We start from the raw sequence: 54,391 nt of genomic DNA on the forward strand, positions 1-54,391 counted from the left end.
CTCCAGGCGGACCTCCGCCCTCCTCTGTTGTACGCGATCGGGCGGAAAAAGCGAGCACGAACCGCCGTGGCCTCAACGGAACTCGGCGTACAGCGCGTCGAGGTCGAGATGGTCGGCGAACGTGTCGGCCAGCCGCTCGAGCGATGCCTCGCGCAGCGCCGGATAGTCGATCCGTTCCGCGCCGTCGAGACCGGCCCATGCGAGCAGCGCCGCGCAGGCGTCAGGCGCGTCGAACAGCCCGTGCACGTAGGTCGCGAGGATCTGGCCGTCGGCGGAAACCGCACCGTCGGGACGCGCGCCGCCCTGCGCATCGTCGGCTGCCAGCATCAGCGCGGGCGCCGCGAGCGCGGGCCCGCGCGTGTCGCCCATGTGGATCTCGTAGCCGCGCACGGCGGCCCCGCCCGGCAGCGCGACGTGCCCCGTGACGTTCTTCAGCGTCTTGTCGGGCTGCAGTGTCGTGTCGAAATCGAGCAGCGCGAGCCCCGGCACGCTGCCGGGCGCGCCTTCGAGGCCGAGCGGATCGTCGAGCGTGCGGCCGAGCATCTGCATCCCGCCGCAGATGCCGATCACCTTGCCGCCGTAGCGCAGGTGGCGACGGATCACCGCATCCCAGCCCGCATCGCGCAGCCACGCGAGATCGCGCTGCACGCTCTTCGACCCGGGCAGGATCAGCAGGTCGGCGTCCGGCACGTGGCCGCTCTTCCAGTACGTGAATTCGACCTGCGGATGCGCGCGCAGCGGATCGAAATCCGTGTGATTGCTGATGCGCGGCAGCGCGGGCACGACGACGCGCAGCACGCCGGCGTCGCCGCGCGCGGCGGCGCTGCGCGCCTGCGCGGGCAGCATGTCTTCCGCGTCGAGCAGCAGCCCGTGCAGGTACGGCAGCACGCCGAACACGGGCTTGCCCGTCTGCGCGCGCAGCCAGTCGAGCCCCGGTTCGAGCAGCCCGATGTCGCCACGGAAGCGGTTGATCACGAAGCCGCGCACGCGTGCGCGTTCGCTGTCCGACAGACATGCGAGCGTGCCGACCAGATGCGCAAACACGCCGCCGCGGTCGATGTCGGCGACGAGCACGACCGGGCAGTCGACGCGCTCGGCAAACCCCATGTTCGCGATGTCGCCTTCGCGCAGGTTGATCTCGGCCGGGCTGCCCGCGCCTTCGACGATCACCGTGTCGTAACCGGCACGCAGGCGCGCATACGATTCGAGCACCGCATCGAACGCGACCGGCTTGTAGTCGTGATACGCGCGTGCGTCGAGGTTCATGCGCGCCTTGCCGTGAATGATCACCTGCGCGCCGCGGTCGCTCGTCGGCTTCAGCAGCACGGGGTTGAAATCCGTATGCGGCGCGACACCCGCGGCCAGCGCCTGCAGCGCCTGTGCGCGGCCGATCTCGCCGCCGTCGGACGTCACCGCGCTGTTGAGCGCCATGTTCTGCGGCTTGAACGGCGCCACGCGCGCACCGGCACGGTGCGCGAGGCGGCACAGGCCCGCGACGAGCGTGCTCTTGCCCGCGTCGGACGTCGTGCCCTGGATCATCAGCGTGCCGCGCGGCCGCGGCTCGGGTGCATTCATCGTGTGAAGGTCGTTGCGAAGCAAAGGCCGCATTATCGCCCGCGACGGGTCGCCCGCGCCGTTACAATCACGCGATGATTCCGCACGACCTCACCTTCGTCCTCGGCGGCGCGCGCTCGGGCAAGAGCGCGCACGCCGAGCGGCTCGCCGCCGACAGCGGCCGCCCCGTCACCTACATCGCGACCGCGACCGCCGCCGATGCCGAATTCGCGCAGCGCATCGCGCATCATCGCGCGCGCCGGCCGGCCGACTGGGGCTTCGCCGAGGCACCCGTCGACCTCGCGGGCACGCTCGCGCGGCTCGACGATCCGCACGCGTGCCTGCTCGTCGATTGCCTGACGCTGTGGCTCACGAACCTGCTGTGCCCGGCCGATGGCGCACCGCTCGACGATGCGCAGTACGCGGCGCAGGTCGAGCGGCTCGAGCAAGCATTGCGCGGCGCACGCGCGAAGGTGATCGTCGTCAGCAACGAGATCGGGCTCGGCGTCGTGCCGCTCGGGTCGGTCACGCGCCGTTACGTCGACGAGCTCGGGCGCCTGAACCAGCGCGTCGCTGCGCTCGCGACGCGCGTGACGCTGCTCGTCGCCGGGCTGCCGCTCGACCTGAAGGCCGGAGCGCCGTCATGCTGATGCTGTCGCTGCCCGTCGTCGCGATGCTCGCGGTCGCGGCCGCGATCGTCGACCGCGCGCTCGGCGAACCGGCCGGCTGGCATCCGCTCGTCGCGTTCGGCCGCCTCGCCGCACGCATCGAAGGCGCACTGAACACCGGCCGGCGCGGCCGCATGGTCGGCGTCGCCGCGTGGATCGCGGCCGTCGTGCCGCCGGTGGCCGTCGCGGCCTGGCTCGTCTCCGTGCTGCCTTGGCCGCTCGCGGCTGCGCTGCACGTCGCGCTGCTGTGGTTCGCGCTCGGCGCGAAGAGCCTCGGCGAGCATATCGCGCCGATCGCCGCCGCGCTGCTGCGGCACGATCTCGCGGCCGCCCGCACGCTGACCGCGCGCATCGTGTCGCGCGATACGAGCGACGCCGACGAAGGCGCGTTGTCGCGCGCGGCCGTCGAATCGGCGCTCGAGAACGGCAACGATGCGATCTTCGGCGCGCTGTTCTGGTTCGTCGTTGCCGGTGGTCCCGGCGCGCTGCTGTTCCGGCTCGCGAACACGCTCGACGCGATGTGGGGCTACCGCACGCCGCGTTTCCTGACCTTCGGCTGGGCCGCCGCGCGCCTCGACGATGCACTGAACTGGATACCCGCGCGCCTCACGGCCGCGAGCTACGCGCTGCTCGGTGACACGGCCGCCGCCTGGCGCTGCTGGCGCACGCAGGCGCGCCACTGGGACAGCCCGAACGCGGGCCCGGTGATGGCCGCGGGCGCCGGCAGCCTGAACGTGCAGCTCGGCGGCCCGGCCGTCTATCACGGCGAAATCGAGGATCGTCCGGCGCTCGGCACCGGCGCATCGGCCACCGCCCTCCACATCGTCGCCGCGCTGTCGCTCGTCACGCGCACGCTTGCCCTGTGGCTCGCGCTGCTGGTCGCGAGCGGCGCACTCGCCATGGCCACCCATCATGTCTGATACACGCATCGCGCACGGCGGCAACCTGCACGAAGCCGCGCGCCGCCACGGCATTCCGTACGACGCATGGCTCGACCTGTCGACCGGCATCAATCCGGTCGGCTATCCGGTGCCGCCCGTCCCGGCCGACGCCTGGCGCCGGCTGCCCGACGACGGCGACGGCCTCGCGGCCTGCGCCGCGCAGTATTACCACGCGCCCGATCCCGCACACGTGCTGCCGGTCGCCGGCAGCCAGGCCGCGATCCGCGCGTTGCCCGCGTTGCTGCCGGCCGGCGACGCCGGCGTCGCAGCGCTCGCGTACGGCGAATACGCGCCCGCGTTCGCGCGCCACGGCCATCGCGTCGTGCCGCTCGACATCGGCACCGACATGCTGCCAGCGACGCTGCGCCACGTCATCGTCGGGAATCCGAATAATCCGACCGCCGAATTCGTGCCGGCTGCGCGCCTGCTCGGCTGGCATGCGCAACTCGCGACGCGCGGCGGCACGCTGATCGTCGACGAGGCGTTCGCCGATACCGGCGCGTCGCAGTCGCTCGCGCCGCAGGTCGATCGCCCGGGGCTGGTCGTGCTGCGCTCGGTCGGCAAGTTCTACGGGCTCGCCGGCATCCGCGCGGGCTTCGTGCTCGCGTGCCCCGACCGGATCGCCGCGTTGCGCGACATGCTCGGCGCGTGGACAGTCGGCGGTCCGGCACGTCACGCGGTGATGGCGGCGTTCGCCGATCGCGCGTGGCAAGCGGCCGCCCGCGAGCGCCTCGCGGCCGACGGCGAACGTATGGCGGCCTTGCTGCGCACACATGGCTTCGCGGTTCACGCGACGCCGCTCTTCAGCTGGACCGACGACCCGCGCGCCGCGGCTTTGCATGCGGCACTCGCGACACGCGGGATCTGGACGCGGTACTTCCCGGCACCGTCGAGCGTACGCGTCGGCCTGCCGGGCAGCGAAGCCGAATGGCAGCGCCTCGGCGACGCGCTCGCCCATTGCTTGCCGCTGCTGCACGAGGAATCCGCATGACTCCGCGCACGTTTCGCGGATTCGCTCCGGCCGCGATGGTGGCCGCGCTCGCTTACGCGCCGCTTGTCCACGCCGATGTGTCGACGCGCGACGACGCCGGCAATCCGGTCACGCTGCCCGCGCCCGCGCAGCGCGTCATCAGTCTCGCACCGCACGCGACCGAACTTGTCTACGCGGCCGGCGGCGGCGCGAAGCTCGTCGGCACCGTCACGTACAGCGACTATCCGCCCGCCGCGCAGGCCGTGCCGCGCGTCGGCGACAACAAGGCGCTCGACCTCGAACGGATCGCCGCGCTGAAGCCCGACCTGATCGTCGTCTGGCGGCACGGCAACGCCGAGCGGCAAACCGACGCGCTGCGCGCGCTGCACATCCCGCTGTTCTTCAGTGAACCGAAACATCTCGACGACGTGTCGTCGTCGCTGCGCCGGCTCGGCACGCTGCTCGGCACGCAACCGGCGGCCGATGCGGCCGCGGCTGCGTTGACGCACGACATCGGCTCGCTACGCGCACGCTACGCGGCGCGTCCGCCCGTCACGATGTTCTTCCAGGTGTGGGACCGGCCGCTGATGACGCTCAACGGCGCCCACCTGATCAACGAAGTGATCGAACTATGCGGCGGCCGCAACGTGTTCGCGTCGCTCAAGCCGCTCGTGCCGACCGTCACCGACGAGGCCGTGCTCGCGGCGAATCCGGAAGCGATCGTGACGACGAGCGCCGGTGCAACCCGTTCGAACGAGCCGCTGCCGAGCCTCGCGCGCTGGCGCGCATGGCCCGCGCTGACGGCCGTGGCGCGCAACAACCTGTTCGCGATCGACGGCGATCTGCTGACGCGGCCATCGCCGCGGATCGCGCAGGGTGCGGCCGCGCTGTGCGAGGACCTCGATGCCGCGCGAACCCGGCGGCCGGCGCGCTGAGTCCCGGCGACTTGCGCGGTCAACGCGCACCGGCGAACGGTGCGACCAATGCGACCAATGCGACCGATGCCCGAGACGTTGTTGACCGCGCGCGGTGCCGCTTGCATGCAGGCGGCGGCGCGCCTATTCGTCCCAGCGGACGACTTCCCACGTTCGCGCGGCGGCATCCGCGCGCAGCCAGACGACACCGCCCGTCGGCACCGGCCGCGACAACAGCGTATCGAGCGGGACACGCAAAACGTGCGACGCGAACGCACGGATCACGCCCGCATGCGTGATGACCCATTGCGGCCCGTCGAACGTCGTCATCGCATCGGCCTGCCGTGCAATCCGCGCGGCGAATCGCGCGACGCTTTCGCCGCCGTGCGCGCAGGCATGCATCAGATCGGCCGCCCACGCGTCGAGTGCCGCGCGGTCGATATCGTCCCAGCGCTGCATTTCCCACGTGCCGAAATCCATCTCCTGCCAGCCGGCATCACGCCGCAGCGGTACGTCGAATGCCCGCGCCAGCCGTTCGGCAACCGACGCGCAGCGCATCAGCGGGCTCGTCCACATCCGGTCGGGCAGCGGCGCGCCAAGATCCGCCAGATGTGCGCGTACGGCCTGCGCGCCGGCGTCGGCCGGCGCGGCGAGCGGCACGTCGCTGCGTCCGTAGCAGATGCCCGGCTCGACGCCGACGGCCGGGTGGCGGATCAGGACGATGTCCATCCGAGCACCACGAGATAGATCGCCAGCTCGCACAGTTGCTGCGCGAAGCCGAGACAGTCGCCCGTATAACCGCCGATCCGCTTCACGAAATAGCGGGCCGCCCACGCGCGCACGAGCGCGAGCGCCACGCACGCCGCGACGCCCATGCGCCAGTCCGGCCAGAACAGCCAGGGCAATCCGAAGATCGCAGCAACGCAGGCCGCTCGCGCGCCCATCCGTTGCGCGACCGGTTTCGCCTTGCCCTCGGGCCGCACGTAGTCGAGCGTCATCAGCAGGCTCACGGCCGCCGCGCGGCTCGCCGCATGCGCGGCGATCATCGTCCATGCGGCGCGCAGCGGCAGCATCGACGCGAGCGCTTGCCATTTCAGCCCGAGCGAGATCACGAGCGCGACCGCGCCGAACGTGCCGATCCGCGAATCGTGCATGATGCGCAGCACGTCGTCGCGCGTATAGCCGCCGCCGAACGCATCGCAGCTGTCGGCCACGCCGTCTTCGTGGAAGGCGCCGGTCGCGAGCAGCGTCGCGGCCATCGACAGCCCGACCGCGATCGACGCCGGCAGCGCGCGCAGCGCGACCAGATAGACCAGCGCGCCCCACGCGCCGACGCATGCGCCGACGAGCGGGAAATAGCGTGCGGCCTGGTCGAGATCGCCGGCCGCGTAGCCGATCGAACTCGGCACGGGCACGCGCGTGAAATAACCGAGCGCGACGAAGAAGTAGCGCAGTTCGGCCCGCACGCCGCGCGCGCGATCAGGCGTCACGATTGTCGACACCCGCGGATTCGAAACTCGCCATCTCGCTGAGGAACGCGGCCGCCGCGCGCACGAGCGGCAGCGCGAGCGCGGCGCCCGTGCCTTCGCCGAGCCGCAGGTCGAGCGCGAGCAGCGGCTTCGCGCCGAAATGCTCGAGCATGCGCCGGTGTCCGGCCTCGTGCGACGTATGCGAGAACACGCAGTAGTCGCGCACGCCGGGGGCGATGCGCTCGGCCACGAGCAGCGCGGCCGTCGCGATGAAACCATCGACGAGGATCGTCATCTGCTCGCTCGCGGCCGCGAGGTACGCGCCCGTCATCATCGCGATCTCGAAGCCGCCGAACGTCGCAAGCACGTCGAGCGGCGCGACCGCGTGCGAATGCTTGACGAGCGCGCGGCCGAGCACCGCGCGCTTGTGCGCGAGGCCCTGGTCGTCGAGGCCCGTGCCGCGCCCGACGCATGCGTCGATCGGCACGTCGAGCAGGCGGCTCATCAGGCACGCGGCCGACGACGTGTTCGCGATCCCCATCTCGCCGAAACCGATCACGTTCGTGCCGAGTGATGCGTGCAGGCGCACACGTGCCGCGCCGGCGGCCAGCGCCGTCATCGCCTCGTCGCGCGTCATCGCCGGCTCCGCCGCGAAGTTGCGCGTGCCGCGCGCGACCGGCAGCGACACCAGCCGGTCCGACAGCGGCAGCGGTGACGCGACGCCCGCATCGACGATCTCGAGCGTGCTCTGCGCGACGCCCGAGAACGCGTTGATCGCGGCGCCGCCGGCCAGGAAATTCGCGACCATCTGCGCAGTCACCGCCTGCGGATAGGGACTGACGCCCTCGGCCGCGATCCCGTGGTCGCCCGCGAACACGATCGTCACCGGACGCTGCACGACCGGCCGCTCGGTGCGCTGGATCAGGCCGATCTGCAGCGCGACCGCCTCGAGTTGGCCGAGGCTGCCGGGCGGCTTGGTCTTGTGGTCGATCACATGCTGCAGGCGCTTGCGCAGTGTGTCGTCGAGGGGCGCGATCGCGGGCGGGAAGTGGGTCGGAGTCGTCATCGAGGAGCCGTGTCGTGCGCGCGGCATGCGCCGCGCATCGAAAGAATCGGAAAGGGAAAGCTCATTGTCGCGCAGGCCACGCCGGCAGCAGCGCATCGCGACCATTCTCGCGGATCAGCACGAGCGGATAGCCGAACGCGTCGCTCGCACGCGCGGGCGTCAGCACGTCGTGCACGGGGCCGGCCCATGCGCGGCCGCGGCCGTCGAGCAGCAAGGCATGCGTCGCGAAACGCCGTGCGAGATTCAGGTCGTGACACGAGAACAGCACCGTGCGCGGGCCCGTTTCGAGCCACGCGGTCAGCGCGGTCAGGCAGTCGATCTGGTGATGCAGGTCGAGATGCGCGAGCGGCTCGTCGAGCAGCATCAGCGGCGCATCCTGGCACAGCGTCGCGGCCAGCGCGACCCGCTGCCGCTCGCCGCCCGACAGCGACAGGACGTCGCGCGACGCGAGCGCGGTCAGGTCGAACGTCGCGAGCGCATCGCGCGCGGCCGTTCGGTCGCCGTCGCGCTCCCAGCCCCAGCCGCCGAGATACGGAAAGCGGTTGAGCAGCACCGTGTCGAACACGGTCGCGCTGAACGCATCGTGCAATTGCTGCGGCATCAGCGCGCGGCGTTGCGCAAGTTGTTCGGGGCGCCACGCGGCAAGCGGCCGGCCGTCGATCTCGACGTGTCCGCCGGCCGGCGGCTGCAGCCCCGCGAGCGTCGCGAGCAGCGTCGTCTTGCCTGCGCCGTTCGGCCCCGCGACACACCAGATCTCGCCTGGGCGGAACGCCTGCGTGAAGCGGTCGAGCAGCGTGCGCGCGCCGGCCTTCAGCGTCAGGTCGACGGCCGCGCAAGTCATGTCGCCGCCATCGGCGTATCGTGCGGCATCCGTCATCGCATCGGTCTCCTCAACAACATCCACAGGAACACCGGTACGCCGATCAACGCGGTCATCACGCCGACCGGCAACTGCGCGGGCGCGATCGCGGTGCGCGCGAGCAGGTCGGCCGCCATCACGCCGCCGCCGCCCGCGAGCATCGCGGCCGGCAGCAGCATTCGCTGGTCGTTGCCGAACGCGAGCCGCAGCGCATGCGGCACGACGAGTCCGACGAAGCCGATCGTGCCGGCCGTCGTCACCGCGGCCGCGGCGGCCAGCGACGCGACGAGATAGATCCGCACGCGCAGGCGCGCGACGGGCACGCCGAGCGCCTGCGCAGTCGCGTCGCCGCGCAGCAGCACGTTCAGTTGCGGCGCGGCCGGCAGCGCGACGCAGGCGGCCAGCAGCAGCGCACTCCATGCGAACCACGGCGCCGTCACGCCGTTGAGGTCGCCCGTGAGCCAGAAGATGATGCCGCGCAGCCGCGCATCGGGCGCGAGCGACAGCAACAGCGTGACGAGCGCGCCCCACCCTGCCGCGATCACGACACCGGTGAGCAGCAAGCGTGGCGACGCGTCGCGCGAATCGCCGCGCCACAGCTCGCGGCGCGCGAGGCCGAGCACGAGCGCGACCGAGACGAGCGAGCCGGCAAATGCGGACGCGTCGACGAGCCACCACGCGCCGCCCGCGATCATCGCGACGAGCGCGAAGCCGGCCGCGCCGCCGGACACGCCGAGCACGTAGGGTTCCGCGAGCGGGTTGCGCAGCAGCACCTGCAGCAGTGCGCCGGCGAGCGCGAGCAGCGCGCCGCACGCGAAGCCGGCGAGCGCGCGCGGCAGGCGCAGCGTGCGGACGATATCGGCGAACAGCGCATCGCCGCCATGCGGCACGAGCGACGCGAGTGCCTGCCACGGCGACATCGGCACGCTGCCGATCGACAGCGACGCGACGAACAGCAGCGCGACCACGGCGGCCAGCGCGGCCCAGATCGCGGCGGCGCGCGCGGCGCTCATGCCGTGCACGGCCGCGCGCATGACGCGCGGCGCATCCGATTGAGGGTGCCGGCCGGACGTGACAGGGACGCCGCGCGGACGATTGGGGTCAGCATCGAAGAACATTCCGTGAAGCATTGCGCGCCCCGCCTCCCCGCAGGCCACGCGTCACGAAGCCCATGCGGGCTTCCCGTCTCGGCCGGTATCCGGGCTGGCGGCGGTCCGGCTCGCCTTCCCGCGCGTTTCACGCGCAGTGGCCCGCGCCCGCGTGCGACATCTGCACGCAAAACGCGCCCGAGCCGGCCTGCGTCAAGGGACGCGGCCGCTTACCGTTGCGGGGGCAGCGCAGGCTGGTGTGCTCCCGGAGCGCACGCCCTGCTTCCCGTTTAACCGCGCGTGCCACGCGCGAGCACCGAGGCGGCGCCAGTTTAGGAGCGGGTAACGCGAGCGTCAAGGAAGCGTCCGGACACGTACGGGAAGCACCGATTCACGGCAAGAAGCAGGGGTGTTACGACTGGAAACGTTACAGATGTCGGATTGCACGGTATTCCGCGCTAAAATGCTGGGTCTTTAGAGGACGCAGCAAATGCTCAACGAACTCGAAACCTTATCTCAAAATATTGGCCGTCTGATTTCGCTGAACAAGCGCTATCACGCGGAACGGCTCGCGCTCGAGGAGCAGGTCGCGCAATTGCGCGCGGAAGCGGACACGGTCCGCGCGGAACTCGCGGAACTGCGCGACGAACGCAATGCGCTCGCGGCCGAGCGTGACACGCTGTCGGCAAAGATCGACGACGCCCAGGTGAAACTGAACGCGATTCTCGAAAAGCTGCCGCGCTCGAAAAGCGCGGAGCAAGCCGACAACCAGCTCGACCTGCTGGATGCGCAGGCGCGTCCGGATGGCGATGACGCGGCCAGCCACGGAGAACATGCATGAGCACCAAGCAGATCGAAGTCTCGATTCTCGGTCAGGCCTATCGGCTCGCCTGTTCGGCCGAGACCGAAGCGGCGCTGCTCGAGGCCGTCGCGCGGGTCGACGCCGAAATGTCGAAAATCCGCTCGAACAGCTCGGTACGCGGCACCGATCGCATTGCGGTGATGGCGGCGCTGTCGCTCGCATCGGAATTGCTGCGGCTGCAAACGAGCGTGCGGCACGGTGAAGCATTTCCGGCGGAGGAAATCCGTCGTACAATGCACCAGATGAACGAACAGCTCGGCGCGGTGCTCGCACAGCACGAGACGCAGTAACGTTTTAATCGATGCGTCGATTCCCCTTGATCTCTGCGATCAACGGTGGTCAAATTGGCGCATCGAATCACAGTTCAGTCAGCTTCCCTGCCTGGTTCGCCAAGGTCATATATTCCTTGAACCAATGCCATGTGCACGGTTGCGGAAATTTGTAGCACGGGCGCGCGCGTCACTCTGTCTGATGTACCCGAAGTGCTGCTAACTGCGACCAATTCTGAACCCCAGGTTCAGGATGCCGGCCTAGCGGCCAAGGCGGGGGCCTATCCAACGGCATCGGGCACGTCCCGGTGCCGTTTTCTTTTGTAGCAGCCTCTTTCTGCGTCGATCACGATCCATGCAATACTGGCTGATGAAGTCCGAACCGGACGAAGCAAGCATCGACGATCTCGCCAACGCCCCGCAGCGCTCGCTGCCGTGGACCGGCGTGCGCAACTATCAGGCGCGCAATTTCATGCGCGACACGATGAAGATCGGCGACGGCGTGCTGTTCTATCACTCGAGTTGCCCCGAGCCGGGCATCGCGGGCCTCGCCGAAGTGTCGTCGACGCCCTACCCCGATCCCACCCAGTTCGATCCGAACAGCCCCTATTACGACCCGAAATCGACGCAGGAAACGCCGCGCTGGCTGCTCGTCGACGTGCGCTACGTGAACAAGTCGCCGCTCGTGCCGCTCGCCGCCCTGCGCGAACACGACGAGCTCGCCGACATGCGCGTGCTCGCACGCGGCAACCGGCTGTCGATCACACCCGTCACGCGCGCCGAATGGCGGTTCATCACCGAAAAGCTGATGAAGTAAGCGCGCGCCAAAGGTCAAATCTGGTCAGCACGTGCTGCCGTCACGGAACTCGCGGCACTTTCGCGCAGCCTAAGCAACCGCTGCCGGTCGATCGGGCCGGCTGTCGTTTTTTTCGTCGCGCGGTACGCCCGCGTCGCGCACGCGCAATCCGCGTGCGCGCCCTCGCACAAGGAGTCCAACAATGACCAAGAAATCCGCACTCGCGCTGTCGCTCGCCCTCGCCGCTGCCGTTCCCGTCGCGCTGACGCTCGCGTCGCCCGCCGCGCACGCGCAGACCGCAAACCCGCATTTCCCCGAGCCGGCGGGTGTGCTGTCGCTGTCATCGCAGGCCAGCGCCGACGTGCCGCAGGACATCATCCACATCACGCTGTTCTACGAGCAGCAGGCCAAGGATCCGGGCAGCCTCACGGCGCAGTTGAACCAGCGCGCCGACGCGGCGCTGTCGCAGGCGAAGGGCGTATCGGGCGTCACCGCGCACACCGGAGCGTTCTCCGTGTATCCGAGCACCGATCGCGACGGCAAGATTTCCGCGTGGCGCGGCCGTACCGAGGTTGCACTCGAATCGCGCGATTTCGCGGCGGCGTCGAAGCTGGCGGGCCAGTTGTCGAACCTGATGCAGGTCGCAAACGTCGAGTTCTCGCTGTCGCCCGAAGCACAGCGCACGGCCGAGCAGAAGCTCACGACCGAAGCGATCAAGTCGTTCCGCGCACGCGCGGACGAAGCCGCGAAGGCATTCGGCTACAGCAGCTACACGATCCGCGACGTGAATGTCGGCAGCGGCCGCAACGTGCAACCGTACACGCGCATGATGGCGATGGCCGCGGCACCGATGGACAGCGCGAAGATGAGCGCACCGATCGCGGTCGAAGGCGGCAAGGCCACCGTGTCGGTCACCGTCAACGGCTCCGTGCAGATGAAGTAACGCGCATCGCGCAGCTGCCGAAAACGAAAAACGCCGGCCCGAGGGCCGGCGTTTTTTGTTTGCCTTCACGTTGTCGAAGCACGCGTCGATTGCGCGCGCATCGATTTCACATCACGCAGCAGCGTTTGCCGCGCGGCGGCGATACGCCCAGATCATCAACGCGATGCCCGCGAGGATCATCGGCAGCGACAGCCACTGCCCCATCGACAGGCCGAGCGCCAGCAGGCCGAGGAAATCGTCGGGCTCGCGTGCGAACTCGACCGTGAAGCGTGCGAGGCCATAGCCGATCAGGAACAGCGCGGACACGGCGCCCATCGGCCGCGACTTGCGCGAGAAGAAGAACAGCGCGAAGAACAGTGCAACACCTTCGAGCGCGATTTCATAGAGCTGCGAAGGATGGCGCGGCAGCATCTGGTATTGCATGAACACATCGGCGAGATGCCACTTCTCGACGAGCGCCGGATGCTTCGGCAGCCAGGCCGCATCGTCGCGCATCGCGCCCGGGAACAGCATCGCCCACGGTGCCGTCGGATCGGTCACGCGGCCCCACAGTTCGCCGTTGATGAAGTTGCCGAGCCGCCCGGCCGCGAGCCCCGTCGGCACCATCGGCGCGACGAAATCGGTCACCTGCAGCCAGTGCCGCTTGCGCTGCCACGCGAAGAGCACCATCGCGAGCGTCACGCCGAGGAAGCCGCCGTGAAACGACATGCCGCCTTCCCACACCTTGAACACGTCGAGCGGATGCGAGAGGTAGAAATCGGCCTTGTAGAACAGCACATAGCCGAGCCGGCCGCCGAGCACGGTGCCGAGCACGCCGTAGAACATCATGTCGTCGATGTCCTTCGCGGTCCAGCCCTGCGCCGCGACATGCGGCAGTTTCAGGCGGATCCGGCCGACGACGATCGCCGCGATGAAGCCGACGAGATACATGAGGCCGTACCAGCGCACGGCCAGCGGCCCGAGATGGATCGCAACGGGGTCGAAATTCGGGTGAATGATCATGGGTTAGCGAAGAAGTTTTCGAATACGGTACGGCCATGGCGTGTGTGTAGCGCCGCGCGTTGGACGGCACCCGCGCGCCATCGTTCACGTCACGCGGCAAGACCCTGCGCGCGCACGACGTCGATGAAGCCGGCGAGCACGGGGCTCACGTCGCCGGTGCGCCACACCAAACCCGTCTCGACGACCGGCGCGTGACCGGCAAGCGGCCGGTAGACCACGCCGGTGCGCCGCAGGTTACGCAGCGATTGCGGCACCAGTGCGACGCCCATGCCGGCCGACACGAGGCTGACGATCGTCTGCATCTGGATCGCCTCCTGGCCGATGCGCGGGGTTTCCCCCGCCGCGCCGTAGCAGCCCGTAATGATGTCATAAAAGCCGGGCGCCAAACGACGTGGAAAGATCACGAGCGGCAACGCGGCCACTTCGGCGAGATGCACGGGCGCGTCTTCGGGCGCGTCGGACGCTGCGGCCGGCGATCCGGCGGCCGGCATCGCGACGACCAGCGGCTCACGCATGACGGGCAGGTACGACAACCCGGCCGCATGGCGCGGCGGCACGGGCGGAATGACGAGCCCCGCGTCGATGCGCCCGGCGACGAGTTCGTCGATCTGCACATCGCTCGTCGCCTCGGCAAGCTGCAGGCGCACCTGCGGATAGCGCGCGCCGAACGCACGCAGCAACGATGGCAGCAGCCCGTAATCGGCGGTCGACACGAATGCGAGCGACAGCGAACCGGCCTCGCCGCGCGCGAGCCGTCGCGCCAGCGGCGGCAGCGCATCGGCCGACGCCAGCAGACGGCGCACGTCGGGCAACAGCGCCGCGCCGACCGCCGTCAGCGCCACCGAGCGCTTGGTGCGCACGAACAGCGCGACGCCGAGCGCGTCCTCGAGCGCCCGGATCGCCTGCGACAGCGGCGGCTGCGTCATCGACAGGCGTTCGGCCGCGCGGCCGAAATGACGCTCTTCGGCGACGGTCGCGAAATAGCGCCACTGGCGCAGGTCGGGTGTCGGATCGGCCATGCTCGACTCATTCATGTAACGACTTAATAAGCGACAAATAATATATTGGACATCCCAATCCGGAAACTCCATTCTTGATTGATCCGAACCGGCGCGCCCTCGCGAGCGACGCCCACACAACGATGGAGCCCCCCATGTCGTACAACCGTCGCTCGAAGCACATCACGCAAGGCGTGGCCCGCTCGCCGAACCGCTCGATGTATTACGCACTCGGCTACCAGAAGGACGATTTCGACAAGCCGATGGTCGGCATCGCCAACGGTCATTCGACGATCACGCCGTGCAATTCCGGCCTGCAGCGCCTGTCGGACGCGGCCGTCGACGCCGTGAAGGCGGCCGGCGCGAACCCGCAGATCTTCGGCACGCCGACGATTTCGGACGGCATGTCGATGGGCACCGAAGGCATGAAGTACTCGCTGGTGTCGCGCGAGGTGATCGCCGACTGCATCGAGACCTGCGTGCAGGGCCAGTGGATGGACGGCGTGGTGGTGGTCGGCGGCTGCGACAAGAACATGCCGGGCGGCATGATCGCGCTGGCGCGCCTGAACGTGCCGGGCATCTACGTGTACGGCGGCACGATCCGCCCCGGCCACTGGAAAGGGAAGGACCTGACGATCGTATCGTCGTTCGAGGCCGTCGGCGAATTCACCGCGGGCCGGATGTCGCAGGAGGATTTCGAAGGCGTCGAGCAGAACGCGTGTCCGACGTCGGGCTCGTGCGGCGGCATGTACACCGCAAACACGATGAGTTCGTCGTTCGAGGCGCTCGGGATGTCATTGCTGTATTCGTCGACGATGGCGAACCCCGACGACGAAAAAGTCGATTCGGCCGCCGAATCGGCACGCGTGCTCGTCGAGGCCGTGAAGCGCGACCTGAAGCCGCGCGACATCATCACGAAGGAAGCGATCGAGAACGCGGTGTCGGTGATCATGGCCACGGGCGGCTCGACCAACGCGGTGCTGCACTATCTCGCGATCGCGCACGCGGCCGAGGTCGACTGGACGATCGACGACTTCGAGCGCATCCGCAAGCGTGTGCCCGTGATCTGCGACCTGAAGCCGTCCGGGAAGTATGTCGCGACCGACCTGCACCGGGCCGGCGGGATTCCGCAGGTGCTGAAGATCCTGCTCGATGCGGGGCTGCTGCACGGCGACTGCATGACCATCACCGGCCGCACGATCGCCGACGAACTGAAGGACGTGCCGAGCGTGCCGCGCGCCGACCAGGATGTGATCTACCCGGTCGACCGCGCGCTGTACAAGGAAGGCCACCTGGCGATCCTGAAGGGCAATCTCGCGGAAGACGGTGCGGTCGCGAAGATCACCGGCTTGAAAAATCCGGTGATTACGGGCCCGGCCCGCGTGTTCGACGACGAGCAGAGCGCGATGGACGCCATCCTCGGCGACCGGATCCGCGCGGGCGACATCCTCGTGCTGCGCTATCTCGGCCCGCAGGGCGGCCCCGGCATGCCGGAAATGCTCGCACCGACTTCCGCGATCATCGGCAAGGGGCTCGGCGAATCGGTGGGCTTCATCACGGACGGCCGCTTCTCGGGCGGCACCTGGGGCATGGTCGTCGGTCACGTCGCGCCCGAGGCGTTCGTCGGCGGCACGATCGCACTCGTGCAGGAACGCGACTCGATCACGATCGACGCGCACCGGTTGCTGCTGCAGCTGAATGTCGACGATGCGGAACTCGCGCGTCGCCGGGCCGCTTGGCAACAGCCGGCGCCGCGCTACACGCGCGGCGTGCTCGCAAAATTCGCGGCGCTCGCGCGGCCGGCGAACAAGGGGGCCGTCACGGGTTGACGCGGGCGCGTCGCGACATGCAGCCCCAATCAACATGGCTGCCGGGGGAACGCGCAAAACGCGCTTCCCCTTTGCTTTTATAATGCGCGGACCATGAAGCCGGCCGTCCCCGCCGGCGGAGAACCGCATGAAACAGACGATATTGCGTGCCCTGCTCGCCACGCTGCTGATCGGCAGCGCAGCGGCGGCACGCGCCGATCAGGCCGACGGGCTCGCGCTTGCACAGCGCAAGAACTGCATGGCCTGCCACGCGATCGGCAAGCCGCTGATGGGTCCGTCGTTCCACGACATCGCCGGCAAGTACGCGGCGCGCGGCGACGCCGTCGACTACCTTGCCCAGTCGATCGTGAAAGGCAGCGTCGGCGTATGGGGCAGCGTGCCGATGCCCGCCAATACGCAACTGACGAACACCGAAGCCCGCACGCTCGCCCAATGGGTGCTGTCGGTACGCTGAACCGGATATCCCGGACGAGGATCACCGTCGAGCCGGGCGCCGCCGGCAGGCACGCCTGCACCGGCTGACCGGCACCTCAACGGCAGCTTCCCCCGCATTTACCGGACCGCACCCTCTTTTCCGTCACAGCAAACGATCGCGCGTTCAGCCGGAACGACCGGCGCGCCGGCGTGCAATCTCTTCGTCGACCGCGTCGCGCACCCAATCCATGACCTCGGTTTCCAGCGCGAGCGCGACTTCGCGCGTGACCTGACCGACCAGCCAGGCCGAATGCTCGTGCAGCGCATCGCGACAGCGTGATTCGATGGCGTCACGCCCGGCACCGGTCAGATAGTTCGTCAGGCGATGGCGAAGACGCTCGGCGATGTGCTGCGCATCTTCCGGCGTCAGCCCGGCAGCCGCCTGCGCATCCGGTTGCGGCGCAACGCCTGGCAGGACCGCCTCCGGCATCGCCGTGTCGGGCGCCTGCCCGGCCGCTTCGCGCGCCATCGCGGCGAACGCGGGCTGCGGCACGTCGTCATTGACCAGCGACGTCGGCAGCGGCGCCGTCATCGCCGCCGCATCTTCGGCAACCACGTGATCCGCGGCGCCGGGTTCGGCCGGCGCATCGGTCTCGCCCGCGGCGGCGGCAGCGACCGTCGCCACGTCGCCCGGCAGTTCGACGGCCGGCACGTGCAGCGTCGGCACGGGTTCGATGACGACAGATTCGGGGTCAGCTTCTGTTTTGATGGAACCGGCCTGCGCCGCGCCAGCGGCACCCGGCGCGACCACGTCGGTCAGCACCGGAATCGCCGCGCTGTCGTGCGGCAGCGGTGCGGTGGTGGACGCAGGCGAGCGCGCCGGCACCGGCTTGCCCGGCACCAGCACGTCGGTCAGCGTCGGGATCGAGGATGAATCGGCTTCTGTCACGGCAACACTCCGTCGACGGTTGCGGCTAGCTGCCTTGCTTGTAGTTGTTCAGTGCGTATCCGCGGTCGCGGTAGAACCGGTAGCGGTCGCGGCCCGCGGCCAGCTCGTCCGGCGCGTTGCCGACCACTTCGAGCAGGCGCTCGAAGCGGGCGAACTGCGCGGGCACGGCTGCGCCGAGGTTCAGCAGCACGTGATGATGCGGCGCGCGGTCGAGATCGGCGGCCAGCACGATGGGCGTGCCGGCTGCGTGCTCGCTGTCGACGCCGCAATGCGGGATGAAATCGAGCGGCGAGAACGTCCAGAGCCGCTCGTCGAGCGCGCGCAGGCGCGCGGGCTCGGCGAGCACGACGACCGGCTGCCCGGCCTGGTAGGCCTTGCGCAGCAGCCGGCACGCGTACGCGAGCGAATCGCCGACGTTCGAGTGGAAATCGATCCGCGTCATTGCCCGCGTACCCGCATCGTCGTCAGCACCGCCATCACTGGCCGGCGCGGTCGATCAGGAACTGCGCGAGCAGCGGCACCGGACGGCCCGTCGCGCCCTTCGCGGCACCGCCCTTCCACGCGGTGCCCGCGATGTCGAGGTGGGCCCACGGATAGCTCTCGGTGAAGCGCGACAGGAAGCACGCTGCCGTGACGGCGCCGGCCGGGCGTCCGCCGATGTTCGCGAGATCCGCGAAGTTCGACTTCAGCTGGTCCTGGTACTCGTCGTCGAGCGGCATGCGCCACGCCGGGTCGTTCGCCTCGCGCGACGCGTCGAGCAGTTCGCCCGCGAGCGCGTCGTTGGTCGAGAACAGGCCGCTGTTGTGGCCGCCCAGCGCGATCACGCACGCGCCCGTCAGCGTCGCGACGTCGATCACCGCAGCCGGCTTGAAGCGCTCGGCATACGTGAGTGCGTCGCACAGGATCAGGCGGCCTTCGGCGTCGGTGTTCAGCACCTCGATCGTCAGACCCTTCATGCTGGTGACGATGTCGCCCGGCTTCGTCGCGTTGCCGCCCGGCATGTTCTCGCAGGTCGGCACGATCGCGACGACGTTGATCTTCAGGCCCATCTCGGCAACCGCGCGCATCGTGCCGAGCACGGAACCCGCGCCGCACATGTCGTACTTCATCTCGTCCATGCCCTCGCCCGGCTTCAGCGAGATGCCGCCCGTATCGAACGTGATGCCCTTGCCGACCAGCACGACCGGCGCAGCCTTCGCGGCAGCACCCTGGTAGTGCAGCACGATGAATTGCGGCGGCTCGACCGACGCACGCGCGACCGACAGGAACGAGCCCATCTTCAGCGCCTGGATCTGCTTGAGCCCGAGCACTTCGGCCTTCAGGCCCCAATCCTTCGCGATCTTCTTCGCGGTGTTGCCGAGGTAGGTCGGCGTGCAGACGTTGCCGGGCAGGTTGCCGAGGTCGCGGGTCAGATCCATCCCGTTCGCGAGCGCGACGGCCTGCTTGACCGCGACCTTCGCGGCCTTTTCGTCCGCCGGGTCGACGCTGAACACGACGCGCTTGAGCGTGTGCGACGCCGGTTCCGCCTTGCTCTTCATCTGCGTGAAGCGGTACGTCTCGTTGCGCAGCGCAAGAATCGCCGCACGCACGCCCCAGTCGGAGCTGCGCTCGTCGACCGGCAGCTGCGCGAGCGAGAACGTGACCTGGACGACCTTGGTCGCCAGCAGCGCGCGCCAGGCGGCCGTCACGGCATCGTTATAGGCTTTCTGATTGAAAGCATCCTGCTTGCCGAGGCCGACGAGCAGCACGCGCGACGCGCCGATGCCCGATACTTCGTGCAGGAACAGCGTCTTGCCGCGCTTGCCGTCCATGTCGCCGGCCTTCACCACGCGCGAAATCAGCCCCTTGGTGGCCGTGTCGATGTCGAGCGCCGCGCCCGACAGGGTCTGCGCCTCGAAGATGCCGAGCACGATGCAGTCGGACTTCCCGGTCAGGAACCCCTTGGCCTCGCCTTTGCTCCAATCACAGCCTTTTATGCTAAAGTCCATCGCGCTTGTCCTCGGATAAAATCTGGGCTAAGGATGAAAGCCGCAATTATCCGCTATTTTTCCCGTGGCGGCGCGAGCGCTCCACCACGCGTGCGCAGCCTCCCGCCCTCTTCTCATCAAGAATGATCTTCGAACGCTCCCTCCAGCGCGAGCTTGCGTATACGGCTGGCGCCGTGTTCATGGTGCTGCTCACGATCATGCTCACGACGATGATGATCCGCATCGTCGGCTATGCCGCGTCCGGTGAAATCGATCCGCGGGACGTGCTCGTGCTGATCGGCCTGACCGTCATCGGCTACCTCGCCGTGATGCTGGTCGTCACGCTGTTCGTGTCGATCCTGTTCGTGCTGACCCGGTGGTACCGGGACTCCGAAATGGTGGTGTGGCTTGCGTCGGGCGTGAGCCTCACGCGCCTCATCAAGCCGATCGGCGTGTTCGCCACGCCGATCGTCCTGCTGATCGCCTTCTTCGCGTTCGTCGGCTGGCCGTGGTCGAACCAGCAGAGCAAGATGATCCGCGCGCGCTTCCAGCAGCGCGACGAAATCTCGCTGCTCGCGCCGGGCCAGTTCCGCGAATCGGCCGCGAACCACCGCGTGTTCTTCATCGAGAAGATGTCGCCGGACCAGAGCAAGGTGCAGAACGTATTCGTCACGTCGACCGAGAACGGCAAGGTCAACGTCGTCGTGTCGCAGACGGGGCACACCGAGACGCTGGACGGCAACCGTTTCGTCGTCCTGGAAGACGGCCGCCGCTACGACGGCACGCCCGGCCAGCCGAACTTCAAGATCATGGAGTTCGAGCGCTACGGCGTGAAGATCACGAGCACCCCGGTCGTCAACGTGCCGACCACCAACAGCACGCCGACGCTCGACCTGCTGCGCAACCCGACGCGCGACAACCTCGCGGAATTCGCATGGCGCGCGGGGCTGCCGCTGATCGCGCTCAACCTGATGGTGCTCGGCATCCCGCTCGCGTATCAGAACCCGCGCCGCAGCCGCACGATCAACCTCGTGATGGCCGTGCTGATCTACCTCACATACTCGAACCTGCTGAACGTCGTACAGGCGCAGATCGAGCAGGGCAAGATGTCGTTCGGCGTCGGCCTCGTCGGCCTGCATGCACTCGTCGCGGTGATCGTCGCGTTCATTTTCTGGTTGCGCGTGCGCAATCGTCCGCTGTTTACACGCGCGCTGTTCGGCCGCTCGGGAGCATGATCGATGCGGCTCTATGAAAAATACTTCGCGCGACAGATCTACGTCACGTTCGTCTTCATCCTGTTCGCGTTCTCGGGCCTGTTCTTCTTCTTCGACCTGATCAGCGAACTGAATTCGGTCGGGCACGGCAACTACAAGTTCGGCTACGCGGTACTGCGCGTCGCGCTTCAAACGCCGTCGCGCTTCTACGAAATCATCCCGGTCGCCGCGCTGATCAGCGCGATCTACGTGTTCGCGCAGATGGCCGCGAACTCGGAATTCACGATCTTCCGCGTGTCGGGCCTCGCGACCAACCAGGCGCTGCGCTCGCTGCTGAAGATCGGCGTGCCGCTCGTGATCATCACCTACCTGATCGGCGAATTCGTCGGCCCGTACGCCGACCAGCTGTCCGAGCGCGTGCGGCTGCAGGCGCTCGGCGCGTCGGTGTCGTCGAACTTCCAGTCGGGCGTGTGGGTGAAGGACACGCTCGCAGCCCGCGAAAACGGCGAGCAGGTCACGCGCTTCGTCAACGTCGGCAGCCTGTCGCCCGACTCGACAATCAGCAACGTGCGCATCTACGAATTCGACTCGAAGTTCCAGCTGCAGAACGTGCGGATCGCGCAGACGGGTAGCTACGAGCCGCCCGGCCACTGGCTGCTGAAGGGCGTCACCGAAACGGAGCTCACGCCGATCAAGCCGATCAGCGGGCAGCCGGCCGACGCGCTGAACCCGGTGTACCGGTCGCAGCAGGTGTCGCTGCCCGAATACCGGCTGCGCTCCGACCTGACCCCGCAGATCCTGTCGGTGCTGCTGGTGTCGCCGGAACGCATGTCGATCTTCAACCTGTTCCGCTACATCCAGCACTTGCGCGAGAATCAGCAGGACACGCAGCGCTACGACATCGCGCTGTGGCGCAAGCTGCTGTATCCGTTCGCCGTGTTCGTGATGCTCGTGCTGTCGCTGCCGTTCGCGTACCTGCACACGCGTGCGGGCGTGGTCGGCGTGAAGGTGTTCGGCGGCATCATGCTCGGCATGAGCTTCCAGCTGCTCAACACGCTGTTCTCGCACATCGGCACGCTGAACACGTGGCCCGCGCCGCTGACGGCCGCAACGCCGGGCCTGATCTATCTCGCGCTCGGCCTGTTCGCGCTCAAGTGGGTCGACCGGCACTGAGTGCCGCGTGACGACGGAGGCTTCGACATGAGTTCGCATGGCATCGTCCTGTTCGGCCACGGCGCCCGCGATCCGCGCTGGGCCGAGCCGTTCGAGCGGCTCGCCGCGCGGCTGCGCAGCGCCGGCTCCCCTGCCCCGCAGGTGTCGCTCGCCTTCCTCGAACTGATGACCCCGTCGCTCGGTGAGGCTGTGGCCACGCAAGTCACGGCCGGCTGCACGCGCATCACCGTCGTACCGGTGTTCTTCGGGCAGGGTGGTCATGTCCGTCGCGACCTGCCGCAGCTCGTCGATGCGTGCCGCGCCGCACATCCGGGCGTCGAGATCCGTTGCGCGACAGCCGTCGGCGAAGACGATGGCGTGCTCGACGCGATCGCGCGCTATTGCGTCGACCAGATCGGCGACAACGCGTAGGCCGCGCATTCGCCGGACACAAAGAAAAAGCGCTGGCATCTGCCAGCGCTTTTTTCGTTTCGGACTGCCGTCGAGCCGCGCTCAGGCGGCATTGCGCAACGGATCGCCCGCGCTCGCCTGCCGGGTGCGCTCGGCGAATGCATCGCCGATCATCAGCAGGCTCGGTTCCGCGGGATCGAGCCATGCCTGTGCGTCGCCCGCCGCCATCTGCGCGAGCGTCAGCGTCAGCGAGCGCTCGCGCGCGGTGCTGCATGCCTCGACGATCGCCACGGGCGTCGCCGGCGCGCGGCCGGCGTCGATCAGTTCCTGCGCGATGCCGGGGGCGCTGTCGCGGCCCATGTAGTAGACGATCGAATCGGCGCGCGCGGCCTCGCGGATCTCGTCACTGCCCGGCGCCCGGCTGTGCGTTGCGAACGCGACGCTGCGCGACACACCGCGCAACGTCAGGGAGCGCTTCAGCGTCGCCGCGCCGGCCAGTGCCGCGGTGATGCCCGGCACGACCTCGTAGTCGATGCCGGCCGCCTCGAGCGCGCGCATTTCCTCTTCCGCGCGACCGAACAGCATCGGATCGCCGCCCTTCAGCCGCACGACGCACGCGTGCTCGCGCGCCGCATCGACGATCTGCTTGTTGATGAAATGCTGCGCGGTCGAGCGCTGCCCGCAACGCTTGCCGACCGCGATCCGGCGCGCGTTCGGCGCATAGTCGAGCATCGCCGGCTCGACGAGCGCGTCGTGCAGCACGACGTCCGCCTGCGCGAGCAGGCGCGCGCCGCGCACCGTGATGAGGTCGGCCGCGCCCGGCCCTGCTCCGATCAGATACACCTTGCCCATGTTGGTCGCTTCGCTTCGTCCCTGCGGACGTTGGCGTACGGCCCGCGCCGCCGTGTGGCGGCGCGGTTCGCCGCGCAGATTGACGATTACGCCGAGAACGCGCGGATCATGCCCGCGGCGACCGTGTGATGCGTCGCCTCGTCGATCAGCACGAACGCGCCCGTACCCGGATGCGCATCGTACGTGTCGCAGACGATCGGCTTCTGCAGCGTCAGCGCGACGCGGCCGATGTCGTTCATCTTCAGTTCCTGACGGTCGGTGGCGTGCGACAGCGTATGCACGTCGAGCACCTGCTTGACCGCGCCGACCTTCGCGAACACCGTGCTCGTGGTCTGCTTCAGCAGGTACTTGCGCTGCGGCGACAACGGCGTTTCGTCGAACCAGCACAGGTCGGCCTCGAGCTTCTTGGCCGGCTCGACGGGCTCGGCGGTCGTGACGAACATGTCGCCGCGCGACACGTCGACATCCTCCTCGAGACGGATCGTGACCGTCTGGCCCGCGAACGCGTGCGCGACGGACGCCGTGCCGCCCGGCACCGGCGAGACGATCTCGGCGATCGTCGCGGTGCGGTTCGACGGCAGTACGACGATCTCGTCGCCGACCTTCACTTCGCCCGACTCGATCCGGCCCATGTAGCCGCGGAAATCGTCGGCCGAGCTGCCGTCCTGGCGCGCAACCCACTGCACCGGGAAGCGCAGCGCGTCATGCGCCTGCGTCTCCACCGGCAGCGACTCGAGCACGTCGAGGAGCGGTTCGCCCGCATACCACGGCATGCGCTCGCTCGCGCCGACGATGTTGTCGCCCTTCAGCGCCGACACCGGCACGAAGCCCACGTCGGTCAGGCCGAGCTGCTTCGCGAGCGTGACGTAGGCGTCGCGGATCTCGTTGAAGCGCGCCTCGCTGTAGTCGACGAGGTCCATCTTGTTGATCGCGACGATCACGTGCTGCAGCCCGAGCAGCTTGACGATCGCGCTGTGGCGCTTGGTCTGCGGCAGCAACTGCACGACGCCGTTTTCCACCGTGATGCGCGTCGCGTCGATCAGGATGATCGCTGCGTGCGCGGTCGACGCGCCCGTCACCATGTTGCGCGTGTACTGCTCGTGGCCCGGCGTGTCGGCGATGATGAACTTGCGCTTCGCGGTCGCGAAGTAACGGTACGCGACGTCGATCGTGATGCCCTGCTCGCGCTCGGCCTCGAGGCCGTCGGTCAGCAGCGCGAGATCGAGCTCGTCGCCGACCGTGCGCTTGTTCTTCGCACGCGACAGCGCGGACAGCTGGTCGGACAGCACGGCCTTGCTGTCGTACAGCAGGCGGCCGATCAGCGTGCTCTTGCCGTCGTCGACGCTGCCCGCGGTGATGAAGCGCAGCACGCCGAGGTCTTCGGTGTTCTCGATGATGCTCATGATGTGAATGTCCTCGTGTGCTTCAGAAATAACCTTGCTTCTTGCGCTGTTCCATCGCGGCTTCGGACGCCTGGTCGTCCATCCGGGTCGCGCCGCGTTCGGTGATCTCGGTCACCGCCGTCTCGGCGATGATCTTCTCGACGTCGTCCGCATCGCTCTCGACCGGGCACGTGCAGCTGATGTCGCCGACCGTGCGGAAGCGCACTTGCGCAAGCTCGCTCGACTCGCCGTCACGCATCGGCGTGAGCGGCGTGACGGGCACGAGCAGCCCGTTGCGGCGCACGATCTCGCGCTGGTGCGCGTAGTAGATCGACGGCAGTTCGAGGTTCTCGCGCGCGATGTACTGCCACACGTCGAGTTCGGTCCAGTTCGAGATCGGGAACACGCGCAGGTGCTCGCCCTTGTGCAGGCGGGCGTTGTACAGGCTCCACAGTTCCGGGCGCTGCGCCTTCGGATCCCACTGGCCGAACTCGTCGCGGAACGAGAAGATGCGCTCCTTCGCACGCGCCTTTTCCTCGTCGCGGCGCGCGCCGCCGATCAGTGCCGTGTAGCCGTGCGCCTCGATCGTCTCGAGCAGCGTGACGGCCTGCGCGGCGTTGCGCGAATCGGTTTCGCGGCGCAGCACGACCGTGCCGCGCTTGATCGAATCCTCGACGTGACCGACGATCAGCTCGGCGCCCAGTTCCTGCGCGCGGCGGTCGCGGAAGTCGATCACTTCCTCGTAGTTGTGGCCCGTGTCGATGTGCACGAGCGGGAACGGCAGCGTCGTCTTGCGGTTCGCGCCGAGGCCGAATGCTTTCAGTGCCAGATGCAGCACGACGACCGAATCCTTACCGCCCGAGAACAGCAGCGCCGGCTTGCTGCACTCGGCAACCAGCTCGCGCAGGATGTGGATCGACTCGGCTTCGAGCCAGTCGAGGTGGCCCATGCGGCTGTCCGCGCCGGTGGCCGGGGCAAAGGCGGATTGCTCGAGCGTCGTGCTCATGATTTCAGTCCTTCTCTTCTGGGTTCGTGCCGCCCGCTGTCGCTGGCGGCGCAATATTCAGTTTCTTGTCAGGCTTTCAGTGCGCGGCGCCAGCTTCGGCGGCCGCAGGAACCGGCGTAATCGTGATGTGCAGGCCGCATTCCTTCGTATCGCGCGATTCCCACCACCAGCGGCCCGCGCGGCTGTCCTCGCCGGGACGGATCGCGCGCGTACACGGCTCGCAGCCGATGCTCGGATAGCCGCGCGCATGCAGCGGGTTGACCGGCACCTCAAACGCGTCAAGGTACGCCCACACGTCGCTTTCCGTCCAGTCAGCGAGCGGGTTGTACTTCGCGATCCCGCGCGCTTCGTCCTGTTCTTCCTCGTGCAGCTCCGCGCGCGTGACCGACTGCTCGCGGCGCTGGCCGGTGACCCACGCGCCGACGTCGGACAGTGCGCGGTTCAGCGGCTCGACCTTGCGAATGTGGCAGCACGACTTGCGCAGCTCGACGCTCTCGTAGAACGCGTTCAGGCCGTGTTCGGCGACATACTGGTCGACCGCGTCCTGCTGCGGGTGGAACTGCTCGATCTCGTAGCCGTAGCGCTCGCGCACGCGGTCGATCATGCCGAGCGTTTCCGCATGCAGGCGGCCCGTGTTCAGCGAGAAAATGCCGATCGACACGCCCTTCGACAGGATCGCGTGCGTGAGCAGCATGTCTTCCGCCGCGAGGCTGCTCGCGAACTTCACTTTTTCGTGACGGGCGCCGATCTGCGCGAGCAGCGCGTCGAGGCGCTCGACCTTCGCGGCGAGTACCGGCGTCAGCGCGGTGGCGGCACTCATGCGCTCACCTTCGCATCGGGCGTCGCTGCGTCGGCCGCGCGGCGGCGGAACAGCGGCGCCGGCTCGTCGAACGCGCCCTGGTAACGCTGCGTGAATTCCGTGAACGCGTTCAGTGCGTCGTGGATGTCCTTGTCGGCGCGCACCGCGAATGCGTCGAAGCCGCAACGCGACATGTACAGCAGCTGGTCGCGCAGCACGTCGCCGATCGAACGCAGTTCGCCGGTCCAGCCGTGGCGCTCGCGCAGCAGGCGCGCGATGCTGTAGCCACGGCCGTCCGCGAAGCGCGGGAAATCGACGGCGATCAGCGAAATCGCGCCGAAATCGGCCACGAGATCGGCCGGTTCGCTGTCCGACGCGAGCCACACGCCGAGCTCGTCCTTCGTCTTCGCGGCGACGAGCGCCGCGCGCTCGGCCTGCCACAACGCGAACGGCACCAGCACCTTGCCGGCCGGCAACGCGTCAACCGCGGGCAGCGCACCGTCTTCCGCCGCGCGCACGACCTGCCATGCGTCGTCGATCACTGCGCGGTTCTTGATAATCGAAGCCATCTGCAAATTCCTTGTACCCGGTTGGTTACGCGTTCACTGCCTGGCGCGCCGCATACACGCGCTCCTTGAACGGCGCGATGCCGATGCGGTCGTACGTGTCGACGAAGCGCTCACCGTCGATGCGCGCATCGACGAACGTGTCGATCAGCTTCGCGATCACGTCCGGCACTTCTTCCGCCGAGAACGACGGCCCGATCACGCGGCCGAGGCGCGCGCCGTTCTGGCCCGTGCCCTGCTCGCCGCCGAGCGACACCTGGTACCACTCGGCGCCGTCCTTGTCGACACCGAGGATGCCGATGTTGCCGACGTGGTGGTGACCGCACGAGTTCATGCAACCGGAAATGTTCAGCGACAGGTCGCCGAGGTCGTACACATAGTCCAGATCGTCGAAACGCTGCTGGATCGCCAGCGCGATCGGGATCGACTTCGCGTTCGCGAGCGAGCAGAAGTCGCCGCCCGGGCACGCGATGATGTCGGTCAGCAGGCCGATGTTCGGCGTCGCGAAACCGGCCGCCTTCGCCTTTTCCCATACCGCGAACAGGTCGCGCTTCTTCACGTTCGCGAGAATCAGGTTCTGCTCGTGCGACACGCGCAGCTCGCCGAGCGAGTACGCGTCGGCCCAGTCGGCCACCAGGTCCATCTGCGCGTCGGTCGCGTCACCCGGCGCCACGCGATGATCCTTCAGCGACAGCGTGACGGCCGCGTAGCCCGGCACCTTGTGCGGTGCGACGTTACGCTCGACCCAGCGCGCGAACGCCTTGTTCTCGAGCAGGTGCTGTTCGAACGACGCGTCGGTGTCGGCCAGCTTCTCGTAGACGGGCGGCGCGAAGTACTGCGACACGCGGTCGAGCTCGGCCTGCGTGAGCGTCGACGGGCCGTCCTTCAGGTGCTGCCACTCTTCCTCGACCTGTTGCGCGAACTTCGCCGGCGACAGCGCCTTCACGAGGATCTTGATCCGCGCCTTGTACAGGTTGTCGCGGCGGCCGTAGCGGTTGTACACGCGCAGCACGGCTTCGCAGTACGTGATCAGGTGCTGCCACGGCAGGTCTTCCTTGATCACCGCGCCGACGATCGGCGTCCGGCCGAGGCCGCCGCCCGCGAGGATGCTCGCGACCACTTCGCCTTGCGCGTTCTTCTTCAGGTACACGCCGAGATCGTGGATCTGCACGGCCGCGCGGTCGTCCTTCGAACCCGACACCGCGATCTTGAACTTGCGCGGCAGCCACGCGAATTCGGGATGGAACGTCGACCACTGACGCAGGATTTCGGCCCACGGGCGCGGATCGATCTCTTCGTCCTGCGCGACGCCGGCGAACTGGTCGGCCGTGATGTTGCGGATGCAGTTGCCCGACGTCTGGATCGCGTGCATCTGCACCGACGCGAGCTTCGCGAGGATCTCGGGCGTGTCTTCCAGCTCGACCCAGTTGAACTGGATGTTCGAGCGGGTCGAGAAGTGGCCGTAGCCGCGGTCGTGTTCGCGGGCGATGCGCGCCAGCATCCGGAGCTGGTCGCTGCGCAGGTTGCCGTACGGAATCGCGATGCGGTGCATGTACGCGTGGCGCTGCATGTACAGGCCGTTCTGCAGGCGCAGCGGTCGGAATTCGTCTTCGCTCAACTCGCCCGACAGCCGGCGGCGCACCTGATCGCGGTACTGCGCGACACGCTCGTCGACGATCGTCTGGTCGTATTGGTCGTACTGATACATTCGGGGACCCCAGGGTTTTCGTGGTGACCGCGCGACGTCCTAGCCACGTCGCGCCCGAATCTCCGTTCCGCCGTCACCGCCCCCATCCGCTGCCGGGTGGATTGCTAATGACGAAAACAGATATCCATATTTGAAAAACTCCGGTGAATCGTAATAAACTCGCCTTATATTTCAAACGACTAAAAAATTCTGTTGATATGCGGAAGGGTTATAAATGAACCTGCACCAATTTCGCTTCGTGCGCGAGGCCGTCCGGCAGAATTTCAATCTCACCGAGGCCGCGAAGGCGCTCTACACGTCGCAACCGGGGGTTTCGAAGGCGATCATCGAGCTCGAGGACGAACTGGGCGTGGAGATCTTCACGCGGCACGGCAAGCGCGTGCGCTCGCTCACCGAGCCGGGCAGGATCATCCTCGCGTCGGTCGAGCGGATCCTGCAGGAGGTTGAAAGCCTTAAAAGGGTCGGGAAAGATTATGCGGCGCAGGACCAGGGGAACCTGACCATCGCCGCGACCCATACGCAGGCCCGCTACTCGCTGCCGGCCGCGATCGCCGAATTCAAGAAGCGCTTTCCGAAGGTGCACCTGTCGATCCTGCAAGGCAGCCCGACGCAGGTGGCCGAGATGGTGATCCACGACCAGGCCGATCTCGCGATCGCGACCGAGGCGATCTCCGACTACAAGGAGCTCGTGTCGCTGCCCTGCTTCCAGTGGCACCACGCAGCCGTCGTGCCGGCCGACCATCCGCTGCTCGAACGCAAGCCGGTCACGCTCGACGATCTCGCGCAGTACCCGCTGATCACCTACGACGACGCGTTCGCGGGCCGCAAGAAGATCAACCACGCGTTCGCGCTGCGCGGGCTGTCGCCGGACATCGTGCTGGAAGCGATCGACGCCGACGTGATCAAGACTTACGTCGAACTCGGTCTTGGCGTCGGCATCATGGCCGACATCGCGTTCAACCCGGAGCGTGACCGCAACCTGCGGCTGATCCCGGTCGGCCACCTGTTCGGCAGCAACGTGACGCGCGTCGCGCTCAAGCAGGGCGCCTACCTGCGCAGCTATGTGTATACGCTCGTCGAACTGCTGTCGCCAACGCTGAACCGCAAGCTGATCGAACAGGCACTCAAGGGCGAATCCGAATCGTACGAGCTTTGACCGGCGTGTATAAACACAGGGGCGCATATCGCGCCCCTTTTTGCTGCCCGACGGAGATTCCCGCATGACGCTTCCCGCCCTGCTGCGCCGCGCCGCCGGCGCCGCCCTCGCGCTGGCCTGCGCGGCCGCGCATGCCGACCTGAAGGTCGGCGTCGACCTGTCGTCGACCGGCCCGGCCGCCGCGATCGGCATCACGAGCAAGAACGCGATCCTGATGTGGCCGAAGACGATCGCCGGGCAACCGGTGCAGGTGACGGTGCTCGACGACGCATCCGACCCGGGCACCGCGGTGCGCAACATCCGCAAGCTGGTCGACGAGGATCACGTGGACGTCGTGGTCGGGCCGAACATCACGCCGGCCGCGCTCGCGGCGCTCGACGCGGTGGCCGCCGCGCAGACGCCGATGATCACGCTGGTGGGTTCCGGCGCGATCGTCGAGCCGCAGGAAGGCGCGCGGACCTGGGCGTTCAAGATGGCGCAGAGCGACAGCGCGATGGCCGACGTGATGACGCGCACCATGGCGAACCACGGCGTGAAGACGGTCGGCTTCATCGGCTTCGCGGACAGCTACGGCGACAGCTGGCTGAACGAATTCACGCGCTTCGCCGACCTGCGCAAGATCCGCATCGTCGCGACCGAGCGCTTCAACCGCACCGACGCGAGCGTCACGGGCCAGGCGCTGAAGCTGATCGCCGCGAAGCCCGACGCGATCCTGATCGCCGGCTCGGGCACGCCGGCCGTGCTGCCGCAGCGCACGCTGATCGAGCGCGGCTACCAGGGCCCGGTCTACCAGACGCACGGGATCGCGACGCCGGAATTCATCAAGCTCGGCGGCAAGGACGTCGACGGCACGCTGTTCCCGACCCAGCCGGTGGTCGTTGCGCGCACGCTGCCGGCCGATCATCCGGCCCGCAAGGCCGCGCTCGCGTTCGTCGACGCGTACGAGGCGAAGTACGGCGCCGGCACGGTCACGCAGTTCGCGGGCGACGCGGCGGGCGTCTACCCGCGCCTCGCCGACGCGGTCGGCCGTGCGCTGAAAACCGCGCAGCCCGGCACGCCGGCGTTCCGTGCGGCGCTGCGCCGCGAACTCGAACGCGCGCACGAACTCGTCGTGCCGAACGGCGTCGTCAACACGAGCGACAAGGATCATGTGGGGCTCGATCAGCGCGCGAGCGTGATGGGAATCGTGAAGCAGGGCCGGTTCGTCTACCTGAGCCAGTGACTTGCGCGCCGGTAACCGGGCAGCTTGCCCGGCATCCGGATTTCCGCCATAATCCGCCTTTCGCCGCGCACCAGTCTGCGCGGTCGGGAACAAGCCCAGGTGGTGAAATTGGTAGACGCAGGGGACTCAAAATCCCCCGCCGCAAGGCGTGCCGGTTCGATTCCGGCCCTGGGCACCAGTATTTCGCAGCGTCACGCGCTGCACTGAAACCCGCGCAAGCTCGCTGCTTCGCGGGTTTTTTGTTTTGGCCACGCGCGATGCCCACCGCAACGCGCGCCCTCCTCCCGCAGTCCAAGCATCAGGGAACGCAGCACGGAGGCAAGCCATGTCCAAGCGCGTCATTTCAATCCCGATCCGCGTCGGCGTGCTCGCCGCGTTGCTGTCGATCATGCTGGGCGGATGCGACCTGCTTCGCGAGCCGCCGGTGCCCGACTGGCCGGGGCCGCATGCGCCCTACCCGTTCCCGGACAACATTCCGCATCGCACCGAATGAGCGGGGCGGACGGCCGCGCGTTCAGTCGCGCGCGCAGAACCGCAGGATCGCGTCCGCGACGGCCGCCGGCGCCTCGCGTTGCGGAAAGTGCCCGACCGAGTCCAGGATCTGCCGCTCATAGCGCCCGGTGAAGAACCGTTCGCGCCCGGCCGAGCTGTCCGGGTGATTGCAGGTATCCGCGCCGCCGTGCAGCACGAGCGTCGGCACCGGCAGCACGGGCGCCGGGTTCAGCCGCGCATTGTCGTCCGCATAGGCCGGCGTGCCCGGCGCGAATCCCCAGCGATGCCGGTACGAATGCAGCACGACGTCGATCCAGTCGGGTCCGTCGAACGCGACCGCAGCTGCCTCGAAATCGCGGTCGCGGTACCAGCCCGGCGGCGACCACGTCTCCCACATCAGGCGGGCAAACGCGCGGCGATCGTCGCGCAGCGCCTGCTCGCCGCGCGGCGTCGCCATGAACCAGTGATACCAATAGTTGCGCACCTGCTGCAACGACAGTGGCTGGCCGGGATCGTTGGTACCGTAACCGACCGACAGCATCGCGAGATGCGAGGCGGCACCGTCGCGCAGCCCGCACGCGTTCGCGGCCGCGCGGGCACCCCAGTCATGCCCGACCAGCACGGGCCGCTCGACACCGAGTGCATCGACGAATTCGAGCAGGTCGCGTCCGAGCGCCGCGAGCTGGCCGCTGCGCGGCACGGACGCGTCGCGAAAGCGCGTCGGCGCAAAGCCGCGCAATGCAGGCGCCAGCACGCGGTAGCCCTGCCCGGCGAGCGCCGCGGCCACCGGCTCCCAGCCGACCGGGCTGTCCGGCCAGCCATGCAGCAGCACGGCCGCGCGCTCGCCGCGCGGGTTCCATTCGAGATAGGCAATATCGAGCGACGCGGTCGTCGCGTGCATATAGGTCGTCATCGTGAACTCCGTTGGGTCAGCCTGAACGCACGATGGTAGGCCAGCCTTTCATCACGATTCACGGAGTATCATGATTCATTCGTCGAATATCGCGTTGAATTGATCCATGGAACCGCTGACCGATCCCGCGTCGACCGCGCTCGACATCACGCTGCTGCGCACCTTCCTCGAAGTCGTCGACAGCCGCGGATTCGCGCCCGCCGCCGAACGTCTCGCACTGACGCCCTCCGCCGTCAGCGGCCACATCAAGCGGCTCGAACAGGCGGCCGGCACCGTGCTGCTCGCGCGCACGACCCGCCGCATCGCACTCACGCCGGCCGGCGACACGCTGTACGCGTACGCGCGCAACATCGTCGACATGGAGCGCGAAGTGCGCGCGCGGCTGCGCGGCGCGCCTGCACACGGGCCGCTGCGGGTCGGCGCGTCGGAAGATTTCGCGGGGGCGTGGCTACCGCATGTGCTGCGCACGTTCCGCGACCGCCATCCGCGCACGTCGATCGAGCTGAAGGTCGGGATCACCGCATCGCTGCTGCGCGAGCAGGCGCTCGGCCGGCTCGACGTCGTATTCGGCAAACAGTGCCGGCAGGTCGACACGCCGGGCGAATTGTTGTGGGAAGAGCCGCTCGTGTGGGCTTTCGCGTCGGACCGCACGCTCGACGCGAGTGGCGAAGTGCCGCTCGCGCTGTTTCCGCAGCCGTGCGTCTATCGGGAAGCGGCCGTCGCGGCGCTCGCCGCCGCCCTGCGGCCGTTCCGTGTGCTGTTCGAGAGCGGCAGCATGGCCGGCTGCGTGTCGGCCGCGCTCGCCGGCTTCGCGGTCACCGCGCTCGCGCGCAGCCAGTTGCGCGACGGCCTGCGCGAATGCGGGCCGCGGGACGGCCTGCCCGCGCTGCCGGCCGCACGCTTCTACGCATTCGCGGCAAAACCGGACGGCCCCGGCGCGGCATTGATCGATGCGGTGCGGGCCATCGGGCGCGGCCGGCAGTTCGCCGCGCTTGACGACTGAAACCTGCGCGATGGCAACCGCGCCACCCGGCCGCTCCGCTCAATCGCCGTCCGCGCCCTGCCCCGCCGCCGCCCCCGTCAGCGCCTCCGCCATCAACTCCCCGAACCACTCGATGAACGCGTTGAGCCGGCGCGACCGGTGCCGGCGGTGTGGATACACGGCCGACACGTCCATCGGCTCGGCGCGATGGCCTGGCATCACGTCAACGAGCGCGCCGCTTGCCAGCAGATGTTCGACGTCGAACCGCGGGATCTGGATCAGGCCCATGCCGGCAATGCAGCCGGCGATATAGGTTTCGGCGTTGTTGACGATCACGCGGCTCGGCAGCGTCAGCGTGTGCCGCTGCCCGTCCGCGCAGTATTCCCATCCAAGCTCGCGCCCCGTCGTCGGCGACGCATAGCCGATCGCCCAGTGCCCGTGTGCGAGCGCATCCGGATGCTCGGGCACGCCGCATTCGCGCAGGTAATCGGGGCTCGCGCAGTTGATCAGCGTGAACTGCCCGAGCGGCCGCACGACGAGGCTGCTGTCCGCGAGCCGCCCGACGCGGATTGCGCAATCGACGCCCTCCTGTACGAGGTCGATCGAGCGGTCGGTCGAGCCGAGCGACAGTTGCAGCTTCGGGTAGCGGTGAAACAGCGACGGCAGCGACGGCGCTACGACGCGGCGCGCGATCCGGCTCGGCACGTCGACGTTCAGCCGCCCCACCACGTCACGGTCGCGGCGGCGAAACAGGCGGTCGAGTTCGTCGGCCTCCGCGAGCAGGCGCCGGCCGCGTTCGAGCAGCAGCGCGCCGTCGGCGGTCAGTTGCACCTGGCGCGTCGTGCGATGCAGGAGACGCGTGCCGAGCCCCGTCTCGAGCTGCTGGACGGCCGCGGACACGGTCGCGCGCGGCACGTCGAGCGCATGCGCAGCCTTGATGAAGCTGCCCATCTCGGCAACCTGCAGGAAGATCCTGACCTGATCCAGCTTGTCCATCGGCGGCAAACCCGGGTTCGAACGACAGTCGCCGCCAGCCGCCGCGCCTCGCGGCGCGCTTCGGCGGCACAGAGAAAACGGGCGCGCGGCCTCGCGGCTGCACGCCCGTCCATTGTCCACGCAAACGCGCCATTGCGGTGCGCCGCGCGGCCGTTGGGCGGCCCGGTTACTTGGTCGTATAGCCGCCGTTGATCAGGATCGTCTGGCCGGTGATCCACCAGCCGTCGGTCACGAGATGGCGGATGAACGGCACGACGTCTTCGATGTCGGTCAGGCCCGTCTTGCTGAACGGCGACAACGCGGCCGCCGTCTTGTGATACGCAACCGCGTCGGCGCCTTCGGCCGGGTAGAAGAACGGCGTATCCATCGGGCCGGGCCCGACGGCCGTCACCGAGATCCCGCGCGCGCCGTATTCCTTCGATGCCGCGCGCGTGAAGTGCTCGACGGGCGCCTTCGATCCTTCGTACGCCGCATAGAACGGCGTGAACGCGCCGAGCAGCGACGTCACGAGCGTGACGAGCTTGCCGTGATCCTCGAGATGCCGCCCCGCTTCCTTGATGAAGAAGAACGCGGACTTGCTGTTGACCGCGAACATCTCGTCGTACTCGGCCTCGCTGATCTCGGTGAACGGCTTCTTCAGCACCTTGCCGACCGTGTTGATCGCGATGTCGATCTTGCCGAAGCGCTGCTTCGCGTCGTTGAACAGCTTCTCGACCGCGGCGGCCGTCGTCAGGTCGGCCTGGAAAGTCGCGGCTTCCGCGCCGGCCGCACGTACCGCGGCCGCCGTCTCTTCGGCCTGTGCCTGCGACGCCGCGCTGTTGTAGTGAATCGCCACCGCCTTCGCGCCGTGGCCCGCCAGATCGCGGGCGATCAGGCCGCCGAGATTCTTTGCGCCGCCTGCGATCAGGACAACCTTGTCTGCGAGCGTATGAGTTGCCACGGTTGACTCCTTTTTTCGTTGAACGAAGCTAGGAGTGTAGGCACCCGCGGCGCGCCGGTCAGCCGGTTGCGGCTGGATGGATTATCCAGAAAACCGATCCAGTCGAAGCGCCGCAATGTGGCATGCCGTACCGACAGCGGCACCGGCATCCGGTTTCATTGCGCGGCCGCCGGCCGGTTCAGCGCGCGTACAGCGTCGCGTCGATCTTGCCGAGCAGCCACTGCATGCCGGCCAGATGCTGCTGGTCGTGGCTGCACAGGTAGTGGACGAGCCCGCGCACGGTCAGCGACCCGTAGCCGTCGAACTCGCCGGCACGCTCGAACTGTTCCGGCGTAAGGTGCGACAACAGCTCCAGCGTTTCGCGTCGCGCGTCGCGGATCGCCGCGAGCACGTCGGATGCGTACGCGTCGTTGTAGCGGCGCTCGATCGCAAGCGCGTCGCCGTCGATCGACTCGAGCAGCGGCCGGTCTTCGTCGAGCATCCGCCGCAGCCGCACGTGATAGCCGTCGATCTCGATGTCGCGCACGTGGCAGAGCTGCCCGAGCGGCGAGAAATGCTCGCTCGGAATCCCGGCCCAGTCGTCGGGCGTCCAGCGCGCGTAGCCGTCGGGCACGGCCGCGAAATGCGCTTCGAGCTGACGGGGAAAATCGGCGAGTGCGTCGAGCGTCGTCGGGTTCATGCGGGAAACCCCCTTTCGGATAAGGGCGGCGGCAACCCTGGCACGGGCCTGCCGCCGCCGTTGCGTCACTTCACGCTGAAGCCGTACATGCCCTGCGTGCGGTGTCCGTCGGTCGCGACGGCCACCCATTTCACGGTATACGCGCCCGTACCGACCGCCGTCAGCGGCACCGTCATCCGCTTGCGGTTCGACGCATCGATGCGCGCGCGACCGTCCGACACCGTCTTGCCGTCACCGTCGACGACGACGATCGAGCTGAATGCCGGCTCCAGCGGCTCGGTGAAATCGATCGTGACGGCGGCCGGTGCGGCGGCCACCGCCGCGCCCGCCGCCGGATCGCTCTTCGCGAGATGCGCGTGCGCGAACGCGGCCGACGAGACGGTCGCGGCCACGATGACTGCGGCCACCTGGCGGCCGAACGGGAATGAATCGAAACGCATGGGCTGTCCGTGAAGAATGAACGGGCGCCGCGCCCCGCGCGGCGTTCCGGCAGCTTACCAGCGCATGCGCGTTCATGCCGGTCATCCGCCGCCGCTTGATAGAATGCGCCCGCTATGGATCTCGAAAGCATTCTCTACACCCAGGGCTTCGGCTCGCGCCGCCAGTGCCGCGGCCTGATCGAAGCCGGCCGCGTCGCCGTCGCGGGCACCGCCGCGACCGACGCCGACGCCACGTTCGACACCGACGGCCTCGTGTTCTCGGTCGACAATACGGCATGGCCGTTTCACGCGCGCGCGTATCTCGCGCTCAACAAGCCGGCCGGCTACGAGTGTTCGCGCGATCCGCAGCATCACGCGAGCGTGTTCAGCCTGCTGCCCGCGCCGCTCGTCGCACGCGGCGTGCAGTGCGTCGGCCGTCTCGACCAGGACACGACCGGCCTGCTGCTGCTGTCCGACGACGGCCAGTTCGTGCACGCGTACACGTCGCCGAAACGCAAGGTGCCGAAGACCTACGTCGCGACCGTGCGCCACCCGCTCGACGATGCGCAGCTGAATGCGCTGCGCAGCGGCGTGCAGTTACATGGCGAGCCGAAGCCGATCGCGGCCGTCGCTGCCGACGCGCGCGACACCCACGCACTCGCGCTGACCGTCCTCGAAGGCAAATACCACCAGGTCAAGCGCATGGTCGCGGCGGCGAGCAACCGCGTCGAGTTGCTGCACCGCGAAAGCATCGGCGGTTACGCGCTGCCGGACGATCTCGAACCGGGTGCGTGGCGGTGGCTCGATGACGCCGACCTTTCAGCCCTGCGCAATCCCGTCAAAACCCTGTAAGGGAAAATCCGCACGACCGTTCGGTGTCCGGCCGTGTCTCGGCCGCATGTTCCCCCGCTATACTGAAATCACAAGCTGCAAGAGCAGCGATGCAGGGGGAGATACCATGAACATCAACCATTCTTTCGAACTGTCGTCCGTGATGATTGCGTTCGCGGTCATCGGTGTGATCGTGATCGGCGGCCTGCTGGCCACGATGCACATGAAGCACAAATATCATCCGAACCTGATTGGCGCGCTGATCGGTGCGCTGCTCTGCTTCCTGCTGATCGAGGCGTTACCGGCGCTGACCTGACGCGCTGCCCGGCGCGAGCGTTTGAAGGAAATCGTCTACGGTCGGATATCGCAACGTCACGCACAATTCGGCCTTGAGCCGTGCGTTGGACAGGCGCCGCGACTCGCGCATGAACGACAGCAGCGTCGGTTCGAGCAGGCGCTCGGCGTCCGCGCGGCTGACGCGCGGCGGCCTCGGCAGGCCGAGCACCTGCGCGACCCGGTCGAAATACTCCCCCATCCGCAGTTCGCTGTCGTCCGACGCGTGCACCGCGCGCGCCGGTCGGCCTCGTTCGGCTGCACGGCGCAGGATCGCCGCGAGATCGTCCGCGTGGATGTGGTTCGTGTAGACGTCGTCGGCCGGCACGAGCGCCGGCGTGCCGCGCTCGAGCCGCGCGACCGGCAGGCGGTTCGCCGCGTAGATGCCGGGAATGCGCACGATGCGCGCGGACAGCACGCCGCGCACCGTCGCCGCACGCAGTTGCCGCTCGGCCGACACGCGCCGGAACGCGCGCGGATTCGCGGGGCGCAGCGGGTGCGTTTCGTCGATGCGCGCGCCGCCGCAGTCGCCGTATACGCCTGTCGTGCTGGCATAGACGAGCCTCGGCGCGCGAAGACCGTCGGGTACAATACGCGCTGCCCGAACGGGCGCGCCGGCCTGTCGGGTAGCGGTGCGCAGCGTTCGGAGCCGGCCGACCGCCGGCGCCGGCGGTGCCGCCGGCCGACGGGCGGGCATGGACGTTGCGGCGATCAGCGCACGCGTGCGCCGGTCGTCGCGGCCGTCGGATTGCGGCGGCGCGAGATGCAGGATCGTGCGGGCGAGGCCCGCGAGACGGCCAAGCGTCGCCCGGCGATCGAGGTCGCCGACGATCGGTGTCGCACCCGCGGCGCGCAGTTCGTCGCGGCGGGCCGGGTGGCTCGTCAGCGCGAGGATCCGCAGGTTGCGGCGTGCGTCGCGCCATTGCGCGACGCAGCGCATGCCGACGTCGCCGCAGCCGACGATCAGTACGCGCGGCCGGCGCAGGATTCGTGTCGCGATCATGTTGGTTGCGAAATCAGTAGCCGCCGTTGCGCGACGCGCAACGGTTTTGCATTGTAGCTGCCGTGCGCGACATGCACGGTCCCCACATTTTGTTCTAGTTTGGTTCTATGGCATTCAACGTCACTCTCAAGCAAAGCGGCCGGCAATTCCAGGTCGAGTCGGACGAAACCGTGCTGGCTGCCGCGCTGCGCCAGAACATCCATCTGCCGTACGGCTGCAAGAACGGCGCATGCGGCTCCTGCAAGGGCCAGATCGTGTCGGGTCAGATCGAACAGGGCCCGCACGCTGCATCGGCCCTGTCCAATGACGAACGCACGCGCGGGCTCGCGCTGCTGTGCTGCTCGAAGGCGCAGTGCGATCTCGAGATCGACGTGCGTGAAATCGCCGGCGTCGACGGGGTGCAGGTCAAGAAGCTGCCGTGCCGGATCGCCGCACTCGAACGCAAGGCCGACGACGTGATGGTCGTGAAGCTGCAGCTGCCCGCCAACGAACGCCTGCAGTACCTCGCGGGCCAGTACGTCGAGTTCATCCTGAAGGACGGCTCGCGCCGCAGCTACTCGATGGCGAGCGCGCCGCACGAGGAAGGCCCGGTCGAGCTGCACATCCGCCACATGCCGGGCGGCAAGTTCACCGACCACGTGTTCGGCGCGATGAAGGAGCGCGACATCCTGCGCTTCGAAGGCCCGCTCGGCACGTTCTTCCTGCGCGAGGATTCCGACAAGCCGATCGTGCTGCTCGCGTCGGGCACGGGCTTCGCGCCGATCAAGGCGATCATCGAGCACGTGAAGCACTCGGGTATCACGCGCCCGATGACGCTCTACTGGGGCGCCCGCCGCAAGAAGGACATCTACCTCGGCGAACTCGCCGAGCAGTGGGCGCGCGAGATCCCGAACTTCAAGTACGTGCCGGTGCTCTCCGAGCCGGACGCCGGCGATCAATGGACGGGCCGCACGGGCTTCGTCCATCGCGCGGTGATCGAGGACCTGCCCGATCTGTCGGGCCACCAGGTGTACGCCTGCGGCGCGCCGGTGATGGTCGAATCTGCGCAGCGCGACTTCACGCAGCACCACGCGCTGCCGGCCGACGAGTTCTACGCGGACTCGTTCACGAGCGCGGCCGATCTCGCGCATCCGGTCTGAGCGCCGCCGCCCGCGCCCCCCGCTGCACACCGCCGTGTCACATCCGTGGCATTGCGGCGGTTTACAGTGGGGCGCGGGATGCCTTATGCTTGCGCACATGAACTGCTTCCTGTCCGCCCTTCGACGTCGCCGCTCGCCGCTCCGCCCGGATGCCGCAGGCTCGTCACGGACTCGCGCGTAACCCACACCGCTTCACCGGTTACGCACAAGCTGTTCGAACCCACCAGCCACGGCCTTCCGTGGCTTTTTTATTGCCCGTTTCCCTTTCAACGTCCGCTGGAGTCTGCTGCCATGCCCCTGAACGATTTTCCGATCGACTCGCTGATGTACATCACGAACCGCCCCGACATCGTGTTTACGCACGGCAAGGGTTCGTGGCTCTACGATCACACGGGCAAGCGCTATCTGGACTTCATCCAGGGCTGGGCCGTCAACAGCCTCGGCCACTGCAACGACGGCATCGTCGAAGCCCTGAAGACGCAGGCCGAAAAGCTGCTGAACCCGTCGCCGGCGTTCTACAACGAACCGATGGCGAAGCTCGCGGGCTTGCTCACGCAGCACAGCGTGTTCGACAAGGTGTTCTTCACGAACAGCGGCGCCGAGGCGAACGAAGGCGCGATCAAGCTCGCGCGCAAGTGGGGCCGCAAGTTCAAGAACGGCGCGTACGAGATCATCACGTTCGACCACAGCTTCCACGGCCGCACGCTCGCGACGATGTCGGCCAGCGGCAAGCCTGGCTGGGACACCATCTACGCGCCGCAGGTGCCGGGTTTCCCGAAGGCCGAGCTGAACGACATCAACTCGGTCGAGAAGCTGATCACCGACAAGACCGTCGCCGTGATGCTCGAGCCGATCCAGGGTGAAGGCGGCGTGATTCCGGCGACGCGCGAATTCATGCAGGCGCTGCGCGCGCTGACGAAGCAGCACAACCTGCTGCTGATCGTCGACGAAGTGCAAAGCGGCTGCGGCCGCGCGGGCACGCTGTTCGCATACGAGCTCGCCGGTATCGAGCCGGACGTCATGACGCTCGCGAAGGGCATCGGTGGCGGCGCGCCGCTCGGCGCGCTGCTGTCGAAAGCCGACGTCGCGGTATTCGAGGCCGGCGATCAGGGCGGCACCTACAACGGCAACCCGCTGATGACGGCGGTCGGCTACTCGGTGATCTCGCAACTCGTCGCGCCCGGCTTCCTCGAAGGCGTGCGCGAACGCGGCGAATACCTGAAGCGCAAGCTGCTCGAGCTGTCGGAGGAGCGCGGCTTCGAGGGCGAACGCGGCGAAGGCCTGCTGCGCGCGCTGCTGCTCGGCAAGGATATCGGCCCGCAGATCGTCGAGAAGGCGCGCGACATGCAGCCCGACGGCCTGCTGCTGAACGCCGCGCGGCCGAACCTGCTGCGCTTCATGCCCGCACTGAACGTGACGACCGGAGAAATCGACCAGATGATGGCGATGCTGCGGTCGATCCTCGACACGCTCTAAGGAGACCGCCGCGATGGAAGCCGCCGCCGATGCTGTCGCTATCCGCCCGTTCGAACGCGCCGACACCGATGCCGTGCTCACGGTATGGCGCGACGCGTTCCCGCAATACGAAGACGCCGATGCGCCGCCGCATCGCGATCCGCTGCGATCGATCGAGCTGAAGCTCGCGACGCAGCCGGAACTGTTCTTCGTCGCGACCAGCGGCGCGCGCGTCGTCGGCACGCTGATGGCGGGTTTTGACGGACATCGCGGCTGGCTCTACTCGTTCGGCGTCGCGCACGACGCGCGCCGGCTCGGCGTCGGCCGCGCGCTGATCGCGCACGCGGAACGCGCACTCGCCGCGCGCGGCTGCCTGAAGATCAACCTGCAGGTGCTCCCCGGCAACGACGACGCGTGCCGCTTCTACGCGGCGCTCGGCTATCGCGTCGAGGAGCGCATCTCGTTCGGCAAGACGCTGCCGGCTGCATGAGACCGCCGCCGCCGCCGGCCCGTCTCAGCGCGTGATCGGCCCCGCACCGGGCAGCGGATTGCCGAGCGCATCGGTCGGCACGGCCTGCTGCTCGAACGCCGCGAAATAGGCGGCCCACTGCGACTCGCTCACGCGCACGATCAGCGCGCCGTCCTGCCACACGTCGTTGTGGTCGTTATGGTCGTCGCCCGCGCGATGCAGGTAGTTCGGGCCCGTCGAGCCCTGGTTCATGTGCGTGTCGTGAATGCCGTTGCCCTCCGTATACGTACGGCCGAACACGACGACGTCGAGGCCCTGCGACTGCGCGGCGCTCACGAGCCGCAGCAGCGACGGGATCGGCTCCGGATGTTCGGTGCCGTCCATCACCGCGCTCGCGCGCCAGGCGCCCGTCTCGTTCAGGATGTCGCTGCGCAGGTAGTCGAGCGCAGGCAGCGCCGTCTGCCCCGTGAGGTCGGTGTAGCCTTCGGCCGCCGCTGCAAGCGTCTCGGTGACGGGATGATGGAAATCGTAGACGAGCTTGTAGTTCAGCAAGTCGTCCGCGTCGCTGGTGCCGACGTTGATCGCGACATCCCAGTCGCCCGACGGCAGCGCCAGCGTCAGGTGGATGTGATACTGGATCTCGCTGCCATGCGGCGAGCCCTTCAGCTTCGCCACCGATGTCACCTTCGCCTTCACGAAACCGTAGTCCAGACTCATGCGTGTTCTCCGTGTTCGGATCGGCCGTCGATGCTACGCGGCCCGTGTGTCGGTTTGCAGGCGGCCGGCATCGAACCACTTGCCTGCCGCCAGCGCGCCACCATTCCCGCGCCGCATGCGCGGCGCAACAGTCGAATGGAGTCGCGTCCACGCGCACAGTTCGGCACGAATCGCGCCACACGAAAAAAAAGGCTGTCACGGCATTCCGTGACAGCCTTTCGAAAGCCCTGGCGCGACGCACGCGGCATCTGCCGCCGCGCATCAGCGGGCCCGCTCATGCACCGGCTTACTCGCCCAGATACGCGGCGCGCACCTTCGGATCGTCGAGCATCTGCTTCGCGTCGCCTTCCATCGTGACCGTGCCCGAATCCATCACGTAGCCGCGGTCGGCGGCCTGCAGCGCGAGGCGCGCGTTCTGCTCGACCAGCAGCACCGTGATGCCTTCCTTCGAGATCTCGCGCACCACTTCGAAGATCTTCTCGACCATGATCGGCGACAGGCCCATCGACGGCTCGTCGAGCAGCAGCAGCTTCGGCTTGGACAGAATCGCGCGCGACATCGCCAGCATCTGCTGCTCGCCGCCCGACAGCGTGCCCGCGAGCTGCGTCGCACGCTCCTTCAGGCGCGGGAAGAAGCCGAACATCCGCTCGACGTCCTTCTTGATCTGCTCGTTGTCGTTGCGCAGGTACGCGCCCATCTGCATGTTCTCGATGATCGACATCCGCGCGAAGATCCCGCGGCCTTCCGGCACCATCGCGAGGCCGCGCTTGAGCAGCTCGTGCGACGGCACGCCCTTGATCGACTTGCCGTCGTACTCGATGTCGCCCGCCGAATACGGCTTCAGGCCCGTGATCGCCTTCATCGTCGTGGTCTTGCCCGCGCCGTTCGCGCCGATCAGCGTCACGAGCTCGCCCTGACGGACTTCCATGTCAACGCCCTTGACGGCCTGGATGCCGCCGTAGTTGACCTGCAAGCCCTTGATTTTCAACATTGCCGCTGCCATCAGTGCACCCCTGCGCCGAGATATGCCTCAATCACCTTCGGATTCTTCTGCACGTCCTGCGGCAGACCCTCGGCGATCACCTTGCCGTAATCGAGCACCGTCATCCGGTTGCACAACCCCATCACGAGCTTCACGTCGTGCTCGATCAGCAGAATCGTGCGGCCGTCCGAGCGGATCTTGTCGAGCAGGCGCGTGAGTTCGACCTTCTCGGTCGCGTTCATCCCGGCCGCCGGCTCGTCGAGCGCGAGCAGCTTCGGGTCGGTGGCCAGTGCGCGCGCGATCTCGAGACGGCGCTGGTGGCCGTACGACAGGTTGCGCGACGTGTAGTCCGCGTACTGCAGCACGCCCACGTATTCGAGCAGCTCGATCGCGCGTTCCTTGATCTCGCGCTCTTCCTGGCGTTCGGCCGGCGTCTGGAACACCGCGCCGAGCAGCCCGTGCTTGGTGCGCACGTGGCGGCCCACCATCACGTTCTCGAGCGCCGTCATCCCGCCGAACAGGCGGATGTTCTGGAACGTGCGTGCGATGCCGGCCTTGGCCACCTGGTGCACGGCCGTCGGCGTGTAGTTCGTGCCATCCAGCTTGAAGTCGCCGGAGTCCGGCGTGTAGAGGCCCGTGATCACGTTGAAGAACGTCGTCTTGCCGGCGCCGTTCGGGCCAATCAGGCCGTAGATCTCGCCTTCCTTGATCTGCAGGCCGACGTCGGACAGTGCCTGCAGGCCGCCGAAGCGTTTGTTCACGCCCTGCACGGACAGTCGGATTTGCTTGTCGCTCATGTGGATATCCCCTGTGTCCGTCGATTAAGCGCGCACCGGCTTCTTGCTGTTGCGCTTCGCGAGTTTCGCGATCTTGTCCTCATGCTTCGGCGCGGGCCACAGGCCTTCCGAGCGATACAGCATGATGACGACCATCGCGAGGCCGTACAGCGCCTGACGGATCACTTCCGTATCGACGATGTCGTGACCGAACAGCGCGTGCTGCAGCGGGCTCATCGTCGAGCGCAGGAATTCCGGGAAGATCGCGAGCAGCACCGCGCCCAGGATCACGCCCGGGATGTGGCCCATACCGCCCAGCACCACGCACGCCAGCACCACGATCGATTCCCAGAACGTGAACGATTCCGGCGACACGAAGCCCTGGAACGAACCGAACATCGCGCCCGACAGGCCGCCGAACGATGCGCCCATCGCGAACGCGAGCAGCTTCACGTTACGGGTGTTGATGCCCATCGCCTTCGCGGCGATTTCGTCCTCGCGGATGGCGGCCCATGCACGGCCGATACGCGAGTGCTGCAGGCGCGTACACACCCAGATCACCAGCAGCGAGCACAGCACGAACAGGTAGTAGTACATGTAGACCGACGGCAGCTGCAGGCCGAACAGCGAGTGCGTCTGCGACAGGTTGAAGCCGCCGACGTGCACCGGATCGATGCCCGTGATCCCCTTCGGGCCGTTGGTGATGTTCACCGGACGGTCGAGGTTGTTCATGAAGATCCGGACGATTTCACCGAAGCCGAGCGTCACGATCGCCAGGTAGTCGCCGCGCAGGCGCAGCGTCGGCGCGCCGAGCAGGATCCCGAAGGTCGCCGCCAGCGCCATCGCGATCGGCACGATGATCAGGAACGGCACGTGCAGGCCGTTCGGCGCGATCGCCGCGATCCATTCGAACTGCGAGGTCAGGTGCGGCGAGCTCAGCAAGGCCGCCGTGTAGGCGCCCACCGCGTAGAACGCGATGTAGCCCAGGTCGAGCAGGCCGGCGAAGCCGACCACGACGTTCAGGCCGAGCGCGAGCATCACGTACAGCATCGCGAAGTCGAGCACGCGGACCCAGTAGTTGCCGCCGGCCGAGCCGATGATGATCGGCGCGGCGATCACGAGGGCTGCGGTCAGGATGCCGATGACGACGGTCTTGGCGGTGTTGCGCTCCTCGACGAGCGACGTCGAGGATTCGATCGGTTGAATGGATGTCATGTTGTTTGCTCCCTTCCGTTACGCGCGATCCGCGACCCGTTCGCCCAGCAGGCCCGACGGACGGAACACCAGCACGATGATCAGCACGATGAATGCGAACACGTCCTGGTAGTTACTGCCGAACACGCCGCCCGTGAGGTTGCCGATGTAGCCGGCGCCGAGCTGCTCGATCAGGCCGAGCAGCACACCGCCGACCATCGCGCCGCCGAGGTTGCCGATCCCGCCGAGCACCGCAGCGGTGAACGCCTTCATGCCGGGAATGAAGCCCATGTAGAAGTGGACGTTGCCGTATTCGGACGCGATCATCACGCCGGCCAGCGCGGCGAGCGCGGAGCCGATCATGAACGTCGCGGAGATCACGAAGTTCGGGTTCACGCCCATCAGGCTGGCCGTATTCGGGCTTTCGGCGATCGCGCGCATCGCGCGGCCGAGCTTGGTCTTGTGCACGAGCAGCAGCAGGCCGCCCATCACGATGAACGCCACGGCGATGATCACGATTTCAGTGACCGAGATCACGGCGCCGGGCGTCGTGTCGGTGGCCTTGATCACGTTGATCGGGTCGGTCGGCAGCAATTGCGGGAACGGCAGCGGGTTGCGCGACCAGATGATCATCGCAGCCGTCTGCAGCAGGATCGACACGCCGATCGCGGTGATCAGCGGTGCGAGGCGCGGCGCGCGGCGCAGCGGCCGGTATGCGACGCGCTCGATCGTGAAGCCGACGAACGCACAGACGACCGCGGCGATGCCCAGGCCAATCGTCAGCGTCGCAACGTTGCCGAGTCCGGGAAAGTGGTTCTGCAGCACGGTGATGGCCGACAGGGCGACCATCGCGCCGATCATCAGCACGTCGCCATGCGCGAAGTTGATGATGCCGAGAATGCCGTACACCATCGTGTAGCCCAACGCGATGATGGCGTAGACACTGCCGAGCACCAGCCCGTTGAGAACCTGCTGGACGAAAATATCCATTTAAAGCTCCTTGGCCCGTGCTGCCGGAGGACGTTGCGCCCCGCGGGTAAGCGAGGAATCGCGCCTTCTCGGCGACACTGCGGGTACTAGTCGATACCGGTAAGGGTGGATCGTCCCGGCGCGCGCCGCCCGGCCTGTACGGCCGGACCTGCCGCCGGAGCGGATACAAAAACGGCACCGCACTGTTCCGGTGCCGTCATGAGTCCCGTCGCTAAATCGTCACGACATCGAGGACGGTGTTCGTGGCCTCCTTGAAGTCGTGGGGCAGCATGCCGAGACGGCCGTCTTCCGGTTTCCCGGCATCCGTGCCTTGGCCCGCCCGGCGCGACGCAAGCATCGCACCCGGACGGATCGGATTCCGCGCCGCGCCGCCCGGCAAGGCATTGCGGCAGTCGCGCCCGACTTTCGTCAGGACTGCATCGGAATCCATCGTACGAACCAGCCCGCGCGCCACGACACGCTCGGTCGTGGCAGCACGCTGTTTCGTCGAATCGAAATGAAGAGTGGACGGGGACCTCGGCACGCTGTCTGCAACGCCGCAAGCGTCCTGCATCCGTCGAGCGGCGGCTTGCCGCGGCGCAACCTGCATGCCTGCAGCCGAACCGATCGTCAGGTCAAGCGCGTTGATTTCCTCGATCGTCAAACGTGCCCCGTTTTCCTTGTCCTTGCCCAGTTGCGCGATACGGCGCGCCGATGACGCCGCACGCCCGGCTCCGGCGACGCGCACGCCGCTGGCCGGCGGTGCCGCGAACACCGCAGCCTCCCTGCCCGCCCCGTCGTCGCTCTTTTTGCTGCAGCCGGCAAGCATTGCAACCGGTGCGGCGACGGACATGGCGTAAGCCAACTTCACATGCATTGAATGGTCTCCCGCGCCTTGCCAAAACCCGATTTCAAAGCCATTCCGGCTTGAAAACGGGCGCATTGTAACTCCATTTATAGGACGCCAATAATCCTGATTCGATGGGGTTTTCCTGCATTGCAACCAATTTTGAGAGACGCTTAAGCGCGCGTGGAGCAACCGGGTTGCACCATGATCGAGAATTATGGTTGCGATTTCAATTTCGAGACGTAAAAAAAAGCGCGCCGGGAGGCGCGCTTTCGGTGTTCCGCGGATGCGATGCGGCAATCAGGCGGCAGGCGGCAGGTTCAACCCGCGCGGCAGCGGAAACGACACGTTTTCCTCGATGCCGTCGAGCGCGCGGACATTGCGCACGCCGAGTTCGCGCAGCCGCGCGATCACGGCCTGGGCGAGCACCTCGGGCGCCGACGCGCCGGCCGTCACGCCGATGCGGCGCTTGCCGGCAACCCATGCCGGATCGATCTGGTCGGGCGCATCGACCATGTACGCGGCCACGCCGCGCTTTTCGGCCACTTCGCGCAGCCGGCTCGAATTCGAGCTGTTCGGACTGCCGACGACGATCACGACATCGCACTGCGGCGCCATGAACTTCACCGCATCCTGGCGGTTCTGCGTCGCATAGCAGATGTCCTGCTTCTTCGGCTCGCGGATCTTCGGATATTTCGCCTTCAGCGCGCCGATGATCTCGGCGGCGTCGTCGACGGACAGCGTCGTCTGCGTGACGAGCGCGATGCGCTCGGGATCGGCGAGTTCGAGCTTCTGCACGTCCTCGACGCTCTCGACGAGGTGCATGCCGCGCTCGACCTGCCCCATCGTGCCTTCGACTTCGGGGTGGCCCTTGTGCCCGATCATGACGATGTCGACGCCGTCCTGGCGCATCTTCGCCACTTCGACGTGCACCTTCGTGACGAGCGGGCAGGTTGCGTCGTAAATGCGCAGCCCGCGCACGTCGGCTTCGTCGCGCACGGCCTTCGACACGCCGTGCGCGCTGAAGATCACGGTGTTGCCGGCCGGCACTTCCTCGAGTTCCTCGACGAAGATCGCGCCTTTCTTCTTCAGATCCTCGACCACGTACTTGTTGTGGACGATTTCGTGACGGACGTAGATCGGCGCACCGTGCATCGCGATCGCGCGCTCGACGATTTCGATCGCGCGGTCGACGCCCGCGCAGAAACCGCGCGGCTGGGCCAGCAGGATTTCGGCATCGGCGGCGACGGTCTGCCCGGACAGCGTATCGGTGGTGCTCATGATTACAGGATTCCGATGATTTTCACTTCGAACGTGAGCGCCTGGCCCGCGAGCGGATGATTGAAGTCGAACAGCGCGGAGGTTTCGCCGACTTCCTTCAGCACCCCCGCGTAGCGGCCGCCGTCCGGCGCGTTGAACTCGATCAGTTCGCCCGGCGTGAAATCGTCGCCGACCATCCCGTTCTCGCGCAGCGTCGACAGCGTCACGCGCTGGAGCATGTCGGGATTGCGGGGACCGAACCCCTGATCGGGGGCTAGCTGAAAAGTCGAGTGGTCGCCAACCCGGAGCCCGAGCAGAATCTGTTCCAGCGACGGCGCCAGTTGCCCCGCGCCCAGCAACAGCGTGGCCGGCTTGTCGGAGAAGGTGTTGACGATGTCGGCGCCGTCGGCCAGTGCCAAGCGGTAATGCAACGTGACGTGGGAACCGGGCTTCACTTCGGATAGATCGATGAGGCTCATGAATTACTCGTTCAGTCGGCGCCCGATACGGCCGAATGGCCCGGCGCAAAGCCAATATTGTAAGTCACCTGAGCGCGCAAGGCGGAAAGTGCGACGACGTTGCACACACCGCCCGCCGCCAATGGAGTTCCGACCATGCTGTCTCCCTGCCCCATCCTGCCGCCGGCCGATCCACCCGGTCGCGTCATCCCGATCCGCCGGCGCAAGCGCCGCCCGGCCAACTGGCGGCCCGAGCGGCCGCGCGAACGGTTGCTGGAACGCGGGCCTGCCGCGCTGACCGACGACGAACTGATCGCGCTGCTGCTCGGCACCGGCAAGCCCGGGCACGACGTATTCGTCACCGCCAGCGCACTGATCAAGCAGTTCGGAACGTTGCGCGGGCTGCTGGAAGCGAGCGCCGACGATTTCGAGGCGCACCCCGGCATCGGCCCCGCGCGCTCCGCGCGAATGGTCGCCGTCACCGAGATCGCGCGACGCATGCTGGAGGACAAGGCGCGAGAGCGGATGCAGATCGATTCGCCGGGCGCCGTCGAGGACTGTCTGCGGCTGAAGATCGGCACGCGCCCGCACGAGGTATTCGTCGCGGTATTCCTGGACGCCCGCAACCGCATGATCGACATGGAGGAAATCGCACGCGGCTCGCTGACGCGCATGGCCGTCTACCCGCGCGAGATCGTGCGCCGCGCGATGGCGCAGAACGCCGCGGCGCTGATCGTCGCACACAACCATCCGTCCGGTGCGGTACAGCCGAGCGCGGAAGACCGTCGCCTGACCCGCGTACTGAAAGACGCGCTCGAACTCGTCGATGTGAGGCTGCTCGACCACGTCGTCGTCGGCACCAGCGATACTTTTTCGTTCGCACGTGCCGGTTGGCTGTAGACTGTGCCGCGGCAGCCCACCCCAGGGCGCCGCAACGACGAAGCGAAATTAGGTTTGATTTTTCTGAACTTTTTCTGCTAGAATCGTCGTCTGTCTTTTTTCCAACCAGTTCTAGCCATCGAAGGGCCTTGTCTGTAAGGGCTACGGCGTTCTGAGTGCAGCCATGGATCACGTGGCGGTGCGATGGAACCTTCACCGGCGATCGAACCCCGAATTTAGCGTATTAGGAGTGCTCTCATGGCACGCGTATGCCAAGTAACTGGGAAAGCGCCGATGAGCGGCAACAACGTTTCCCACGCCAACAACAAGACGAAGCGCCGCTTCCTCCCGAACCTGCAAAACCGCCGGTTCTGGGTAGAGAGCGAAAACCGCTGGGTGCGCCTGCGCGTTTCGAACGCCGGCCTGCGCCTGATCGACAAGAACGGCATCGATTCCGTGCTCGCTGACCTGCGCGCACGCGGCGAAGCCTAAGCCCAAGGAGCACAATCATGGCAAAAGGCGCACGCGACAAGATCAAGCTCGAGTCCACCGCTGGCACGGGTCATTTCTACACGACCACGAAGAACAAGCGCAACATGCCGGAAAAGATGGCGATCAAGAAGTTCGATCCCGTCGTCCGCAAGCATGTGGAATACAAAGAAACCAAGATCAAGTAATCTCCGGTTTCTGCCAGCCTGACGGCGACCGAAAAGCCCCGCTCTTGCGGGGCTTTTTGTTTTGCGCGCACGCTCGAGCGCGACGCGGTATGCTCTCCCCTTTCCGCGGCCACGGCCGCCGGAACGCACAAGATCAAAAGCGTAACGATGGAGATGCAGCATGAAATTCGACGTGGCGATCGTCGGCAGCGGCCTGGCAGGGCTGTCGGTCGCACTCAATCTGGCCAGCACGCGACGCGTCGCGCTGATCGCGAAACGTTCGATGATGGAGGGGGCAAGCGATAACGCGCAAGGCGGCATCGCAGCCGTCCTCGACTCGGCGGACAGTATCGAGAACCATGTCGACGACACGCTGGTCGCCGGTGGCGGCCTGTGCGACGAAGGCGCGACGCGCTACATCGTCGAGCACGGCCGCGAAGCGATCGAATGGCTGATCTCGCAAGGCGTGCCGTTCACGAAGGACGACGCGGCCGAGCTCGGCTTTCACCTGACGCGCGAAGGCGGCCATAGTCACCGCCGGATCATCCACGCGGCCGACGCAACCGGCCATGCGGTGCTCGCGACGCTGTCGGAGCGCGCGCGCCAGCATCCGAACATCACGTTCTTCGAGAACCACCACGCAATCGACCTGATCACGTCGAACCGGCTCGGCCTGCCCGGCCGCCGCTGTCACGGCCTGTATGCGCTCGACGTCGACAACGATCGCACGATCACGATCGAGGCGCCGCACACCGTGCTCGCCACGGGCGGCGCCGGCAAGGTCTATCTGTATACGACGAATCCCGACACCGCGACCGGCGACGGCATCGCAATGGCGTGGCGCGCGGGCTGCCGCGTGTCGAACATGGAATTCATCCAGTTCCACCCGACCTGCCTGTTCCATCCGTATGCGAAATCGTTCCTGATTTCGGAGGCCGTGCGCGGCGAAGGCGGCTTGCTGAAGCTGCCCGACGGTACCCGCTTCATGCAGGCGCACGATCCGCGCGCCGAGCTCGCACCGCGCGACATCGTCGCGCGCGCGATCGACTTCGAGATCAAGAAGCGCGGGATCGACTGCGTGTACCTCGACATCAGCCACCAGCCGGAAGCGTTCCTGCGCGAACACTTCCCGACGATCCATGCGCGCTGCCTCGAATTCGGTATCGACATCGCGAAAGAGCCGATCCCCGTCGTGCCGGCCGCGCACTATACGTGCGGCGGCGTCGTCACCGATCTCGCCGGGCGCACCGATCTCGCGGGCCTGTATGCGGTCGGCGAAACATCGTACACGGGGCTGCACGGCGCGAACCGGCTGGCGAGCAACTCGCTGCTCGAATGTCTCGTGATCGGCCGCGCGGCAGCCGAGGCAATCGAGGCAGCCGGCTTCGATGCCGACACACCGTCCACGCTGCCCGCCTGGGACGAAAGCCGCGTATCGGATGCGGACGAAGAAGTCGTCGTCGCGCACAACTGGGACGAACTGCGCCGCCTGATGTGGAACTACGTCGGCATCGTGCGTACCGACAAACGTCTCGAACGCGCGAAGCATCGACTGTCGCTGCTGCGCGACGAAATCCACGAGTACTACGCGAACTTCCGCGTGACGCGCGACCTGCTCGAACTGCGCAATCTCGTCGACGTGGCGACGCTGATCGTGAAGAGCGCGCACTCGCGCCGCGAAAGCCGCGGGCTGCACTACAGCCGCGACTGGCCGCACACGTTGCCGAAGGCATTGCCGAGCGTGCTCACGCCGCGCGCGCGCCGCTGAACGCACACCCTTCCCGGCTGCGGTCGGGAGCGCACAAGAAAAAAGCCGCTGGCGTTTGCGCGCCAGCGGCTTTTTTGTCCGATCGGACGGCGTTCGGTCAGTCGACGATCCGCATCGAATAGTCCGTCGCGCGGACGTCCTTCGTCAGCGCGCCGATCGAGATGCGGTCGACACCCGTCTCCGCGAATGCGCGCACCGTATCGAAATTGACGCCGCCCGATACTTCGAGCACGGCCTTGCCATTCGCCACGCGCACCGCTTCACGCATCATGTCGAGCGTGAAGTTGTCGAGCAGCACCGACTGCGCACGATGTGCGAGCGCCGTGTCGAGCTGCGCGAGCGTTTCGACCTCGATCTGCACCGGCACGCCCGACTCGAGCGCGAATGCCGCCTCGAGCGCCTCGCCGACACCGCCCGCCGCCGCGATGTGGTTTTCCTTGATCAGGATGCCGTCGTACAGCGCCAGACGCTGGTTCTCGCCGCCGCCGACGCGGACCGCGTACTTCTGCGCGAGCCGCAGGCCCGGCAGCGTCTTGCGCGTATCGAGGATCTTCGCACGCGTGCCTTCGACGCGATCGACATAACGGCGTGTCGCGGTCGCAACACCCGACAGCAGCTGCAGGAAATTCAGCCCGTTGCGCTCGGCCGTCAGCAGCGCGCGCGCCGGCCCGTCGAGTTCGCAGACGGTCGAACCGGACGTCATCCGGTCGCCTTCGCGATAGTGCCATTGCACGGTGATCGACGGATCGATCCGGGCGATCACCGCCTCGAACCACGGCACGCCGCACAGCACGGCTTCTTCACGCACGATGATGCGTGCGCGGCGACGCCCGCCGGCCGGCACGAGCCGCCCGGTCTGGTCGCCGGCGCCGACATCTTCCGCGATCGCGTCGGCCACGTTGCGCGCGATCGCATCATCGAATGCCGCGCCGTATTGCTCGCGGACGATGCCGAACAGCGGGGAGACGGCGCTCGTCATGCCGCCCCCACGTTCGCAAACAGTTGCTGGTCGCGCTGCAGATCGCCGCTCGCCTGCACGCGCTTCTTGTGCGCAGCCGCGAATTCGAGCATCCGGTCGATCGGCAAACGCGCACGCTCGCCGATCGGGGGATCGACGAAGATCTCGTTGTGGCCGCGTTCGAGCACGTCGGCGAGGTTCGCGAGGCCGTTCATCGCCATCCACGGGCAGTGCGCGCAGCTCTTGCAGGTCGCGCTGTTGCCGGCCGTCGGCGCGGCGATGAAGGTCTTGCCGGGCGCGGCCAGCTGCATCTTGTGCAGAATGCCGAGATCGGTCGCGACGATGAAGTGCTTCGCGTCGAACTTGACGGCCGCATCGATCAGTTGCGTGGTCGAACCGACGACATCGGCTTGCGCGACGACGTTTTCCGGCGACTCGGGATGGACGAGCACTTTCGCGTCCGGATATTCGGCACGCAGCAGGTCGAGCTCGATGCCCTTGAACTCGTCGTGGACGAGGCACGAGCCCTGCCACAACAGCATGTCTGCGCCGGTTTTCTTCTGGATATAGCTGCCGAGATGGCGGTCCGGCGCCCAGATGATCTTTTCGCCGCGCGCGTGCAGGTCGGCCACGATCTCGAGGCCGATCGACGACGTGACCATCCAGTCCGCGCGCGCCTTCACGGCCGCGCTGGTGTTCGCGTAGACGACGACGGTACGGTCCGGATGGGCATCGCAGAACGCCGAGAATTCGTCGACCGGGCAGCCGAGGTCGAGCGAGCAGGTCGCGTCGAGGTCGGGCATCAGGATCCGCTTGTTCGGACTCAGGATCTTCGCGGTTTCGCCCATGAAGCGCACACCGGCGACGACCAGCGTCTGCGCGTCGTGATCGCGGCCGAAGCGAGCCATTTCGAGCGAATCGGCAACGCACCCGCCCGTTTCGTCGGCCAGTTCCTGCAGTTCGGCATCCACGTAGTAGTGGGCGACCAGCACGGCCTTTTCACGGACGAGCAGCGCCTTGATGCGCGCCTTCAGTGCAGCGCGCTCCTCGGCGGACGGCGCGTCGGGCACCTTGGCCCATGCCTGCCCCACGCCGCACACGGTCCCTGCTGCGACGGGCCGGTCGTACTCGACGGGTTTGATCGTCGATTGCATCTCCATATCTCCTGTCGGCCGAAGTTGGCGCTTCAGCGCCGGCCCCAGCCCCATCCTCTGGTCATACAAATTCCGCCCTGCCGACGCCCATCAAAA

General features: G+C 67.5%; 59 protein-coding genes, 1 tRNA gene, 1 other RNA gene and 1 riboswitch. Of the genes, 28 read left to right on the plus strand and 33 right to left on the minus strand.

The features are described 5' to 3' along the window. Positions 1–72: 72 nt before the first annotated feature. Positions 73–1,575, minus strand: a complete 1,503-nt coding sequence (locus ACWMMN_RS13000) for a cobyric acid synthase (protein ID WP_486422732.1) — start codon at positions 1,573–1,575, stop codon at positions 73–75. 74 nt (positions 1,576–1,649) lie between these two features. On the opposite strand from ACWMMN_RS13000, the gene cobU reads away from it, so the two are divergent. From cobU to ACWMMN_RS13020, 4 genes are read left to right on the plus strand one after another with little or no spacing between them, the layout of a single operon-like run. Next, positions 1,650–2,204 (plus strand): bifunctional adenosylcobinamide kinase/adenosylcobinamide-phosphate guanylyltransferase, encoded by a 555-nt coding sequence (gene cobU / locus ACWMMN_RS13005; RefSeq protein ID WP_059233455.1) that lies wholly within the window; start codon positions 1,650–1,652, stop codon positions 2,202–2,204. Then, positions 2,198–3,142, plus strand: coding sequence for an adenosylcobinamide-phosphate synthase CbiB (gene cbiB / locus ACWMMN_RS13010; protein WP_059233454.1), 945 nt, complete (start codon positions 2,198–2,200; stop codon positions 3,140–3,142). The genes cobU and cbiB overlap by 7 nt, the downstream gene beginning before the upstream one ends. Further along, complete coding sequence (gene cobD / locus ACWMMN_RS13015; protein ID WP_486422733.1) at positions 3,135–4,154, plus strand: threonine-phosphate decarboxylase CobD; 1,020 nt, start codon at positions 3,135–3,137, stop codon at positions 4,152–4,154. The genes cbiB and cobD overlap by 8 nt, the downstream gene beginning before the upstream one ends. Beyond that, positions 4,151–5,068 (plus strand): cobalamin-binding protein, encoded by a 918-nt coding sequence (locus tag ACWMMN_RS13020; protein WP_340624377.1) that lies wholly within the window; start codon positions 4,151–4,153, stop codon positions 5,066–5,068. The genes cobD and ACWMMN_RS13020 overlap by 4 nt, the downstream gene beginning before the upstream one ends. Before the next feature lie 123 nt (positions 5,069–5,191). On the opposite strand, the gene cobC is transcribed toward ACWMMN_RS13020, so the two are convergent. The 5 genes from cobC to ACWMMN_RS13045 all read right to left on the minus strand — a co-directional run bounded on the left by cobC (position 5,192) and on the right by ACWMMN_RS13045 (position 9,571). Further along, a complete protein-coding gene (gene cobC / locus ACWMMN_RS13025; protein ID WP_174992956.1) occupies positions 5,192–5,776 on the minus strand; it encodes an alpha-ribazole phosphatase in 585 nt (194 codons plus the stop codon). Continuing rightward, complete coding sequence (locus tag ACWMMN_RS13030) at positions 5,761–6,537, minus strand: adenosylcobinamide-GDP ribazoletransferase (RefSeq protein WP_486422734.1); 777 nt, start codon at positions 6,535–6,537, stop codon at positions 5,761–5,763. Before ACWMMN_RS13030 ends, cobC begins: the two co-directional genes overlap by 16 nt. Further along, entirely contained in the window at positions 6,527–7,582 is a 1,056-nt protein-coding gene (gene cobT / locus ACWMMN_RS13035) for a nicotinate-nucleotide--dimethylbenzimidazole phosphoribosyltransferase (protein WP_486422735.1), read from the minus strand. The genes ACWMMN_RS13030 and cobT overlap by 11 nt, the downstream gene beginning before the upstream one ends. A 61-nt stretch (positions 7,583–7,643) precedes the next feature. Beyond that, positions 7,644–8,459 (minus strand): ABC transporter ATP-binding protein, encoded by an 816-nt coding sequence (locus ACWMMN_RS13040; RefSeq protein WP_486422736.1) that lies wholly within the window; start codon positions 8,457–8,459, stop codon positions 7,644–7,646. After that, the gene (locus ACWMMN_RS13045) at positions 8,456–9,571 is read right to left on the minus strand and encodes a FecCD family ABC transporter permease (RefSeq protein ID WP_174992960.1); all 1,116 of its coding nucleotides are present in this window, start codon (positions 9,569–9,571) and stop codon (positions 8,456–8,458) included. The genes ACWMMN_RS13040 and ACWMMN_RS13045 overlap by 4 nt, the downstream gene beginning before the upstream one ends. Before the next feature lie 42 nt (positions 9,572–9,613). Then, a riboswitch (cobalamin riboswitch) is annotated at positions 9,614–9,865 on the minus strand. Between the two features lie 154 nt (positions 9,866–10,019). Between ACWMMN_RS13045 and ACWMMN_RS13050 the strand changes: the two genes are divergently transcribed. The 5 genes from ACWMMN_RS13050 (at position 10,020) to ACWMMN_RS13070 (ending at position 12,399) form a co-directional block, all read left to right on the plus strand. Beyond that, positions 10,020–10,370 carry a hypothetical protein gene (locus ACWMMN_RS13050; RefSeq protein ID WP_059233447.1) on the plus strand — a complete coding sequence of 117 codons (351 nt, stop codon included), beginning with the start codon at positions 10,020–10,022 and terminating at the stop codon, positions 10,368–10,370. Next, on the plus strand, positions 10,367–10,681 hold the full coding sequence (locus tag ACWMMN_RS13055; protein WP_011352906.1) for a cell division protein ZapA: 315 nt from the start codon (positions 10,367–10,369) through the stop codon (positions 10,679–10,681). The genes ACWMMN_RS13050 and ACWMMN_RS13055 overlap by 4 nt, the downstream gene beginning before the upstream one ends. Before the next feature lie 81 nt (positions 10,682–10,762). After that, positions 10,763–10,944: non-coding RNA, 6S RNA (gene ssrS / locus ACWMMN_RS13060), on the plus strand. 71 nt (positions 10,945–11,015) lie between these two features. Further along, positions 11,016–11,477: an EVE domain-containing protein gene (locus ACWMMN_RS13065; RefSeq protein ID WP_059233446.1), complete on the plus strand. Its 462-nt coding sequence runs from the start codon at positions 11,016–11,018 to the stop codon at positions 11,475–11,477. Positions 11,478–11,658: 181 nt separating this feature from the next. Further along, positions 11,659–12,399, plus strand: coding sequence for an SIMPL domain-containing protein (locus ACWMMN_RS13070; protein WP_059233445.1), 741 nt, complete (start codon positions 11,659–11,661; stop codon positions 12,397–12,399). A 111-nt stretch (positions 12,400–12,510) separates the two neighbouring features. On the opposite strand, the gene lgt is transcribed toward ACWMMN_RS13070, so the two are convergent. Next, entirely contained in the window at positions 12,511–13,401 is an 891-nt protein-coding gene (gene lgt / locus ACWMMN_RS13075; protein ID WP_059233444.1) for a prolipoprotein diacylglyceryl transferase, read from the minus strand. Positions 13,402–13,490: 89 nt separating this feature from the next. After that, on the minus strand, positions 13,491–14,420 hold the full coding sequence (locus tag ACWMMN_RS13080; protein ID WP_486422737.1) for a LysR substrate-binding domain-containing protein: 930 nt from the start codon (positions 14,418–14,420) through the stop codon (positions 13,491–13,493). A gap of 134 nt (positions 14,421–14,554) precedes the next feature. Between ACWMMN_RS13080 and ilvD the strand changes: the two genes are divergently transcribed. Together ilvD and ACWMMN_RS13090 are read left to right on the plus strand one after the other, a co-directional pair. Next, positions 14,555–16,228 (plus strand): dihydroxy-acid dehydratase, encoded by a 1,674-nt coding sequence (ilvD, locus tag ACWMMN_RS13085; RefSeq protein WP_342702747.1) that lies wholly within the window; start codon positions 14,555–14,557, stop codon positions 16,226–16,228. Between the two features lie 127 nt (positions 16,229–16,355). Further along, positions 16,356–16,682 (plus strand): c-type cytochrome, encoded by a 327-nt coding sequence (locus tag ACWMMN_RS13090; protein WP_059233441.1) that lies wholly within the window; start codon positions 16,356–16,358, stop codon positions 16,680–16,682. A gap of 144 nt (positions 16,683–16,826) precedes the next feature. Here the strand turns inward: ACWMMN_RS13090 and ACWMMN_RS13095 are convergent, their stop codons facing one another. The 3 genes from ACWMMN_RS13095 to ACWMMN_RS13105 are packed head-to-tail and all read right to left on the minus strand — an operon-like array spanning position 16,827 to position 19,579. Next, the gene (locus ACWMMN_RS13095) at positions 16,827–17,591 is read right to left on the minus strand and encodes a DUF2486 family protein (protein WP_342702748.1); all 765 of its coding nucleotides are present in this window, start codon (positions 17,589–17,591) and stop codon (positions 16,827–16,829) included. Positions 17,592–17,616: 25 nt separating this feature from the next. Continuing rightward, on the minus strand, positions 17,617–18,033 hold the full coding sequence (locus ACWMMN_RS13100; RefSeq protein WP_021160787.1) for a DNA polymerase III subunit chi: 417 nt from the start codon (positions 18,031–18,033) through the stop codon (positions 17,617–17,619). Positions 18,034–18,067: 34 nt separating this feature from the next. Beyond that, a complete protein-coding gene (locus tag ACWMMN_RS13105) occupies positions 18,068–19,579 on the minus strand; it encodes a leucyl aminopeptidase (RefSeq protein ID WP_342702749.1) in 1,512 nt (503 codons plus the stop codon). Positions 19,580–19,701: 122 nt separating this feature from the next. Between ACWMMN_RS13105 and lptF the strand changes: the two genes are divergently transcribed. Genes lptF through ACWMMN_RS13120 form a run of 3 tightly spaced genes read left to right on the plus strand, consistent with a single transcriptional unit; the run spans position 19,702 to position 22,356 of the window. Continuing rightward, complete coding sequence (gene lptF, locus ACWMMN_RS13110; RefSeq protein ID WP_059233438.1) at positions 19,702–20,793, plus strand: LPS export ABC transporter permease LptF; 1,092 nt, start codon at positions 19,702–19,704, stop codon at positions 20,791–20,793. 3 nt (positions 20,794–20,796) lie between these two features. After that, a complete protein-coding gene (lptG, locus tag ACWMMN_RS13115) occupies positions 20,797–21,945 on the plus strand; it encodes an LPS export ABC transporter permease LptG (RefSeq protein ID WP_059233437.1) in 1,149 nt (382 codons plus the stop codon). A gap of 27 nt (positions 21,946–21,972) precedes the next feature. Further along, the gene (locus ACWMMN_RS13120; RefSeq protein ID WP_342702750.1) at positions 21,973–22,356 is read left to right on the plus strand and encodes a sirohydrochlorin chelatase; all 384 of its coding nucleotides are present in this window, start codon (positions 21,973–21,975) and stop codon (positions 22,354–22,356) included. Positions 22,357–22,437: 81 nt separating this feature from the next. On the opposite strand, the gene cobA is transcribed toward ACWMMN_RS13120, so the two are convergent. The 6 genes from cobA to ACWMMN_RS13150 form a co-directional block, all read right to left on the minus strand. Continuing rightward, on the minus strand, positions 22,438–23,187 hold the full coding sequence (gene cobA, locus ACWMMN_RS13125; protein ID WP_059233435.1) for a uroporphyrinogen-III C-methyltransferase: 750 nt from the start codon (positions 23,185–23,187) through the stop codon (positions 22,438–22,440). 86 nt (positions 23,188–23,273) lie between these two features. Next, positions 23,274–24,590, minus strand: coding sequence for a sulfate adenylyltransferase subunit 1 (locus ACWMMN_RS13130; protein WP_059233434.1), 1,317 nt, complete (start codon positions 24,588–24,590; stop codon positions 23,274–23,276). Between the two features lie 22 nt (positions 24,591–24,612). Beyond that, complete coding sequence (gene cysD, locus ACWMMN_RS13135; RefSeq protein WP_059233433.1) at positions 24,613–25,575, minus strand: sulfate adenylyltransferase subunit CysD; 963 nt, start codon at positions 25,573–25,575, stop codon at positions 24,613–24,615. A 76-nt stretch (positions 25,576–25,651) separates the two neighbouring features. After that, the gene (locus ACWMMN_RS13140; RefSeq protein ID WP_059233432.1) at positions 25,652–26,395 is read right to left on the minus strand and encodes a phosphoadenylyl-sulfate reductase; all 744 of its coding nucleotides are present in this window, start codon (positions 26,393–26,395) and stop codon (positions 25,652–25,654) included. Continuing rightward, a complete protein-coding gene (locus ACWMMN_RS13145) occupies positions 26,392–26,943 on the minus strand; it encodes a DUF934 domain-containing protein (RefSeq protein WP_059233431.1) in 552 nt (183 codons plus the stop codon). Before ACWMMN_RS13145 ends, ACWMMN_RS13140 begins: the two co-directional genes overlap by 4 nt. Positions 26,944–26,968: 25 nt before the next feature. After that, entirely contained in the window at positions 26,969–28,648 is a 1,680-nt protein-coding gene (locus ACWMMN_RS13150) for a nitrite/sulfite reductase (RefSeq protein WP_174992963.1), read from the minus strand. Between the two features lie 214 nt (positions 28,649–28,862). Here ACWMMN_RS13150 and ACWMMN_RS13155 point away from each other — a divergent pair, with 214 nt between their 5' ends. The 4 genes from ACWMMN_RS13155 to ACWMMN_RS13170 all read left to right on the plus strand — a co-directional run bounded on the left by ACWMMN_RS13155 (position 28,863) and on the right by ACWMMN_RS13170 (position 31,519). Next, positions 28,863–29,804, plus strand: coding sequence for a CysB family HTH-type transcriptional regulator (locus ACWMMN_RS13155; RefSeq protein WP_014896306.1), 942 nt, complete (start codon positions 28,863–28,865; stop codon positions 29,802–29,804). Between the two features lie 64 nt (positions 29,805–29,868). Beyond that, positions 29,869–31,026: an ABC transporter substrate-binding protein gene (locus ACWMMN_RS13160; RefSeq protein WP_486422738.1), complete on the plus strand. Its 1,158-nt coding sequence runs from the start codon at positions 29,869–29,871 to the stop codon at positions 31,024–31,026. A gap of 93 nt (positions 31,027–31,119) precedes the next feature. Beyond that, positions 31,120–31,204 (plus strand) — tRNA-Leu (locus ACWMMN_RS13165). Between the two features lie 147 nt (positions 31,205–31,351). After that, a complete protein-coding gene (locus tag ACWMMN_RS13170; protein ID WP_174992965.1) occupies positions 31,352–31,519 on the plus strand; it encodes a hypothetical protein in 168 nt (55 codons plus the stop codon). 21 nt (positions 31,520–31,540) lie between these two features. Here the strand turns inward: ACWMMN_RS13170 and ACWMMN_RS13175 are convergent, their stop codons facing one another. Continuing rightward, the gene (locus tag ACWMMN_RS13175) at positions 31,541–32,431 is read right to left on the minus strand and encodes an alpha/beta fold hydrolase (RefSeq protein WP_059233428.1); all 891 of its coding nucleotides are present in this window, start codon (positions 32,429–32,431) and stop codon (positions 31,541–31,543) included. Between the two features lie 106 nt (positions 32,432–32,537). Here ACWMMN_RS13175 and ACWMMN_RS13180 point away from each other — a divergent pair, with 106 nt between their 5' ends. Then, on the plus strand, positions 32,538–33,434 hold the full coding sequence (locus tag ACWMMN_RS13180) for a LysR family transcriptional regulator (RefSeq protein WP_059233427.1): 897 nt from the start codon (positions 32,538–32,540) through the stop codon (positions 33,432–33,434). A 39-nt stretch (positions 33,435–33,473) separates the two neighbouring features. Here the strand turns inward: ACWMMN_RS13180 and ACWMMN_RS13185 are convergent, their stop codons facing one another. From ACWMMN_RS13185 to copC, 4 genes are all read right to left on the minus strand, one after another. After that, positions 33,474–34,409, minus strand: a complete 936-nt coding sequence (locus ACWMMN_RS13185) for a LysR family transcriptional regulator (RefSeq protein WP_486422739.1) — start codon at positions 34,407–34,409, stop codon at positions 33,474–33,476. 166 nt (positions 34,410–34,575) lie between these two features. Next, positions 34,576–35,349 (minus strand): SDR family oxidoreductase, encoded by a 774-nt coding sequence (locus ACWMMN_RS13190; RefSeq protein ID WP_486422740.1) that lies wholly within the window; start codon positions 35,347–35,349, stop codon positions 34,576–34,578. A gap of 178 nt (positions 35,350–35,527) precedes the next feature. After that, positions 35,528–36,028, minus strand: coding sequence for a DinB family protein (locus ACWMMN_RS13195; protein WP_059233425.1), 501 nt, complete (start codon positions 36,026–36,028; stop codon positions 35,528–35,530). A 65-nt stretch (positions 36,029–36,093) separates the two neighbouring features. Further along, a complete protein-coding gene (gene copC, locus ACWMMN_RS13200; protein ID WP_174992969.1) occupies positions 36,094–36,468 on the minus strand; it encodes a copper homeostasis periplasmic binding protein CopC in 375 nt (124 codons plus the stop codon). A 114-nt stretch (positions 36,469–36,582) separates the two neighbouring features. Between copC and ACWMMN_RS13205 the strand changes: the two genes are divergently transcribed. Both ACWMMN_RS13205 and ACWMMN_RS13210 read left to right on the plus strand, forming a co-directional pair. Continuing rightward, entirely contained in the window at positions 36,583–37,299 is a 717-nt protein-coding gene (locus ACWMMN_RS13205; protein WP_059233423.1) for a 16S rRNA pseudouridine(516) synthase, read from the plus strand. Positions 37,300–37,405: 106 nt separating this feature from the next. Further along, positions 37,406–37,594, plus strand: coding sequence for a hypothetical protein (locus ACWMMN_RS13210; protein ID WP_059233422.1), 189 nt, complete (start codon positions 37,406–37,408; stop codon positions 37,592–37,594). Here ACWMMN_RS13210 and ACWMMN_RS13215 read toward each other — a convergent pair. After that, on the minus strand, positions 37,577–38,614 hold the full coding sequence (locus ACWMMN_RS13215) for an NAD-dependent epimerase/dehydratase family protein (RefSeq protein WP_059233421.1): 1,038 nt from the start codon (positions 38,612–38,614) through the stop codon (positions 37,577–37,579). The two genes, ACWMMN_RS13210 and ACWMMN_RS13215, sit on opposite strands and share 18 nt — an antisense overlap. A 107-nt stretch (positions 38,615–38,721) precedes the next feature. Between ACWMMN_RS13215 and ACWMMN_RS13220 the strand changes: the two genes are divergently transcribed. From ACWMMN_RS13220 to ACWMMN_RS13230, 3 genes are all read left to right on the plus strand, one after another. After that, the gene (locus ACWMMN_RS13220; protein ID WP_486422741.1) at positions 38,722–39,753 is read left to right on the plus strand and encodes a CDP-6-deoxy-delta-3,4-glucoseen reductase; all 1,032 of its coding nucleotides are present in this window, start codon (positions 38,722–38,724) and stop codon (positions 39,751–39,753) included. 291 nt (positions 39,754–40,044) lie between these two features. After that, the gene (locus ACWMMN_RS13225) at positions 40,045–41,229 is read left to right on the plus strand and encodes an acetylornithine transaminase (RefSeq protein ID WP_256085202.1); all 1,185 of its coding nucleotides are present in this window, start codon (positions 40,045–40,047) and stop codon (positions 41,227–41,229) included. Between the two features lie 13 nt (positions 41,230–41,242). Further along, entirely contained in the window at positions 41,243–41,698 is a 456-nt protein-coding gene (locus ACWMMN_RS13230; RefSeq protein ID WP_059233418.1) for a GNAT family acetyltransferase, read from the plus strand. Between the two features lie 24 nt (positions 41,699–41,722). Here ACWMMN_RS13230 and ACWMMN_RS13235 read toward each other — a convergent pair whose 3' ends face one another. The 8 genes from ACWMMN_RS13235 to ACWMMN_RS13270 form a co-directional block, all read right to left on the minus strand. Then, complete coding sequence (locus ACWMMN_RS13235; RefSeq protein ID WP_174992973.1) at positions 41,723–42,394, minus strand: DUF2278 family protein; 672 nt, start codon at positions 42,392–42,394, stop codon at positions 41,723–41,725. A 286-nt stretch (positions 42,395–42,680) separates the two neighbouring features. Further along, positions 42,681–43,397: an ABC transporter ATP-binding protein gene (locus tag ACWMMN_RS13240; protein WP_059233416.1), complete on the minus strand. Its 717-nt coding sequence runs from the start codon at positions 43,395–43,397 to the stop codon at positions 42,681–42,683. Continuing rightward, complete coding sequence (locus tag ACWMMN_RS13245; RefSeq protein ID WP_059233415.1) at positions 43,397–44,173, minus strand: ABC transporter ATP-binding protein; 777 nt, start codon at positions 44,171–44,173, stop codon at positions 43,397–43,399. Before ACWMMN_RS13245 ends, ACWMMN_RS13240 begins: the two co-directional genes overlap by 1 nt. A gap of 24 nt (positions 44,174–44,197) precedes the next feature. Continuing rightward, on the minus strand, positions 44,198–45,367 hold the full coding sequence (locus ACWMMN_RS13250) for an ABC transporter permease subunit (RefSeq protein ID WP_059233414.1): 1,170 nt from the start codon (positions 45,365–45,367) through the stop codon (positions 44,198–44,200). An 18-nt stretch (positions 45,368–45,385) separates the two neighbouring features. Beyond that, positions 45,386–46,336, minus strand: coding sequence for a branched-chain amino acid ABC transporter permease (locus ACWMMN_RS13255; RefSeq protein WP_006488946.1), 951 nt, complete (start codon positions 46,334–46,336; stop codon positions 45,386–45,388). Positions 46,337–46,547: 211 nt separating this feature from the next. Further along, positions 46,548–47,192: a hypothetical protein gene (locus tag ACWMMN_RS13260; RefSeq protein ID WP_059233413.1), complete on the minus strand. Its 645-nt coding sequence runs from the start codon at positions 47,190–47,192 to the stop codon at positions 46,548–46,550. Positions 47,193–47,462: 270 nt separating this feature from the next. Then, on the minus strand, positions 47,463–48,443 hold the full coding sequence (ispH, locus tag ACWMMN_RS13265) for a 4-hydroxy-3-methylbut-2-enyl diphosphate reductase (protein ID WP_006488968.1): 981 nt from the start codon (positions 48,441–48,443) through the stop codon (positions 47,463–47,465). 2 nt (positions 48,444–48,445) lie between these two features. Continuing rightward, the gene (locus ACWMMN_RS13270) at positions 48,446–48,901 is read right to left on the minus strand and encodes an FKBP-type peptidyl-prolyl cis-trans isomerase (protein WP_034208176.1); all 456 of its coding nucleotides are present in this window, start codon (positions 48,899–48,901) and stop codon (positions 48,446–48,448) included. 135 nt (positions 48,902–49,036) lie between these two features. Here ACWMMN_RS13270 and radC point away from each other — a divergent pair, with 135 nt between their 5' ends. The 4 genes from radC to nadB all read left to right on the plus strand — a co-directional run bounded on the left by radC (position 49,037) and on the right by nadB (position 52,183). Further along, the gene (radC, locus tag ACWMMN_RS13275) at positions 49,037–49,780 is read left to right on the plus strand and encodes a RadC family protein (RefSeq protein WP_059233412.1); all 744 of its coding nucleotides are present in this window, start codon (positions 49,037–49,039) and stop codon (positions 49,778–49,780) included. Positions 49,781–50,017: 237 nt separating this feature from the next. After that, positions 50,018–50,251: a 50S ribosomal protein L28 gene (gene rpmB, locus ACWMMN_RS13280; protein WP_004186391.1), complete on the plus strand. Its 234-nt coding sequence runs from the start codon at positions 50,018–50,020 to the stop codon at positions 50,249–50,251. 17 nt (positions 50,252–50,268) lie between these two features. After that, positions 50,269–50,436 carry a 50S ribosomal protein L33 gene (gene rpmG, locus ACWMMN_RS13285; protein WP_006478046.1) on the plus strand — a complete coding sequence of 56 codons (168 nt, stop codon included), beginning with the start codon at positions 50,269–50,271 and terminating at the stop codon, positions 50,434–50,436. Positions 50,437–50,596: 160 nt separating this feature from the next. Continuing rightward, positions 50,597–52,183 (plus strand): L-aspartate oxidase, encoded by a 1,587-nt coding sequence (gene nadB, locus ACWMMN_RS13290; RefSeq protein WP_486422742.1) that lies wholly within the window; start codon positions 50,597–50,599, stop codon positions 52,181–52,183. Positions 52,184–52,280: 97 nt separating this feature from the next. On the opposite strand, the gene nadC is transcribed toward nadB, so the two are convergent. Both nadC and nadA read right to left on the minus strand, forming a co-directional pair. Next, positions 52,281–53,162 carry a carboxylating nicotinate-nucleotide diphosphorylase gene (gene nadC / locus ACWMMN_RS13295; protein WP_340624387.1) on the minus strand — a complete coding sequence of 294 codons (882 nt, stop codon included), beginning with the start codon at positions 53,160–53,162 and terminating at the stop codon, positions 52,281–52,283. Beyond that, positions 53,159–54,295: a quinolinate synthase NadA gene (gene nadA, locus ACWMMN_RS13300; RefSeq protein WP_340624388.1), complete on the minus strand. Its 1,137-nt coding sequence runs from the start codon at positions 54,293–54,295 to the stop codon at positions 53,159–53,161. The genes nadC and nadA overlap by 4 nt, the downstream gene beginning before the upstream one ends. Positions 54,296–54,391 lie beyond the last annotated feature (96 nt).

It is taken from the genome of Burkholderia cepacia complex sp. TUM26381 (assembly GCF_057439935.1).

Coding starts and splice junctions, on each gene's coding strand:
- ACWMMN_RS13000 (WP_486422732.1), bottom strand. CDS start 1,575: ATGAATGCACCCGAGCCGCGGCCGCGCGGCACGCTGATGATCCAGGGC.
- cobU (WP_059233455.1), top strand. CDS start 1,650: ATGATTCCGCACGACCTCACCTTCGTCCTCGGCGGCGCGCGCTCGGGC.
- cbiB (WP_059233454.1), top strand. CDS start 2,198: ATGCTGATGCTGTCGCTGCCCGTCGTCGCGATGCTCGCGGTCGCGGCC.
- cobD (WP_486422733.1), top strand. CDS start 3,135: ATGTCTGATACACGCATCGCGCACGGCGGCAACCTGCACGAAGCCGCG.
- ACWMMN_RS13020 (WP_340624377.1), top strand. CDS start 4,151: ATGACTCCGCGCACGTTTCGCGGATTCGCTCCGGCCGCGATGGTGGCC.
- cobC (WP_174992956.1), bottom strand. CDS start 5,776: ATGGACATCGTCCTGATCCGCCACCCGGCCGTCGGCGTCGAGCCGGGC.
- cobT (WP_486422735.1), bottom strand. CDS start 7,582: ATGACGACTCCGACCCACTTCCCGCCCGCGATCGCGCCCCTCGACGAC.
- ACWMMN_RS13040 (WP_486422736.1), bottom strand. CDS start 8,459: ATGACGGATGCCGCACGATACGCCGATGGCGGCGACATGACTTGCGCG.
- ACWMMN_RS13045 (WP_174992960.1), bottom strand. CDS start 9,571: ATGCTTCACGGAATGTTCTTCGATGCTGACCCCAATCGTCCGCGCGGC.
- ACWMMN_RS13050 (WP_059233447.1), top strand. CDS start 10,020: ATGCTCAACGAACTCGAAACCTTATCTCAAAATATTGGCCGTCTGATT.
- ACWMMN_RS13055 (WP_011352906.1), top strand. CDS start 10,367: ATGAGCACCAAGCAGATCGAAGTCTCGATTCTCGGTCAGGCCTATCGG.
- ACWMMN_RS13065 (WP_059233446.1), top strand. CDS start 11,016: ATGCAATACTGGCTGATGAAGTCCGAACCGGACGAAGCAAGCATCGAC.
- ACWMMN_RS13070 (WP_059233445.1), top strand. CDS start 11,659: ATGACCAAGAAATCCGCACTCGCGCTGTCGCTCGCCCTCGCCGCTGCC.
- lgt (WP_059233444.1), bottom strand. CDS start 13,401: ATGATCATTCACCCGAATTTCGACCCCGTTGCGATCCATCTCGGGCCG.
- ACWMMN_RS13080 (WP_486422737.1), bottom strand. CDS start 14,420: ATGGCCGATCCGACACCCGACCTGCGCCAGTGGCGCTATTTCGCGACC.
- ilvD (WP_342702747.1), top strand. CDS start 14,555: ATGTCGTACAACCGTCGCTCGAAGCACATCACGCAAGGCGTGGCCCGC.
- ACWMMN_RS13090 (WP_059233441.1), top strand. CDS start 16,356: ATGAAACAGACGATATTGCGTGCCCTGCTCGCCACGCTGCTGATCGGC.
- ACWMMN_RS13100 (WP_021160787.1), bottom strand. CDS start 18,033: ATGACGCGGATCGATTTCCACTCGAACGTCGGCGATTCGCTCGCGTAC.
- ACWMMN_RS13105 (WP_342702749.1), bottom strand. CDS start 19,579: ATGGACTTTAGCATAAAAGGCTGTGATTGGAGCAAAGGCGAGGCCAAG.
- lptF (WP_059233438.1), top strand. CDS start 19,702: ATGATCTTCGAACGCTCCCTCCAGCGCGAGCTTGCGTATACGGCTGGC.
- lptG (WP_059233437.1), top strand. CDS start 20,797: ATGCGGCTCTATGAAAAATACTTCGCGCGACAGATCTACGTCACGTTC.
- ACWMMN_RS13120 (WP_342702750.1), top strand. CDS start 21,973: ATGAGTTCGCATGGCATCGTCCTGTTCGGCCACGGCGCCCGCGATCCG.
- cobA (WP_059233435.1), bottom strand. CDS start 23,187: ATGGGCAAGGTGTATCTGATCGGAGCAGGGCCGGGCGCGGCCGACCTC.
- ACWMMN_RS13130 (WP_059233434.1), bottom strand. CDS start 24,590: ATGAGCATCATCGAGAACACCGAAGACCTCGGCGTGCTGCGCTTCATC.
- cysD (WP_059233433.1), bottom strand. CDS start 25,575: ATGAGCACGACGCTCGAGCAATCCGCCTTTGCCCCGGCCACCGGCGCG.
- ACWMMN_RS13140 (WP_059233432.1), bottom strand. CDS start 26,395: ATGAGTGCCGCCACCGCGCTGACGCCGGTACTCGCCGCGAAGGTCGAG.
- ACWMMN_RS13145 (WP_059233431.1), bottom strand. CDS start 26,943: ATGGCTTCGATTATCAAGAACCGCGCAGTGATCGACGACGCATGGCAG.
- ACWMMN_RS13150 (WP_174992963.1), bottom strand. CDS start 28,648: ATGTATCAGTACGACCAATACGACCAGACGATCGTCGACGAGCGTGTC.
- ACWMMN_RS13155 (WP_014896306.1), top strand. CDS start 28,863: ATGAACCTGCACCAATTTCGCTTCGTGCGCGAGGCCGTCCGGCAGAAT.
- ACWMMN_RS13160 (WP_486422738.1), top strand. CDS start 29,869: ATGACGCTTCCCGCCCTGCTGCGCCGCGCCGCCGGCGCCGCCCTCGCG.
- ACWMMN_RS13170 (WP_174992965.1), top strand. CDS start 31,352: ATGTCCAAGCGCGTCATTTCAATCCCGATCCGCGTCGGCGTGCTCGCC.
- ACWMMN_RS13175 (WP_059233428.1), bottom strand. CDS start 32,431: ATGACGACCTATATGCACGCGACGACCGCGTCGCTCGATATTGCCTAT.
- ACWMMN_RS13180 (WP_059233427.1), top strand. CDS start 32,538: ATGGAACCGCTGACCGATCCCGCGTCGACCGCGCTCGACATCACGCTG.
- ACWMMN_RS13185 (WP_486422739.1), bottom strand. CDS start 34,409: ATGGACAAGCTGGATCAGGTCAGGATCTTCCTGCAGGTTGCCGAGATG.
- ACWMMN_RS13195 (WP_059233425.1), bottom strand. CDS start 36,028: ATGAACCCGACGACGCTCGACGCACTCGCCGATTTTCCCCGTCAGCTC.
- copC (WP_174992969.1), bottom strand. CDS start 36,468: ATGCGTTTCGATTCATTCCCGTTCGGCCGCCAGGTGGCCGCAGTCATC.
- ACWMMN_RS13205 (WP_059233423.1), top strand. CDS start 36,583: ATGGATCTCGAAAGCATTCTCTACACCCAGGGCTTCGGCTCGCGCCGC.
- ACWMMN_RS13210 (WP_059233422.1), top strand. CDS start 37,406: ATGAACATCAACCATTCTTTCGAACTGTCGTCCGTGATGATTGCGTTC.
- ACWMMN_RS13215 (WP_059233421.1), bottom strand. CDS start 38,614: ATGATCGCGACACGAATCCTGCGCCGGCCGCGCGTACTGATCGTCGGC.
- ACWMMN_RS13220 (WP_486422741.1), top strand. CDS start 38,722: ATGGCATTCAACGTCACTCTCAAGCAAAGCGGCCGGCAATTCCAGGTC.
- ACWMMN_RS13225 (WP_256085202.1), top strand. CDS start 40,045: ATGCCCCTGAACGATTTTCCGATCGACTCGCTGATGTACATCACGAAC.
- ACWMMN_RS13230 (WP_059233418.1), top strand. CDS start 41,243: ATGGAAGCCGCCGCCGATGCTGTCGCTATCCGCCCGTTCGAACGCGCC.
- ACWMMN_RS13235 (WP_174992973.1), bottom strand. CDS start 42,394: ATGAGTCTGGACTACGGTTTCGTGAAGGCGAAGGTGACATCGGTGGCG.
- ACWMMN_RS13240 (WP_059233416.1), bottom strand. CDS start 43,397: ATGGCAGCGGCAATGTTGAAAATCAAGGGCTTGCAGGTCAACTACGGC.
- ACWMMN_RS13245 (WP_059233415.1), bottom strand. CDS start 44,173: ATGAGCGACAAGCAAATCCGACTGTCCGTGCAGGGCGTGAACAAACGC.
- ACWMMN_RS13250 (WP_059233414.1), bottom strand. CDS start 45,367: ATGACATCCATTCAACCGATCGAATCCTCGACGTCGCTCGTCGAGGAG.
- ACWMMN_RS13255 (WP_006488946.1), bottom strand. CDS start 46,336: ATGGATATTTTCGTCCAGCAGGTTCTCAACGGGCTGGTGCTCGGCAGT.
- ACWMMN_RS13260 (WP_059233413.1), bottom strand. CDS start 47,192: ATGCATGTGAAGTTGGCTTACGCCATGTCCGTCGCCGCACCGGTTGCA.
- ispH (WP_006488968.1), bottom strand. CDS start 48,443: ATGAGCACCACCGATACGCTGTCCGGGCAGACCGTCGCCGCCGATGCC.
- ACWMMN_RS13270 (WP_034208176.1), bottom strand. CDS start 48,901: ATGAGCCTCATCGATCTATCCGAAGTGAAGCCCGGTTCCCACGTCACG.
- radC (WP_059233412.1), top strand. CDS start 49,037: ATGCTGTCTCCCTGCCCCATCCTGCCGCCGGCCGATCCACCCGGTCGC.
- rpmB (WP_004186391.1), top strand. CDS start 50,018: ATGGCACGCGTATGCCAAGTAACTGGGAAAGCGCCGATGAGCGGCAAC.
- rpmG (WP_006478046.1), top strand. CDS start 50,269: ATGGCAAAAGGCGCACGCGACAAGATCAAGCTCGAGTCCACCGCTGGC.
- nadB (WP_486422742.1), top strand. CDS start 50,597: ATGAAATTCGACGTGGCGATCGTCGGCAGCGGCCTGGCAGGGCTGTCG.
- nadC (WP_340624387.1), bottom strand. CDS start 53,162: ATGACGAGCGCCGTCTCCCCGCTGTTCGGCATCGTCCGCGAGCAATAC.
- nadA (WP_340624388.1), bottom strand. CDS start 54,295: ATGCAATCGACGATCAAACCCGTCGAGTACGACCGGCCCGTCGCAGCA.